At 62.0% G+C, this 57,671-nt stretch carries 52 protein-coding genes (2 of these 52 running past the window's edge); 21 read left to right on the top strand and 31 right to left on the bottom strand.

What is annotated here, in order from left to right:
* The 6 genes from NKJ00_RS01245 to NKJ00_RS01220 form a co-directional block, all read left to right on the top strand.
* On the top strand, nt 1-713 hold the 3' portion of the coding sequence (locus NKJ00_RS01245) for a DegT/DnrJ/EryC1/StrS family aminotransferase (protein ID WP_023808951.1). Its footprint begins 424 nt before the window's first position; the window shows 713 of its 1,137 coding nt (coding positions 425-1,137); its start codon lies off the left edge, out of view; the stop codon is at nt 711-713.
* On the top strand, nt 710-1,384 hold the full coding sequence (locus NKJ00_RS01240) for a sugar transferase (protein ID WP_023808952.1): 675 nt from the start codon (nt 710-712) through the stop codon (nt 1,382-1,384). Before NKJ00_RS01245 ends, NKJ00_RS01240 begins: the two co-directional genes overlap by 4 nt.
* An 87-nt stretch (nt 1,385-1,471) precedes the next feature.
* The gene (locus tag NKJ00_RS01235; RefSeq protein WP_023808953.1) at nt 1,472-2,476 is read left to right on the top strand and encodes an SDR family NAD(P)-dependent oxidoreductase; all 1,005 of its coding nucleotides are present in this window, start codon (nt 1,472-1,474) and stop codon (nt 2,474-2,476) included.
* Nucleotides 2,473-3,702 carry a hypothetical protein gene (locus NKJ00_RS01230; RefSeq protein WP_352628443.1) on the top strand — a complete coding sequence of 410 codons (1,230 nt, stop codon included), beginning with the start codon at nt 2,473-2,475 and terminating at the stop codon, nt 3,700-3,702. Before NKJ00_RS01235 ends, NKJ00_RS01230 begins: the two co-directional genes overlap by 4 nt.
* 97 nt (nt 3,703-3,799) lie before the next feature.
* A complete protein-coding gene (locus NKJ00_RS01225; protein ID WP_352628441.1) occupies nt 3,800-4,981 on the top strand; it encodes a polysaccharide biosynthesis/export family protein in 1,182 nt (393 codons plus the stop codon).
* Between the two features lie 63 nt (nt 4,982-5,044).
* Complete coding sequence (locus NKJ00_RS01220; RefSeq protein WP_050592622.1) at nt 5,045-5,788, top strand: N5-glutamine methyltransferase family protein; 744 nt, start codon at nt 5,045-5,047, stop codon at nt 5,786-5,788.
* A gap of 60 nt (nt 5,789-5,848) precedes the next feature.
* Here NKJ00_RS01220 and NKJ00_RS01215 read toward each other — a convergent pair whose 3' ends face one another.
* From NKJ00_RS01215 to NKJ00_RS01165, 11 genes are all read right to left on the bottom strand, one after another.
* Nucleotides 5,849-6,115 (bottom strand): acyl carrier protein, encoded by a 267-nt coding sequence (locus tag NKJ00_RS01215; protein WP_013533122.1) that lies wholly within the window; start codon nt 6,113-6,115, stop codon nt 5,849-5,851.
* Nucleotides 6,116-6,154: 39 nt separating this feature from the next.
* Complete coding sequence (locus tag NKJ00_RS01210) at nt 6,155-7,708, bottom strand: class I adenylate-forming enzyme family protein (protein ID WP_352610091.1); 1,554 nt, start codon at nt 7,706-7,708, stop codon at nt 6,155-6,157.
* Entirely contained in the window at nt 7,705-9,726 is a 2,022-nt protein-coding gene (gene asnB, locus NKJ00_RS01205; protein ID WP_352610089.1) for an asparagine synthase (glutamine-hydrolyzing), read from the bottom strand. The genes NKJ00_RS01210 and asnB overlap by 4 nt, the downstream gene beginning before the upstream one ends.
* Before the next feature lie 3 nt (nt 9,727-9,729).
* Nucleotides 9,730-10,713, bottom strand: coding sequence for an NAD(+) synthase (gene nadE, locus NKJ00_RS01200; RefSeq protein WP_032908690.1), 984 nt, complete (start codon nt 10,711-10,713; stop codon nt 9,730-9,732).
* Nucleotides 10,710-13,445: an AMP-binding protein gene (locus NKJ00_RS01195; protein WP_502895789.1), complete on the bottom strand. Its 2,736-nt coding sequence runs from the start codon at nt 13,443-13,445 to the stop codon at nt 10,710-10,712. Before NKJ00_RS01195 ends, nadE begins: the two co-directional genes overlap by 4 nt.
* 919 nt (nt 13,446-14,364) lie before the next feature.
* Nucleotides 14,365-14,646, bottom strand: coding sequence for a hypothetical protein (locus NKJ00_RS01190; RefSeq protein WP_352610084.1), 282 nt, complete (start codon nt 14,644-14,646; stop codon nt 14,365-14,367).
* A gap of 113 nt (nt 14,647-14,759) precedes the next feature.
* On the bottom strand, nt 14,760-15,353 hold the full coding sequence (locus NKJ00_RS01185) for a DJ-1/PfpI family protein (RefSeq protein WP_013533129.1): 594 nt from the start codon (nt 15,351-15,353) through the stop codon (nt 14,760-14,762).
* A 72-nt stretch (nt 15,354-15,425) separates the two neighbouring features.
* A complete protein-coding gene (locus NKJ00_RS01180; protein ID WP_352610082.1) occupies nt 15,426-16,376 on the bottom strand; it encodes a substrate-binding domain-containing protein in 951 nt (316 codons plus the stop codon).
* Between the two features lie 54 nt (nt 16,377-16,430).
* On the bottom strand, nt 16,431-17,420 hold the full coding sequence (locus NKJ00_RS01175; protein ID WP_352610112.1) for an ABC transporter permease: 990 nt from the start codon (nt 17,418-17,420) through the stop codon (nt 16,431-16,433).
* A complete protein-coding gene (locus tag NKJ00_RS01170; protein ID WP_352610080.1) occupies nt 17,417-19,009 on the bottom strand; it encodes a sugar ABC transporter ATP-binding protein in 1,593 nt (530 codons plus the stop codon). Before NKJ00_RS01170 ends, NKJ00_RS01175 begins: the two co-directional genes overlap by 4 nt.
* Nucleotides 19,010-19,020: 11 nt before the next feature.
* A complete protein-coding gene (locus NKJ00_RS01165) occupies nt 19,021-19,722 on the bottom strand; it encodes a GntR family transcriptional regulator (RefSeq protein WP_352440670.1) in 702 nt (233 codons plus the stop codon).
* Nucleotides 19,723-19,899: 177 nt separating this feature from the next.
* Here NKJ00_RS01165 and NKJ00_RS01160 point away from each other — a divergent pair, with 177 nt between their 5' ends.
* The 3 genes from NKJ00_RS01160 to NKJ00_RS01150 are packed head-to-tail and all read left to right on the top strand — an operon-like array spanning nt 19,900 to nt 23,458.
* Complete coding sequence (locus tag NKJ00_RS01160) at nt 19,900-21,126, top strand: iron-containing alcohol dehydrogenase (protein WP_352440671.1); 1,227 nt, start codon at nt 19,900-19,902, stop codon at nt 21,124-21,126.
* A 15-nt stretch (nt 21,127-21,141) separates the two neighbouring features.
* Nucleotides 21,142-22,623 carry an NAD-dependent succinate-semialdehyde dehydrogenase gene (locus NKJ00_RS01155; protein ID WP_352610075.1) on the top strand — a complete coding sequence of 494 codons (1,482 nt, stop codon included), beginning with the start codon at nt 21,142-21,144 and terminating at the stop codon, nt 22,621-22,623.
* Between the two features lie 10 nt (nt 22,624-22,633).
* On the top strand, nt 22,634-23,458 hold the full coding sequence (locus NKJ00_RS01150; protein ID WP_352610111.1) for an alpha/beta hydrolase: 825 nt from the start codon (nt 22,634-22,636) through the stop codon (nt 23,456-23,458).
* A 399-nt stretch (nt 23,459-23,857) separates the two neighbouring features.
* On the opposite strand, the gene NKJ00_RS01145 is transcribed toward NKJ00_RS01150, so the two are convergent.
* Entirely contained in the window at nt 23,858-25,354 is a 1,497-nt protein-coding gene (locus NKJ00_RS01145; RefSeq protein WP_352610073.1) for an aldehyde dehydrogenase family protein, read from the bottom strand.
* A gap of 50 nt (nt 25,355-25,404) precedes the next feature.
* A complete protein-coding gene (locus NKJ00_RS01140) occupies nt 25,405-25,659 on the bottom strand; it encodes a hypothetical protein (RefSeq protein ID WP_352610114.1) in 255 nt (84 codons plus the stop codon).
* Here NKJ00_RS01140 and NKJ00_RS01135 point away from each other — a divergent pair.
* On the top strand, nt 25,555-25,968 hold the full coding sequence (locus NKJ00_RS01135) for a Rossmann-fold NAD(P)-binding domain-containing protein (protein ID WP_352610109.1): 414 nt from the start codon (nt 25,555-25,557) through the stop codon (nt 25,966-25,968). The two genes, NKJ00_RS01140 and NKJ00_RS01135, sit on opposite strands and share 105 nt — an antisense overlap.
* A 10-nt stretch (nt 25,969-25,978) precedes the next feature.
* Here the strand turns inward: NKJ00_RS01135 and NKJ00_RS01130 are convergent, their stop codons facing one another.
* Entirely contained in the window at nt 25,979-26,884 is a 906-nt protein-coding gene (locus NKJ00_RS01130; RefSeq protein ID WP_127294331.1) for a LysR family transcriptional regulator, read from the bottom strand.
* A gap of 135 nt (nt 26,885-27,019) precedes the next feature.
* On the opposite strand from NKJ00_RS01130, the gene NKJ00_RS01125 reads away from it, so the two are divergent.
* The 10 genes from NKJ00_RS01125 to NKJ00_RS01080 all read left to right on the top strand — a co-directional run bounded on the left by NKJ00_RS01125 (nt 27,020) and on the right by NKJ00_RS01080 (nt 36,225).
* Entirely contained in the window at nt 27,020-27,742 is a 723-nt protein-coding gene (locus NKJ00_RS01125) for a LamB/YcsF family protein (protein ID WP_352628745.1), read from the top strand.
* A 66-nt stretch (nt 27,743-27,808) separates the two neighbouring features.
* Complete coding sequence (locus tag NKJ00_RS01120; protein ID WP_013533152.1) at nt 27,809-28,042, top strand: acetyl-CoA carboxylase; 234 nt, start codon at nt 27,809-27,811, stop codon at nt 28,040-28,042.
* On the top strand, nt 28,042-29,406 hold the full coding sequence (locus tag NKJ00_RS01115; protein WP_352628439.1) for an acetyl-CoA carboxylase biotin carboxylase subunit: 1,365 nt from the start codon (nt 28,042-28,044) through the stop codon (nt 29,404-29,406). Before NKJ00_RS01120 ends, NKJ00_RS01115 begins: the two co-directional genes overlap by 1 nt.
* Nucleotides 29,407-29,415: 9 nt before the next feature.
* Entirely contained in the window at nt 29,416-30,291 is an 876-nt protein-coding gene (locus tag NKJ00_RS01110; protein WP_126103558.1) for a 5-oxoprolinase subunit B family protein, read from the top strand.
* The gene (locus NKJ00_RS01105; protein WP_023808979.1) at nt 30,281-31,252 is read left to right on the top strand and encodes a 5-oxoprolinase subunit C family protein; all 972 of its coding nucleotides are present in this window, start codon (nt 30,281-30,283) and stop codon (nt 31,250-31,252) included. The genes NKJ00_RS01110 and NKJ00_RS01105 overlap by 11 nt, the downstream gene beginning before the upstream one ends.
* Before the next feature lie 249 nt (nt 31,253-31,501).
* Nucleotides 31,502-32,254 carry an ABC transporter ATP-binding protein gene (locus NKJ00_RS01100; protein WP_023808980.1) on the top strand — a complete coding sequence of 251 codons (753 nt, stop codon included), beginning with the start codon at nt 31,502-31,504 and terminating at the stop codon, nt 32,252-32,254.
* Nucleotides 32,251-32,985: an ABC transporter ATP-binding protein gene (locus NKJ00_RS01095; protein ID WP_023808981.1), complete on the top strand. Its 735-nt coding sequence runs from the start codon at nt 32,251-32,253 to the stop codon at nt 32,983-32,985. Before NKJ00_RS01100 ends, NKJ00_RS01095 begins: the two co-directional genes overlap by 4 nt.
* Before the next feature lies 1 nt (nt 32,986).
* Entirely contained in the window at nt 32,987-33,892 is a 906-nt protein-coding gene (locus tag NKJ00_RS01090; RefSeq protein WP_095483664.1) for a branched-chain amino acid ABC transporter permease, read from the top strand.
* A 4-nt stretch (nt 33,893-33,896) separates the two neighbouring features.
* Nucleotides 33,897-34,988 (top strand): branched-chain amino acid ABC transporter permease, encoded by a 1,092-nt coding sequence (locus NKJ00_RS01085; RefSeq protein ID WP_352628436.1) that lies wholly within the window; start codon nt 33,897-33,899, stop codon nt 34,986-34,988.
* 43 nt (nt 34,989-35,031) lie between these two features.
* A complete protein-coding gene (locus NKJ00_RS01080) occupies nt 35,032-36,225 on the top strand; it encodes an ABC transporter substrate-binding protein (protein WP_352628434.1) in 1,194 nt (397 codons plus the stop codon).
* Nucleotides 36,226-36,382: 157 nt separating this feature from the next.
* On the opposite strand, the gene NKJ00_RS01075 is transcribed toward NKJ00_RS01080, so the two are convergent.
* From NKJ00_RS01075 to NKJ00_RS00995, 17 genes are all read right to left on the bottom strand, one after another.
* Nucleotides 36,383-37,051: a nuclear transport factor 2 family protein gene (locus NKJ00_RS01075; RefSeq protein WP_023808985.1), complete on the bottom strand. Its 669-nt coding sequence runs from the start codon at nt 37,049-37,051 to the stop codon at nt 36,383-36,385.
* Nucleotides 37,048-38,430, bottom strand: a complete 1,383-nt coding sequence (locus NKJ00_RS01070) for an aspartate aminotransferase family protein (RefSeq protein ID WP_352628432.1) — start codon at nt 38,428-38,430, stop codon at nt 37,048-37,050. The genes NKJ00_RS01075 and NKJ00_RS01070 overlap by 4 nt, the downstream gene beginning before the upstream one ends.
* Before the next feature lie 94 nt (nt 38,431-38,524).
* A complete protein-coding gene (locus tag NKJ00_RS01065) occupies nt 38,525-39,256 on the bottom strand; it encodes a LamB/YcsF family protein (RefSeq protein ID WP_352628430.1) in 732 nt (243 codons plus the stop codon).
* 12 nt (nt 39,257-39,268) lie between these two features.
* Entirely contained in the window at nt 39,269-41,617 is a 2,349-nt protein-coding gene (locus NKJ00_RS01060; protein ID WP_352628428.1) for a xanthine dehydrogenase family protein molybdopterin-binding subunit, read from the bottom strand.
* On the bottom strand, nt 41,610-42,107 hold the full coding sequence (locus NKJ00_RS01055; protein ID WP_023808989.1) for a (2Fe-2S)-binding protein: 498 nt from the start codon (nt 42,105-42,107) through the stop codon (nt 41,610-41,612). Before NKJ00_RS01055 ends, NKJ00_RS01060 begins: the two co-directional genes overlap by 8 nt.
* Nucleotides 42,104-42,955: an FAD binding domain-containing protein gene (locus NKJ00_RS01050; protein WP_352628426.1), complete on the bottom strand. Its 852-nt coding sequence runs from the start codon at nt 42,953-42,955 to the stop codon at nt 42,104-42,106. Before NKJ00_RS01050 ends, NKJ00_RS01055 begins: the two co-directional genes overlap by 4 nt.
* Before the next feature lie 136 nt (nt 42,956-43,091).
* Entirely contained in the window at nt 43,092-45,059 is a 1,968-nt protein-coding gene (locus NKJ00_RS01045) for a hydantoinase B/oxoprolinase family protein (RefSeq protein ID WP_352628424.1), read from the bottom strand.
* Nucleotides 45,060-45,062: 3 nt separating this feature from the next.
* The gene (locus tag NKJ00_RS01040) at nt 45,063-47,090 is read right to left on the bottom strand and encodes a hydantoinase/oxoprolinase family protein (RefSeq protein WP_352610064.1); all 2,028 of its coding nucleotides are present in this window, start codon (nt 47,088-47,090) and stop codon (nt 45,063-45,065) included.
* 104 nt (nt 47,091-47,194) lie between these two features.
* Nucleotides 47,195-48,175, bottom strand: a complete 981-nt coding sequence (locus NKJ00_RS01035) for an AraC-like ligand-binding domain-containing protein (protein ID WP_023808993.1) — start codon at nt 48,173-48,175, stop codon at nt 47,195-47,197.
* A gap of 234 nt (nt 48,176-48,409) precedes the next feature.
* Nucleotides 48,410-48,655 carry a hypothetical protein gene (locus NKJ00_RS01030; protein ID WP_352628422.1) on the bottom strand — a complete coding sequence of 82 codons (246 nt, stop codon included), beginning with the start codon at nt 48,653-48,655 and terminating at the stop codon, nt 48,410-48,412.
* 38 nt (nt 48,656-48,693) lie between these two features.
* Nucleotides 48,694-50,028 (bottom strand): PQQ-dependent sugar dehydrogenase, encoded by a 1,335-nt coding sequence (locus tag NKJ00_RS01025; RefSeq protein WP_352628420.1) that lies wholly within the window; start codon nt 50,026-50,028, stop codon nt 48,694-48,696.
* Between the two features lie 37 nt (nt 50,029-50,065).
* Nucleotides 50,066-51,127 (bottom strand): c-type cytochrome, encoded by a 1,062-nt coding sequence (locus NKJ00_RS01020; RefSeq protein ID WP_352628418.1) that lies wholly within the window; start codon nt 51,125-51,127, stop codon nt 50,066-50,068.
* 20 nt (nt 51,128-51,147) lie between these two features.
* Nucleotides 51,148-51,768, bottom strand: coding sequence for a cytochrome c oxidase assembly protein (locus tag NKJ00_RS01015; RefSeq protein WP_352628416.1), 621 nt, complete (start codon nt 51,766-51,768; stop codon nt 51,148-51,150).
* The gene (locus NKJ00_RS01010; RefSeq protein WP_127294296.1) at nt 51,765-52,139 is read right to left on the bottom strand and encodes a hypothetical protein; all 375 of its coding nucleotides are present in this window, start codon (nt 52,137-52,139) and stop codon (nt 51,765-51,767) included. Before NKJ00_RS01010 ends, NKJ00_RS01015 begins: the two co-directional genes overlap by 4 nt.
* Before the next feature lie 7 nt (nt 52,140-52,146).
* Complete coding sequence (ctaD, locus tag NKJ00_RS01005; protein ID WP_352628414.1) at nt 52,147-54,639, bottom strand: cytochrome c oxidase subunit I; 2,493 nt, start codon at nt 54,637-54,639, stop codon at nt 52,147-52,149.
* Nucleotides 54,640-54,672: 33 nt separating this feature from the next.
* Nucleotides 54,673-55,650, bottom strand: a complete 978-nt coding sequence (coxB, locus tag NKJ00_RS01000) for a cytochrome c oxidase subunit II (protein ID WP_352628412.1) — start codon at nt 55,648-55,650, stop codon at nt 54,673-54,675.
* Nucleotides 55,651-55,940: 290 nt separating this feature from the next.
* Complete coding sequence (locus tag NKJ00_RS00995) at nt 55,941-56,909, bottom strand: LysR family transcriptional regulator (protein WP_352628410.1); 969 nt, start codon at nt 56,907-56,909, stop codon at nt 55,941-55,943.
* 131 nt (nt 56,910-57,040) lie between these two features.
* Here NKJ00_RS00995 and NKJ00_RS00990 point away from each other — a divergent pair, with 131 nt between their 5' ends.
* Nucleotides 57,041-57,671: the start of an amidase gene (locus NKJ00_RS00990; RefSeq protein ID WP_352628407.1), read on the top strand. It continues 803 nt past the right edge of the window; only the first 631 of its 1,434 coding nucleotides appear in the window; the start codon lies at nt 57,041-57,043; its stop codon lies beyond the right edge, outside the window.

The raw sequence follows: 57,671 nt of genomic DNA, 5'->3' as shown, positions 1-57,671 counted from the left end.
CCCGTGTGCGAGGACTGCATATCGTCGAGGATGCCGCGCATGCTCCCGGCCTTAAGGAGGTGGGGACTTACGGTGCGGCCGCGGCCTTTAGCTTCTACGGCAACAAGAACATGACCACCGCGGAAGGCGGGGCCGTTATCGCCCGGGATGCACAGCTCCGTGAAGCGATCCGCCAGGCTCGCGGACATGGGATGACCAGTGGCACACATCAGCGGCTGAACAGCCGCACGCCGCAATACGACGTGACGATGCTCGGTTTCAATTATCGCATGGACGAATTGCGCGCCGCTATCGGCTTGGTCCAACTTCAGAACCTGCAGGAATGGAATGAAATCCGGCGCATATTGGTCGTCCTCTATCGGCGTCTGATCGCAGATTATTGCTCGGCTGTGACAGTCCCGTTCGGCAAACCGCGGACCTCGGCCTACCACATCATGCCTGTCCTCCTGCCGCATGACGTCGACCGGCAAACGGTAATCGACCATCTGCGAACGAAGGGTATACAGACCACAATCCACTATACGCCCGTGCACCAGATGACGCTTTATCGCCAGATGTTCACTGAAATCCATCTGCCGAAGACCGAGGACTTCGCGCAGCGGGAATTGACGATTCCACTACACCCGCAAATTACGGCAAGTGCGATCGAGTCGGTGGTTGTTGCGTTGGCCACGGCGATTGAAGGCAGCGGGCGGGCGGGAGCCGCGGCATGAACGCACTCGACGTGACGATGCATCGGCCCGCCGTAGCTGGCACCAGCCACGGAATTGCCAGACGCGCTATGGACATCATCCTCGCCGCAGTAGCGGGAATGGTACTCGCTCCACTGATGCTCCTGATTGCCGTTGCACTCTTTGTCGAGGGCGGTTGGCCCGTGCTTTTCGCACAGACGCGCCTGGGTGCCGGCGCAAAACCGTTTCGCATGTACAAGTTCCGCAAATTCAAGACGACAGCCGATCCTTTCGGCCTTGCGCTGACCATGAACGATGACAGCCGCATGACGCGGGTAGGCCGTTTTCTCGCGGCAACGAAACTTGATGAGCTGCCCCAACTGTGGAACGTTTTCACGGGGGACATGGCAATTGTCGGGCCGCGGCCGGAAAGCCTTGCCTTCGCCGATTGTTTCCGCGGCGGCAATGAAGCTGTCCTACAGTGGAAGCCTGGCCTGCTCGGCCCAACCCAGGTTCTCTTCCGTCACGAAGCCTGTTTTTACCCGCCCTCCCTTGATCCGCTCCTGTTTTATCGAGAGGTCCTGTTCCCGGCCAAGGCAACGATCGACCTCGCCTACTATCCGCGGCGCACCATTGCATCGGACCTCGTCTGGATAATGCGGGGCTTCAGGGCGGTTTTCGGCGTGTCCCTGCCTCCCGCGGCAAGTGGGTAGAGTTGGCAAGTGAGGAGAGTTTGGCATGAATGGATTGTTGTTCGTTCGCCAGTTTGACGGCTCACATGATCGAAGGAGTGCACGGTCGTGAACTATCACGGCAGGAAGGTCCTGGTCACGGGTGCGGATGGATTTATCGGATCCCACCTCACGGAAGCGCTGGTGCGCGAAGGTGCCGATGTCACGGCACTGGCCCTCTACAACTCGTTCGACAGCCATGGCTGGCTGGATGATTTGCCCGACCACGTTCGAAGCCAGTTGCAGTGCATTCGGGGGGACGTTCGTGACAGCGCCTTCATCAACCGGATCGTGCGCGGCCAGGCGGTGGTGTTTCATCTGGCTGCGCTGATTGCGATTCCCTATTCCTATGCGGCTGCCCAATCCTATGTGGAAACCAATGTGCTGGGTACCGTGAATGTCCTCGAAGCGGCACGCCACTGGGAAACCGAGCGCATTGTGCATACGTCCACAAGCGAGGTTTATGGCACCGCTCTGACCATGCCGATCCACGAATCCCACCCGTTGCAGGGACAATCCCCCTACTCCGCATCCAAGATCGGCGCGGACATGATGGCGGCGTCCTATGCCAGGTCCTTCGATGTGCCGGTGGTGATCCTGCGACCGTTCAATACATACGGGCCGCGCCAGAGCGAGCGGGCCATCGTGCCGACCATCATAAGGCAGGCTCTGGACGAGAACTGTTCGGCGATCATGGTCGGCGACACCAGCCCTATCCGCGACCTTACCTTTGTGGAAGACACTGCGGCGGCATTTGTGGCGGCAGGGGCGGCCAAGCTTGAATTTGGCCATGCCTACAATGCCGGCAGCCAGCGCGCCGCCAGTGTCTCGGACGTTTTGGAGTTGGTGCTCGAGTTGAGTGGCACCAGGAAACCGGTCCGCCGCGATGAAAGCCGGGTGCGGCCGCAGAACTCCGAGGTTCGTGCGTTGCTCGCCGATTCCTCAAACCTTGAAAGTAAAGTCGGATGGCGGGCACATACGAGCCTGCGTGATGGTCTGGAAAGGACCATCGAGTGGTGGCGCTCGCGCCTCAGCGAAGGCCGCGTCCGTCGTGAAATGAGCTATATGACATGACCTTTCCGCGGCTCATACCGGCTGTGCTGCTGATGGCCGCTCTGCTGGCGCTGCACACAGCCGGAAACCGGCCGAGCGGTGCGGCAGGCACGGAGCCGTCAATGGATCTGCCCGCTTACCTGAAACCTGTCACTGATCCGGCGACAGGGATCAGCTTTACTCGGATTACCCAGCCCGGAGCTCTTGGCAGCGGAATTGTCTGCGGCAAGATATATTGCAGTCACCGATACTCGAGCGCGCAAGCGTGGAATGCGGATCAGAGCCTCCTCGTCCTCATGAACGGCTGCAACGGCATGTGTTTCCTCGACGGGAAAACCTACCTCCCTTTGTTTCACCGCAACAAGTCGGGTGAGTGCGAATGGCGCCCTCGAAAGGCGGAGATGATGATCTGTGTCGACGGTCAAAAGATCTCGACTTGGGCTCCCCGCACCAATCGTGAGGACATAGTGTATGCCGCAACGAAATATCGGGATCTCGAATTCGGCCCGTCCAAGGGAAATCCTAGTCGTGACGGCAACCGCATTGCCGTACGCGCGACCCGCGATGATGGAGCTGCCGTCGTCTTCGCATACGACATCGACCGGCGTCTGAAATACCCGGACATCGATCTCGCCCAGGTTGCCGGAACGACCAGTTCCTGCACCATTTCTCCGCTTGGAGAAAACATCCTGTGTTTCCAAAACCTGGTCGACGGCACCGAGCAGCGAGCCATTTTCGCAGTCGACGGCACCCTGCGCCAGAGGTGGAAGGACCATCATCGGCCCGGCCATGGCGATTTGACTCTCGATGCGGATGGTAGCGAGATTTACGTCGGAACCAGCAAATCCGCTCCGGACGAATATCAGGTGATCAAGCGTCGGCTGTCCGATGGAAAGGTCACGTCGCTCACGAAGTACGGTGAGGCCGAGCATACGTCGCTGCGTGCTTTGGACAGGCCCGAATGGGCATTTATAAGTTACGGGGGCAATCCCGATGAGGTTCGGAGCCATCCAAACTGGGCGCCATACACGCGCGAAGTGATCGCGCTGCGTGTTGGCGGTCGTCAGGAGGTCCGACGCATCGTGCAGACGCGAAACGCTCCATTTGACTATTGGAGCGAGACACATGCCTCACCGTCCCCTGATGGGTCGCAAGTGATCTGGTCGAGCAATTGGGGGGTGCCTGGTGGGCCGGTCTACGAATTCGTCGCCCGTCTCGATTGGCCGCAGCAGCCGAGCTTGAATTAAAGGGAGATTGCCATCAATGGCCTTCGTTAGCCGAATTTTCTTTGCAGCGCTTGCCGGCTGCCTGGCCCTGGATATCGCAGCCGCGGCTGAAGCGCCGGTGGCCTACAAGCTTTCCCCCGGCGACACGGTAGAGATAGGAATTGCCTCCATAGCGGAACGAACGCAACGCGCGATTGTCCAGATGGATGGCTCGATCGCGCTGCCCGAGTTCGGGATGATCCCAGTTGGCGGGTTGACGCCGGCTGAATTGCAGACGCGCATGGAAGCGGTGCTGCCAACCAAGATCGTCCACCAGCGTCTGCCTGATGGACGGGAGCAAATGATCGTCATCAAGCCGAGCGACGTCACGGCCGTGATCGCGGAGTACCGGCCGATCTACGTGACTGGCGATGTGCTGACGCCAGGGCAGCAGGCTTACCGGCCACTCATGACAGTCCGGCAGGCGATTGCGGTCGCCGGCGGTTTCAGCCTTCTGCGGTCGCGGGCAAGCCAAAGCGGACCTGATCCCGTTGATCTGCGACGCGACTACGAGTCGATCTGGGGGGATTATATCAGGGACTACTTTCATGGCGCCCGTATCCGCGCCGAACTTCAGAACCAGGCAGAATTTGACATGCAGCCGCCGCAAGGTTCGCCCCTGTCGAATGCATTGATATCGGCGGTCGCGCAGGCGGAAGCGGAGGGTCTCAGAATTTCGCTGAACAATTTTCAACAGGAGCAAAGCTATCTCGACAAGACCGCCAAGGATGCCGAGGCTGAGGTCGAGGTTCTGCTCAAGCGCGAGCAGACGGAAGCGGCCGCGGTGAAACAGGATGAGGACGATCTGGCGCGGGTCACCAAATCGTTCGAATCGGGCAACCTGACCAACAGCAGGCTCGCCGACGTCAGACGTGCCGTGCTGATGTCGTCGAGCCGGGCGCTCGAGACGTCGGTCGAACTCATGAGAACGCGACGCCAGCAGGAAGACTTCGTCAGGCAGCAGGAACGCAATGAAAATCAACGAAGGATCGGCCTTCTGAACGAGTTGAGGGACACCGACCTTCGCCTCGCCGAGACCACTGCAAGGCTCCACGCAGCCAGCCAGAAGCTTCAGCCATCAGGGGCGTCCGCTCTTCCACTGCCGGTCGCCGGCGAAACCTTCCAGGCGCGGATCACAATAACCGGCGGGGCCGGCGACGCGTCTAGAAGTCGACCGGTCGACCAGGACACTGAGGTCGCGCCTGGAGACACGATCGAGGTGAGGTTCAGCAGCGACCTGCAGAGTGCGGCGATCCAGTAGCTACGCGGACGTGAACGTAGCCGGGAACGATGAGGCTGATGCCTCGCCTCACAGCATGAAGACATGGGCGACCTGAGAAATCGAGCATGGGAAAATCAAGAAAGCGGGTTTGTCGTGATTGGTGAAATAGATGTCGCCAGCGCCTACAGCACCGGCCGCACCGACTTCATGGGACTGAAGTTGGTTGTCGCGCCCGGCGTGCTCGTCCCTCGCCCGGAGACGGAATTGCTCGGCTGCACCGCCCTCAATGTGCTGCGTGAACTTAATCGGCCGGTCCCGCGTGTCGTCGACATGTGCTGCGGGGCAGGCAATCTCGCCTGCGCCATTGGATACAAGGTCCCCACCGCGCGCGTCTGGGCGAGCGATCTCACTGACAGCTGTGTAGAAACCACGTGCCGGAACGTCGCCCATCTTGGCCTGGCCGGACGCATTTCGGTGCTGCAGGGCGACCTGTTCAATTCCTTCTCGGGTCTGGAGCTCGAAGGCACGATCGATCTGGTCGTTTGCAACCCGCCTTACATCTCCGAGAAGCGGCTCGAAAACGACCGCGCGCATTTGATGGAACTTGAACCACGTGAGGCGTTCGCTGCCGGGCCCTACGGCCTGAGCATTCACATGCGGGTGATCAAGGAGGCGCGGCGCTATCTGCGGCAAGGTGGTATGCTGCTTTTCGAGGTCGGGCTTGGCCAGGACCGGCAGGTCATGAGTTTGGTTGAACGTTCCAAAGGCTACGAGAGCATTCGCACGGTTGCGAACAATGCTGGTGAAGCCAGGGTGGTTTGTGCACGAGCCAGAACGCCAGCGTGAGCCGCGCCATGGGTTTGCGCGCTCGGTTGGGAAGACGCCCTTATTACCATCGCCCGGCGATCAGTTTTCCTTGCTCACCACGTAACGTGCAATTCCCTGGATGGAATCGAAATTCTCAGGCAGAAGTTCACTGTCCTCGACAGTGATGCCGAATGTCTCCTCGACGAAGCCGATAACTTCAAGCACTCCAGTCGAGTCTATGATGCCCTGGTCGAGCAACGACGTTTCAACCTCCAGGGCACGCGGGTCGGCCACGTAGAAATTTGACGCCAGAAAGGCGCGTATCTGATCGCTGTAGGTGTCAATTCTGTTGTTCGTGCTCAGCATTGAATTGGCCTCCGATCCAAATGATTTCCAGGTATCGCTTTATGACAGCGCTATTTTCTTGAGCTTGCCCGTGTCCGTCATCGGTAGACTGGACACAATTTGGATGGACTTCGGAATCATGACGTTTTCCAACCGCTTCTGACATTCCATCCGCAGCTGCTTTTCGCCTATGATCGTTCCTTGCTCCATGACGACAAACGCTTTCACTGCTTGCCCCAGCAGGTCGTCGGGAACTCCGACAACCGCGGCTTCCCGTACTCCCGGGATTTCCATCAGCACGTTTTCGACTTCCCTAGGCGCCACCTTTTCTCCCCGCGATTTTATGATCTCATCGCTGCGGCCGACAAAATAGAGGTACCCTTCCTCGTCCATTCGGCAGTAGTCGCCGGTGTACAGAACCTGCTCGCCGGGCAAAGGGCCAGGCTTGAGCTTCCTCGCGGTAGCCTCCGGCTTACCCCAGTAGCCCTTCATGACCGTTGCTCCGCGGATGACCAACTGGCCGACGACATTGGGACCGACCTTTCGGTCATCCTCATCGACAATCCACATTTCGGTGTTCGGGATGGCGATCCCCACGCTCAACGGTTTTCGCGCAAGATCTTCCGGCGGAAGATAGGTGCAGCGTTTGCATTCGGTCAGGCCGTACATCGAATAGATCCGGGCATCGGCAAACAGTTCCTGGAGCAGGCGAATGTGCTTGAGCGGCAGTGCCGCAGCAGTGTTCGTGACATACCTTATGCTTGCAAAATCATTTGCCTTCAGCGTCTTGAGATCCGACAGCGCGGCAAAGATGGTCGGCACGCCGGGAAAGCCTGTAACTCTCTCCCTTTCGATGATCGCAAGTATCTGTGCGGGGAAGGCAAACGAGCGCTCGAGGACCAACCGCGCCCCGGTACGGAATGCCATTATCATCTGATAGAGGCCGTAATCGAAGGCCAGGGGCAAGACATTGAGGATCACGTCGTCTTCGCCAAGCTCGAGGTACGAGGCGATAGACGCGCAGGCTGCCATCATGTTCCTGTGTGTCAGCATCACGCCTTTGGGTTCGCCGGTCGAGCCCGACGTGTAGATGATGGCTGCGAGATCGATATCGATGCGGCGGCGGGCCGGCGCTTTGCCGTGGCCGGCAGCCGCCTCATCCCAGCGCACGGCATGCGGCAATCCCCGGAGCTCGGCGTCGTCCACCTGACCGGAGACGATGAGCCGCCGCAGCGACGGACAGTTACGCGCCGGCTCAGTAAAGATCGGCTGCAAATGTTTGTCGGTGATCAATGCCGCCGGCAGGCAATCGTTGAGCAAATACCCCAGCTTGTCGCTCTTGGTGAGCGGATTGACGACGCACACAACGGCGCTCGCCTTGAGAACCGCCCAGAAGCTGACCACGGTCTCGACGGTGTTGTCGGCGAAGATCATGACGCGGTCACCGGGGGCGACCCCGGACGTGACGAGATGATGGGCGACCGCGTTGGAACGTGTCTCAAGCTCATCATAGGCGAGCCGGTGCCCGCCGCACACCAGCGCCACCTTGTCGCCGAGCCGGCCGGCCGAATGGCTGAGGTAGTCGTGCAGCAGAGGGACGGCGCCATGCATCATACCAGCACCTCTTGCCTGTGCAGGTGATCGACATCTATCCTGAGGTCGACCGCACACCCGCTCGAAGGGCGGCTTGCGACAAACTGCTGATGGAGGAGCTGCGTCGACAGCACGCCGACCAACGCCATGTTGTCCGAGTTGGACAGATCCCCATCGCCGGTCTTGGCAGCGCATTTGTCCAGCAGGCGCGCGACCGAGTTCGGATCAAAGACATTCGCCGCGCGCAGGGCAGTCTCCGAGAGTGCTTCGCGGACATAGGCGGGTGCGCTATCGCCGATGAAGCAAAGTGCGTTGGGCGCCCGGTAGGGTTGCTTCTTGCGGGCCACGACTTCCGCGGGCACGATCGATTTCGCCACACGCTTCAGCACGTGTTTCTCATCCAGAATGCGCAGCTTGTAGTCGGCCGGTAGCGAATTCGCCAAGGCCACCAGCCTGTCGTCCAGGAACGGGAACCGCCCTTCGACGGAATGGGCCATCAGCATCCTGTCTCCCTGCGAGGAGAGCAGGTAGCCCGACATCAGCGTCCTGATCTCAAGATACTGGTCCTGCGCGAGAGGACCCCATCGTTGAAACTCTTCGGGCAGGCGGCAGAGCAGGTCCGCCACCACGTCGTGACGCGCCGTTTCGGCGTGCATGTCGGCCGAGAACAGCCGTTTGATGGCGCTGGTGGTGCGCCAGCGGGTATCATGCGCGAAGCCGGGCGCGCCAAATGCATGGATACCATGTCCAAAGAACTGGCGCGCCATCGCCTGCTGCTTGACCGGCGAGCGGCTCAGATAAGGGTAGAGGCGTTCCAGCAGTCGCGCGCGTCGGGCAGAGGCGGGCTGCCGCCCCCAGAAGCGGCGGACCTTGCCTTCCCGGAACAGGTCGTAGCCGGCGAACATCTCGTCGGCCCCTTCGCCGGTCAGCACGACCTTGATGCCATGTTCGCGCACCAGCCTCGAGAGAAGGAACAACGGCGCCGGCGCCGTCCTGAGAATCGGACGCTCGGCGTGACGGATCACATCTGGGAAGATGTCGGCGATGTCACCGCGCGAAACCATCACCTCGTGGTGTTCGCCGCCGCTCGCACTTGCAACCAGCCGCTGGTAACGGGTTTCATCATATTCGGCGTCAGCAAAACGCAACGAGAAAGTCTGGAACGGCGCGCCGGCGAAGCGCCTCCCGAGCATGGCGACAAGTGAGCTGTCGAGCCCGCCGGAAAGGTAGCAGCCGACCGGCACATCCGCCTTCACCATCCTAAGCGCCGTCGCGGCCCGCAAGGCGCCGCGCACTTCGTCCACCGCATCCTCCAGCGAGCCCCTGAAGGTGCCGTGGGCCGGGTCCTCGTTCTCGGGATAGCAAGGTTTCCAGAAAGCCTGCTCACGAACGCTGCCATTGTCGTAGATGCGGACATGGCCGGGGGTAAGTTCCTGTACTCCCTGAAATACGCCTTGCGGCGGTACGACGGTCCACAGCGTGAAAGTCTGGTCGACCCCCGCCGGATCGAAGGCCCGCGGTATCGCCGGGTCGGCTGCGAAGATGGCCTTAACTTCGCTGGCGAAATGCAGGCGGCCAGCGTGTTCGCACAAATGCAGCGGGCAGATGCCGAACCGATCGCGCGACAGGACGAGGCGGCCCGTCAGCGAGTCCCAGATGGCGAGTGCCCACTGCCCGTTCAGCCGCTCGAACGCGGCCACGCCCCAGGCGCGGTAGGCATGCACGACGACCTCCGTATCGCTGCGGGTGCGGAAACGATGTCCCAGGGCCATGAGTTGTTCACGTAGCTCGACGTAGTTGAAGATCTCGCCGTTGAACACGATCCAGGTGGTATCGCCTGTGTCGGCGAGAGGCTGCTGTCCGGTCGAGAGATCGATGACCGACAGGCGGGTATGCGCCAGCCCCGCTCGCCTGTCGCGGTAAAGGCCGCTTTCGTCCGGACCTCGATGGGAGAGCGCGGCTGCCATTCTCAGAAGCGCGGCTCGTGACGGAGGCTCCGCAGCCGCGTTCAGCGCCACAATTCCGGCGATGCCGCACATGGGTCAATCCCTGTCCATCGCAGCGGACAGCTGCGGCCGTGCGTGAAGGTAGCGTGCGGCGCGGCGTTTGCTGACGATATCCTTATAGACCTTCTCGACCTGCTCGGCCGTGAGGCCGGCGGCGGCGGCGACCGCGCCGGCCGAAATTCCGTGATTCATGCCGTAGAGGCACAAATCCATCAACTGATAGGGCAAGGCGAAGTAGAACTCCTCCTGGGTTTGCGCCATGGAAAACGTGTCCGTGGTCGGCGGCCTTGTTCGGACCTCCGTGTCAATCCCGAGATATTCCGCCAGCTGGTAAACCTGGGTCTTGTAGAGATGGACGATAGGCATCACATCGGCGACGCCGTCGCCCTGCTTGACGAAGAAGCCCTGGTCGTATTCGAGCCGGTTTGGCGTGCCTGCCACTGCATAGTTGAGGCGGTCCGCATGATAATATTCGGTCATCTTGCGAACCCGCTGCTTGTAGTTGGTAGCAGCGACGATCTGCAGGTAAGCCGCCGGCGACAGACGCACGGTGTCGATCTTTCCGTCCGGATCCTCGACCGTAAGGCGCGTGATATTGAGGCCGCTGCTCTCCAGCACCGATGCCATGACCAGCTTGCATTTCCAGCCTTCGCCATATCCAGGGACGGCAGTTCGGATGGCCTCGATCTGTCGGGCGTAGGCGCCAATGCCTTCGAGCGCCGGCTCGATATCTTCAAGGATGGTGTCGATGCCAAGCTGCCCAGCGACGCTGCGGCCAAGCCTCAACGAGTCGCCTGACGAATCGCGCTCCGGCATGAACAGGCCCAGTACCTTGTACTTTCCGAACGCCCGTGCGCACACCGTTGCGACGACCGAACTGTCGATGCCTCCGGAGAGCCCGACGACCACTCCGCGACGCCGTTGTGTGCCGAGAACCTGTTCGCGCAAAGTCTCGACGATGCGATCGATCTCCAGCCGGGCATCGAGCGCCAGCACATCGCTGCTGAATTCGCCGATCAGGTCGATGACACTGCCTCCTGTTTGCGTGACTCGATTGAAGAGTAGGTCTCGGTCACAGCGTTTTCGATGAGTGGGCGATTGACGGTCAGATGAGGCTCCACGACCATGTCGATGTGGGTGCCGGCGATCGGAATGACGTCCAGATGGACGAATGCCCGATCCCACCCGAGTGCAAGGGGCATTCCGGGCCGCGCGCAACGGAACAAGGTGCCGGTGATCGGCAGTATCGGCCTAGGTTCTGTCAGCCATTGGAAGAAGGCCCGCGCCCGCAGAACCTCCTGCAGTTCCAGTTTGGTTCTGAAGCTCGTCGGATTGAACTGACCCTCGGCATAGCGGTCGAGGAAGCCGGCAAGCCGGGATTCGCAGTGCATTTTGACCGCGACCTTGGCGAGCGCGCGACACGCCACCCGACTAGCCGATATACGATTGGTTCGGATCCGGTGAAATGTCCGGGTAATGGTCTCCCAACGCTTGCTGCGCTCGCCAACCAGGCTGGTATCCAGAATGCCCGTGAACGCTACCGCTCGCCCTTGATCAAGCAGACGCGCGGCAACCTCAAAAGCGACCGCTCCTCCGAGCGAGTGGCCAAGCAGGCGAACACAGCCGGTCGGCTGCACGCGGTTGATATGATCAATTGCAGCTTCGACCATTGCGGCGACAGTGTTCTGACCTTGCAGGATCATGCCCAGGGCCGGATATCTGATGGGAGACACCCTGGCGACCTTGCTTATTGCTGATGCGAACGAAGCAAGGCTCGGACCATAGCCGACCGACCCGGGGAAAAGGAAAAGCAGCGGAGGCTCGTGTTTCCAGGCGGGCGCGTGCTCTCCGCCTCCTTGAGCGGAAATGACCGCTGCAACCATCTCATCGAAGCTCATTCCAACCGTGAAGGCTTCCAATCCGAGCTCTTGCCCGATCGCGCTTTCGATTTCCATCACGCAATGCAGCAGCTTCAGCGAATCTCCCCCCGCTTCATCCCAGCACCCCAGTGCGACCCGCGTTTTAAGGACCTTGGTCCAGGCACGCCGTACGATCTGATGAGCAGGAACTTCATTTCCCGCATGGGCGATTTGCGGTGGGGGCGTTGTTTCCCGCACCGAAAGGTCGATTGCAGCCAGCATTGCCATATCGATCTTTCCGCTGGCCAGCCGCGGTATCTCGGCGCTTGCATGGAGCCGCAGCGGGCAAAGCGCCGGCGGCAATTTTGTCCTGGCAAGTTGGCGCAGCTCGTCGCAAAAACTGGCTCCCGCCCCGCCGTGCGGGACGGCGAACGCAACCAGTTCATTCGCCGGGGTGACGATAACCACGGCATCCTTCACCGACGGCGCGCCACGCAGAACCCGTTCGAGTTCGGCCGGCTCAACGCGCCGCCCATTGACCTTTATCTGGCGCCCTTTGCGACCGATGATCCGCAACAGGCCATCACTCCCAATTTGCACAAGATCGCCCGTTGCAAAGATACGAAGCGTCTGATCGGCGGGATCTATTTCAAACGGAACGACTGCCCCGTTTTCCCAATATCCGAGTGCGACATACGGGCTTCTGATCAACAGTTCTCCGATCTTGCCGGGCTGAACCGGGTAACCCTCTTCATCGACAATTGCGAAGCTGATTCCCGGAAGCAGCCAACCGACGGGAGCTGAGGAATCGAATTCCGGCCAATCGTGCGGCAAGAACCACTGCGACCCAGTCGTTTCCGTCGATGAATAGCCGATCTGCACCAGGCAAGTTGGCGGGACAGCCTTGCGCACCAGGCGGATGTCGGCCGAGGACACCTTCTCGCCTCCAATTCGGGCAACCCTGAGTGAACCAAAGGCGTCCGCAGGCTCATCCGCCAGGAGAGCGCGAAGCAATGCCGGCACCAGATACGTGATCGTCACGCATTCCGATTGCATGCGGCCGCGAACCGCGCGCAGGCCGACGGCTTCGACCTCCACAAGCTGCAACGTAGCACCCGTAAGAAGAGCAGCAAGGATTTCCCGGCAACCGGCGATGGTTGCCGGGCCGGTCAGGGGCAGGAAAACATCCTGCGCATTGATGTGGCAGGCGTCGACATATTGCTGCACTCGGCACAGCAAGCTCCGCTGGCTGTTGACAATCCCCTTGGGGCGGCCCGTGCTGCCGGAGGTATAAAGCACGATTGCCGGTGCATCGACAGAAACGGTACGGTGTTCAGCTGGACGAAGCGTTGCCTGCAACGATTGCGCTATCTCGATCCGGGCAACGTGCTGGGGCAGATCAAGGCCGTGGATGCCTTTGTCGCCAATTATGGCGGAGAGCCGCGCGTCGGCGACGATTTCGTTGATGCGCGAGTCCGGATCTCGCACGTTAAGCGGTACTGACGGTCGACCGGATGCCATGCTGGCCAGCATCGCAACGGTGTACCAGACCGAGTTGGCCTGAAGTATTCCAACCGCATTTCCATCGGGAACGACGGCTTCAATCCGGCTGGCCAAGGCCTCGACCGCCCGAAAAAGCTCGGAATAGGTCAGTCGGTTGGTGCCGTCGCTGGCGGCTAATTTTTCGGAATAATGCCCGGCGATTTCCCTCAGGTGATCAAAGACCGGAATGTCGACGAAGCCAGTTCCCATCCGTTGATGCAGACGTAGAACGGGCCCGCCCTCGTCAAGAGCATGATCGGGAACTTTTGACCATCGACAAGAGACCACCGGTTGGTAGTCAGTCTGCACCGTTCGAATCGCCCTCGAAGATTCTAAATGCGCCAGAGACATAAGGGCCCCACGCTAGGATTGTTGCCGCTTATCGCCCCGCGGCATGATCTTTTCATCAATCATTCGGATGATGCGCGAGGCGGTCTTGATCACTTGAATCGTTCGAAGTTGAATATGCCAGCCTGCGCCCGCTAAGGCTGCGGGGCTACCTTACCGAGGTGTCGGGCTGTGCGCTGCTGTCCGCTTCGCCGGCGCCTGAAACGAAGCAGTATGCGAATACTTCCCCTCCAAGCTCATCCGTGACACGAACCCAATTGTTTTCCCATGTCCGCAGGGTAACTTGGCGTCCTGTTGATATAGTCGCCGCCGTGAACGGGCTGGACGCATTGACATTACTCGCCGCAACTACGTCGTCCCCTTCCATTTGCTCTACCAGGTATGTTTGCATCACTGCTCCTGACTGCAGGGCATGGCCGGCTCAATTGCGTGTAGCTGGAGGCATGAACTCCAACCGCAAGGAACGGATTTCGTTCCATGCAACAGGCAACACTACCGCCGGCAGTCAGCGTTCAGACTGCCCCTGGCAGGACCATGGCCTAGCCGCTGAATGACTTGGTCAGGACTGAGCTATGCTTTGGCGGAGATGGACCCTCGCGTTGCGAAGCCCCATACTTCTGGAATAGTGCAATCTTGTCGGGATAAGTAATCCGGATTTCGCTGTGACACCCCTCGCAGCGATATTTGGATGCAACCTGAAACCAGCGCCCGGGTTTCAGCAAAGCCAATCCGCAACGTGGACATTTGAATGTCATTTCAAGAGGGCATAGATTCTGACACAGCGGCATTTCGCAACTTCCATAAGAGATATCTAATGTTAGGCAACGGCAGCCGGCCGGAATCGTTCCTAGACGCCGTTCTTTTCGTCAGGCCGATGACCAACCCGGACGTCAGGGACTATTCGTTATCCGCGATGCCATATTCACTGACGCAGGTCTGAACTGAGGCGCATCACGCTTTCATGGTGACGTCGCGCCTGAGCGCCGATCGAACGGCTGTCAGAAGGTTTTATGAGAACTTGTTCACCGGGCCTCGGCACCGAGCGTGATGGCCTCGGGGCGACGACGGGCCGCACGGTCGACGACACGACCTCTAATCCGGACGCTGAAACAACGCCGCGCGCCAGCATGTCGAACAGCACTGCCGCGATCAGTGAAACAAGAAGGACGAAAAGCGGCGTAACCAGGCGGCGATCCTTGAGCATCTCGCCTATATCGTTGTGCTCGGGAGCCGCGATCCCGACCGAATTTATGGATATGGAGGCGCTGTTGAAAGCAACCGACGCATCCCTTGGCGAAATGCGTCGGTTCCAGAAGCTTATGCGTGGCGGATTTCCGTTCCCAGCACCTTCAAACATTCGCGGATGAACGCAGCAAGCGCCGTCCAGCCTTTGGCAGAAACCATTGTCCCGTCCACATAGGCCTCGGTCGGCGACAGGTCGATATAGGTGCCACCCGCCAGTGTCACCTCAGGCTCGCAGGCGCCGAGTGCTGCGACCTTCTTGCCACGCACCACGCCGTCAACAGCGATCAGGATCTGCACACCGTGGCAGATGGTGAAGATCGGCTTCTTGGCCTCGTGGAAATGGCGCACGATCGCCTGCACGCGCTTGTCGGTGCGGATGTATTCCGGGCCGCGGCCGCCCGCGCAGTAGACGGCATGATATTGATCGAGCTGCCTCTCGGCTTCCGAGAAAGTCTTGTTGATCAGCGCATAGTGGCCGAGCTTTTCGGTGTAGGTCTGGTCGCCCTCGAAGTCGTGCAGCGAGGTCTTGATCAGATCTCCGGCGTTCTTGTCTGGGCATACCACGTGGATGGTGTGACCGACGGCTTCCATCGCTTGCTGGTAGACAAAGATTTCGTATTCTTCGGTGAACTCACCGGTCAGCATCAGTATCTTCTTGCCTGGCATGGCTCTTCCTCTCAGTGTTTGAGCTAGGCAAGGCGCAGACCGCGCCCTGCCTTTCGGTGAAATCGGATAGGGTTAGAATGGCGAGTCGGGGAAATAGTATTCCTTGGCGTTGGCTTGGGTGATCAACGGCGCGTCGAGCTTGACGGTGCCACGGACGGGTGCCTGGCCGATCAGGTTGGCGACGGTCATGTAGATCGCGGTCTTGATCATCGACGGCGGATATGGCGTCTCGACCGGCGTCATGGCGTCGCCGTCGATCACCTTCTTGACGATGTCCTTCATGCCGTTGCCACCGAGCGCCAGCTTGATATCGGTCCGGCCCGATTGCTTGACCGCTTCGAGCACGCCAAGCAGCATGTCGTCGTCATTGGCCCAGACCGCATCGATATGGGGGTACTTGGCCAAATAGTCCTGCATCAGCTTGAAGGCCTCGTCGCTGTTCCAATGCGCGTACTGGATGTCGAGGACTTTCAGGTTCGTACCCTTGATCGTGTCCTGGAAGCCCTTGATGCGCTCGTCGTCGATGACGGTCGGAATGCCGCGCAGCACAACGACGTCGCCCTTGCCGCCGAGCTTATCGATCATGAACTTGGCTGTGTTGGTGCCAACCGCGATATTGTCGCCGGCGAGGTAAAGATCCTGGACGGAGGCGTCAGTCAGACCGCGATCGACGACGGTGATGAACGTGCCCATGTCCTTGATAGCCTTGACCGGCTGAGTCAGCTCTTCCGAGCTGTAAGGCAGGATCACCAAAGCGTCCAACTTGCGGCTGGCCGACAGGTCCTCAAGCGCGCTGACCTGCTCCGCCGCGGACGGCGACGTCTTCACGACCACTTCGACGTTCGGGAACGCGGCGTTGATTTCCTTGGCCGCCGCCTGTGCGTGATAGACGATGCCCGCCGTCCAACCGTGGTCGGCTGCCGGTATCGACACCGCGATGACCTTCTTGTCTTGCGCCATGGCCTGACCGGCCAGCAGCAGCGCGCCAAGTGCCGCCGCCGCAATCCATTTTCTATCGAACATTGTCTTCTCCCTTGGACCTACAAGAACGTTAATCCGCGTGGTCCGGACGCGGCGCTATTTCGAATTCGAAAACCGCTGGATGAGCATGGCGATGATGATGATGACGCCCTGAACAGCGGCAACGAGGTATTCCGAGACGAAGTCCGACAGCACCATGAGGTTGGCGATGAGCTCCAGGATGACGGCGCCGGCGACCGTCCCCCACACATGGCCCTTGCCGCCGCGCAGCGCGGTGCCGCCAATCACCACGGCTGTGATGACCTGCAGTTCCCAAAGCTGTCCGGTCGTCGGCGTCGCGGCGCCCAGGCGCGGCACGTAGCAGATCGCGGCAATGGCCACGCAGACACCCTGGACGATATAGGCGACGGTCCGTGTCCTGATCACCGAGATGCCGGAATAGCGGGCGACATCCTCATTGGCGCCGACCGCCGCGCATTTACGGCCGTATTTCATTTTGTACAGGATGAAGGATGCGACCGCGGCGACGGCGACGGATATGAGGATTGGAACCGGGATGCCGGCAACCGTGCCGAAATAGACAGGCCGGTAGGCCTCGCGCAGCGACCGGTCGATCGGTATCGTGCCGCCGTCGGTCAGATAGGTTATCAGCGCCCGGAAAATCCCCATCGTGCCCAGCGTGGCGATAAATGGTTCGATCCTGCCGACCGTGACGATGAGGCCGTTGGCAAGCCCGCACAGCAGGCCGACCAGGATCGCCACCGCCATGCCGGCGGGAATAGCCCAGATACCGGCATGCGGCGCCACCGTGTTCATGAACATGATGGTGATGCCGGTGATGAAGGCGGCCATCGAGCCGACGGAAAGATCGAGCCCGCCGGACGAGATCACAAATGTCGCGCCGACCGCGATAATGGCGATGAAGGCGCTGCGGGTGATGACGTTGGCGAGATTGGTGGCGGACAGGAAATCGGGGTTGATGAGGTAACCCACGACCAGGAGGGCCGCCAGCGCAAGGAAGGGCCCGATGTCGGTCCAACTGACATTGAGATCCAGGGGGCGACGCCTGGGTGCGGATTCGGTCATGACAGCCATTCTGTGCCTCCCTTGGCTTTTGGCCCTGGCTTGGGGCCACTGGTCGCCAGTACCGCCACGTTGCTTTCGGTCATTTCGGCGCCGCTGACCTCGCCGGTGATGCGGCCTTCGCGCATCACCAGGATGCGGTCGCAGATGCCGATCAGTTCCTGCATCTCCGAAGAGATGACGATGCAGGCCTTGCCCTTGGCCACAAGCTCCTGGATGAAGGCATAGATCTGCGCCTTGTTGGCGATGTCGATGCCACGCGTGGGCTCGTCGATAATGACCACCGAAGGATCGGTCAGCAGCACCTTCGCCAGCAGCAGCTTCTGCTGATTGCCCCCGGAAAGCTGGCCCGCTTTGGCGCCGAGACTCTTCAGCCTGATGTCATATGCCTCCACGGCCTGTTCCAAGGCCTCCGCTTCGCGGCGCCGACCCATCGAGAGGCCCCGATGGAACACACCGAGCGCCGACAGCGTCAGGTTAGGCGCCAGGCGCTCCTGCAGCAGCAGTCCCTTGCCCTTGCGATCCTCGGTCAGGTAACCGACGCCGGCGTCGATCGCCGCGCGCGGCGATTGGAAATGGATCGACTTGCCCTCAAGTTCGACCTTGGCGGCCGCCGGGCGCAGGCCGATAATGCCCTCGAAGAGTTCGGTTCGACCTGCGCCGACCATGCCGGCGAACCCGAGGATCTCGCCTTTGTGGACCGTGAACGACACGTCCTCCGCATAGCCGGGAACGGAGGCGTTCCTCACGCTCAGCATCGGTACATCCGAAGGCGCTGAGGTCCTTTCAGGATAGAGGGCGGCCAGTTCGCGACCGACCATCATCCGCGCCATATCCATCTGGCTCAGCGTCTTGCCGGGATAGGTGCCGACCATCTTGCCGTCGCGCAGAACGGTCACCTTGTCGGCCACCCGTTGCACCTCGTCCAACCGGTGGCTGATATACAGCACGGCGGTGCCGTGAGCCTTCAGTCGCAGGACGATCTCCAGCAGGCGCTCGACCTCGCCACCGGTCAGAACGGCGGTCGGCTCGTCGAAGATAACCAATTTATAGTCGTCAAGCAGAGCGCGAGCGATCTGCACCATCTGCCGGTCTGCCAGCGAGACGTCGCGCACCAGTGCACTTGGCGAGACCACGCAACCGATCTGCGCCAGTTTCTCGGCCGCCAGCCGGCGCATGGTGCGGTCATCCACGACATGGCCGCGCGAAAGCTCTCGCCCGAGAAACAGATTATCGGTGACCGTGAGCCCCTCGGCGAGCAGGATCTCCTGATGGACCAAGGCGATACCGGCATCCTGTGCCTGGCTGGGCTTGGCAAATTTCACCGCGTGTCCGTTCATCGACAATGTGCCATGGCTTGGCTCGACATAGCCGGACAGCAGCCGCATCAACGTCGACTTGCCGGCACCGTTCTCGCCAATGATGGCGTGGACCTCACCGGGCAGGATGTCCAAAGTGACGTCCGACAACACCGTCACCGGGCCGTATTGCTTGGACAATTGCTGGGCGCGCAGCACCGGTTCGAGCGAACCATGCGCATTGCTGGACAACGTGCTCCCGCCCTCCCCGGCGATATTAGCGGCAATGGACATCCGTTCCGACCTCAATCGAATGCCGGGAGCAGGCGATCGCGCGAGTGCTCTATATGGATGCGCATCGCCTTTGCGGCGGCATCGGGATCGGCAGAGCCGAACGCGGCAAGAATCGCCTCATGTTCGTCAAGTGCCTCCTCGGTCACACGTGCATGAAACATCAGGCGGAAGATGTGGAAGTGCGTGTGCTGGTGGCCCAACGTCTCTCGGATGAGTTCGTTTTGAGAAAACTCCAAGATCTTGTCGTGGAAGATCGCATCCTGCCTGGCGAAGTTCGAATAGCGTACGCGATCATCCTTGCCGTCGCGGCGTGACATCACGCCGGCGGCTTCGAGCAACACATTGAACTTGGCCTCGTCCATCATTACGGCGGCCTTTGCGGCGCCATGCGGTTCGAGCAGCAGACGCATTTCGTACAATTCGTCGAAACGGCGCCGGGTGATCTGGGGTGCAGCACGATAACCGATCAAATGCGTCTTGAGGACGAGGCCTTCGCCTTCGAGCCGGCCAAGGGCTTCGCGGATCGGCGTGTGCGAGACGTTGAATTCCTTGACCAGGCTATCGACTGTAATACGTGAGCCTGGCGGGATTTTCAGCGCCATCAACTGCGCGAAGATGGCTTCATAGACATCTTCGACGAGACTGTTGGCGCGCTGGATGCGACCAACTCCAATGGTGGCGTCGCTTGGGTCGGGTAAGTTTGCGGTGTGCATATTTTGCCTCTTGACAGTCAGGACTGCTAACACGATGGTTCCGTCGATGCAATCCTATATCCTATACGATTTTAAAGCGGATATGTTTTAGGGGCGAGAGACACGCGCTTAGACCGTCCGATCCCAAGCCCAGTTCAATGCCTCCGTTTCCAGTCAGCCGCCGTCAAAGGACCGATCATGACCCTCTTCGCCGCCCTGCGGTTGCCGCGTGAAATCCTGTTCGGGAAAGGGCAGCGCCATGTGCTGCCGACGGTCGCCGCCCGGTTCGGCCAACGTGCGCTGGTCTGCACCGATGAGCGTTTCGCGGGCACAACGGTATTCGTCGACATCATCAAGTCCCTTCAATCAGCCTCGATCGAAGTCCTTGTGCATGACCGCGTTCTGCCCGACGTGCCACGCGACACGGTCGGCATCTGTGTCGAGGAAGCGAAGGGGTTCAGACCGGACATGGTGATCGGCATCGGCGGCGGCAGCTGTCTCGATTTCGCCAAATGCACCACGCTGCTTCTCAGCCATGGCGGCAAGCTCCAGGACTATTACGGGGAGTTCAAGGTGCCGGGTCCGACGCTGCCGCTGATCGCCGTACCCACCACGGCCGGCACCGGCTCCGAGGTGACGCCGGTCGCGGTGATTTCCGACCCGGACCGGACGCTCAAGGTCGGCATATCGAGCCCTCACCTTATCGCCGCAGTCGCCCTGTGCGACCCCGAACTGACAATGACCTGCCCCCCTGGCCTGACCGCGATCGCCGGCGCTGACGCTTTGACCCATGCGATCGAGGCCTTCACCGCCATGCGGCGCGGTGAAGACCCCAATCTGCCGCAACAGCATGTCTTCATCGGCAAGACTGACCTGACCGACCATTTCGCGTTGCTCGCGATAAAACTGCTTGGCCGGAGTCTGGAGAAAGCCTGCAGCGACGGCGCCGATGCCGACGCGCGTGCCGATGTCATGATGGGCGCTCTGGCAGCGGGCTGCGCATTCGGCACTGCCGGCACGGCGGCGGCGCATGCCGTGCAATATCCGGCAGGCGCCCTCACCCACACCGCCCATGGTTTGGGCGTGGCGACAATGATGCCTTACGTAATGACCTATAACAGCCGCGTCGCCGCTGACGAGATGGCAGAGATCGGCGCGGCACTTGGCTTGGAGACGAAGGCGAGAACCACCGCCCAGATGGCAGCCGCCACAATCGAGGAGATCAGGCGATTGTTCGCGGCGATCGGCATTACGCCAACACTGGCGGATCTAGGCCTCCCTGCCGATAAGCTTGACTGGACCGCCGAGCAAGCGCTCGGCATCGACCGCCTGATCAAGAACAATCCGCGTGCCTTCGATCTCGGCACGATGCGACGCCTCGTTCAGGCTGCCCATGACGGCGACCTCGCCGCCTGCGTTATGTGAAAACGGAACAAAGCGATGAATTTGAACGCTCAGCAGCTCGACCAGGATGGCTATGACGTGCGCGGTTTTTCACACGGACTCTACATCGACGGTACTTGGCGACCGTCCTCCGACGGTCGGCTCATCGATGTTGTCGATCCCTCCTCCGGGGCGGTGATCGCGGCGGTTCCCGATGCGGCAGTCGAGGACGCCACCGCCGCCGTCGAGGCCGCGGCCAAAGCAGCTAAGGGATGGCGGGAGACGGCGCCGCGCAAACGCTCGGAAATCCTTCGGCGCTGTTTTGAGCTCATGGTCGAACGCTCCGAAACGCTTGCCATGCTGATTTCCCTGGAGAATGGCAAGGCGCTGCGCGACGCGCGCGGCGAGGTAGCCTATGCAGCCGAGTTCTTCCGTTGGAATGCTGAGGAAGCGGTCCGCATCACCGGCGAGTTCGGCACCGCGCCCTCCGGCAGCAATCGCATCGTGGTCGATTATGAGCCGATCGGAATTTGCGTGCTGATCACCCCGTGGAATTTTCCGGCCGCTATGGCGACCCGCAAGATCGCGCCGGCGCTGGCGGCAGGCTGCACTGTCGTCCTGAAGCCGGCAAGTGAAACACCGCTGACGGCCTATGCGCTGGCGGCACTCTACAGCGAAGCCGGCGTGCCTGCCGGTGTCGTCAACGTGCTGACCACGACCAGTCCCGGGCCGCTGACTTCGGCCATGCTCGCCGATCCGCGCGTCAGGAAGCTGTCCTTCACGGGGTCGACGGGCGTGGGCCGAACCTTGCTCGGCGAGGCTTCAAAGCATGTCATTTCCTGTTCGATGGAACTCGGCGGCAATGCCCCGTTTGTCGTCTTCGACGATGCCGATCTCGACGCCGCCCTCGACGGCGCGATGATCGCCAAGATGCGCAACGCCGGCGAAGCCTGCACCGCCGCCAATCGCCTCTACGTGCAATCAGGAATCCATGATGCTTTTGCCGACGGGCTCCGCAAGCGCATGGCGGCACTTAAGGTGGGGGCGGGTCCGAATGCCGACACCGAATGCGGGCCGATGATCACCAGAAAGGCTGTCGACAAGATCGACCGCCTGGTCAAGGACGCCGTGGGCCGGGGAGCCAAGGTGCTTTGCGGCGGGGCGATTTCGGAGGAAGAAGGATTCTTCTATCCGCCCACAGTGCTGTCCGATGTGCCGCCCGATGCGGAGATGGCGCACGAGGAGATTTTCGGCCCGGTGGCACCCATCACACGCTTCGACACCGAGGCCGAGGCGATCGCACATGCTAACAACACGGAATATGGCCTGGCCGCTTATATATACACACGCGATGTTGGACGCGGCATGCGGGTGGCGTCGGGGATCGAGGCCGGCATGATCGGTCTCAACCGAGGACTGATGTCGGATCCGGCCGCACCATTCGGAGGCGTCAAGCAGAGTGGCCTTGGCCGCGAAGGCGGCCAGCACCACGGCATCGCCGAGTTCATGGAGGCTAAATATATTGCCGTCACCTTCTGAACCGGCAGTCATGTCAAAGGACCCTTTCCGCACGCGCGACCATGTGGCCGATTTTGACGATATCGTGGCCGACATAGTGACTCGCAGCGCCGAAACCCGGGCGACCCTGCCGATATCGGCTGATATCGCCTATGGCGAGGGCGAGGCCGAGAGGTTGGACCTGTTCTTTCCGCCCGGCGCGCGCAGGGATCTTCCCGTGCACATCTTCATCCATGGCGGCTACTGGCGCATGTTCTCCAGGAGCGACTATTCTTATGTAGCAAACACAGTCACCAAAGCTGGGGCGATCGCGGTCATCGTCGACTATGCGCTGATGCCCGAGTTCAGGATGGCGGCAATCGTCGGCCAGGTCCGGCGTGCCAAACAATGGGTGCTGGACCATATCGTCGACCATGGCGGCGACCCTGCCCGGCTAAGCGTAAGTGGTCATTCGGCGGGTGCGCACCTGGCCACATTCCTGTTTGAAAAGACGCCAATGCCATCACGCATACGTGCGGCGCTGCTGCTAGGCGGCCTTTACGACCTCAAGCCCCTTCAGACGTCCTTCCTCCAGCCGCTAATCGGAATCACCGATGAGGAGGCAGCTGTCTTCACCCCAATGACGCGGTGGCATGACCCGGAGACGGCAGCGACCATTCTCGTCGGAGATCAGGAAACGTCACCTTTTCACCAGCAGGCCGCCGACTTCGGAAAGCGCTTGCGCGCGCAGGGGCACCTTGTCTGCGACCTCCGCCTGAATGACCGAAACCACATGAACAGCGTGCGTGATCTGGGCATCAGCGGCACACAATCTGGCGATTGCCTGATGGCGATGATCGAGGGAAACGGCCTATAGGACGGAAGCTGGGGAAAGCAGAGCCGCTTGACTGCCGGGCCAGACACTCCCGTCACTCAAGAAAGTACCGTCACGGGATCGCGGCACGCTACCGGCATCGGGCTGAGCTTTGCGGCAGGTGAAATCCGGCAGAGGACACAACCGACGATTCCTCATCCTCTTTCTCCACACTGCATGCGGGCGGAGCCGATCGACCATGCTCAGTCGGCATCATCACCGCGCGGGGCTATGTGCACCACTCTTTCTCCGAACAGCTGATGGGCCTCATCCGCACAAATTTGCGCGAACTGGCAAACTGAACATCGCGCCTTCGGACAGGCACCTTGCACGAGCGCCGAGAATGGTGCGTTGCGAACGCCGCCATTGGCAGTCCGGCCTCACCTGAATATCATCGCACGCTCAGTCGGTCTGGATCCAGATCGACTTGGTCTCCAGATATTCATGCAGATGTTCGATGCCGCCCTCGCGGCCGTAGCCGGACATCTTCATGCCGCCGAACGGCACCGCCGGGTCGATGGCGTGGTACATGTTGACCCACACCGAGCCGGCCTTGATGCGGCGGGCGAGCTTGTGGGCGGTGCCCAGATGACTGGTGAAAATGCCGGCGGCCAGGCCGTAGGGCGTCGCATTGGCCCGCGCAACGGCTTCGTCGAGCGTGTCGAACGGCATCGCCGAAATCACCGGACCGAAGATTTCTTCACGCGCGATGGTCATCTTGTCCGACACCGCGCCGAAGACAGTCGGCGCGATGAAATTGCCGCCGTCGTAGATCTCGCCGGTCAGTCGCGAGCCGCCCGCTATCAGTTCCGCGCCTTCGTCGCGGCCGGCCTTGATATAGCCCACCACCTTGCCGGCCTGCCTGGCATTGATGAGCGGGCCGATTTCGGTTTCCGCCTCGATGCCATGGCCGATGCGAAGCCTGCCGGCAAACTCGGCTACCCGGCGCACGAATTCGTCATGGATCTCGCGCGCCACGAACAGCCGCGATCCGGCGATGCAGATCTGGCCCGAATGAACGAACACCGCCATCGCGGCGACAGGAACCGCCTTGTCGATGTCGGCATCCCGGCAGACGATGATCGGCGATTTGCCGCCGAGTTCCAGGGAAACGCGCTTGAGGTTGGTCACGCTCGCCCGCGCGATGGCCTGGCCGGTCAGCGTCGAGCCGGTGAAGACGATCTTGTTGACGTCGGGATGTTCAGCGAGCCGCGCACCGGCCTCCGCCCCGGTGCCGGTGACGACGTTGACGACGCCGTCGGGAACGCCGGCTTCCTGCATCAGCCTGGCGATCAGCAGCGGCGTCAACGAGGCATCCTCCGAGGGCTTCAGCACGATCGTGCAGCCGGTGGCGAGCGCCGGCGCGATCTTCCAGATCGAAGCGGCGGTCGGAGCATTCCAGGGGATGATCGCGCCGACAACGCCCACCGGCTCGCGCCTTGTGAAGCTGACGATCTCGCCGGGGATCGAATTGTCTATGGATTCGCCATGCAGCGCGGTCGCCATGCCCGCATAGAAGCGCAGCATGCCGATGACGCGCCGCCGGTTGACGAGCGTGCGCGTGATCGGCAGCCCCATGTCGAGAGTGTCCGAAACGCTGAGCTCTTCCCAATGGGTCTCGAAGAGATCGGCGATGCGCAGAAGCACGCACTGCCGCTCATAGGGCGAGAATTTTGACCATGGCCCTTCGAAAGCCGTGCGCGCAGCGGCCACCGCCGCATCGACGTCGGCCGCCGAGCCACGCGGCACGGTGGCCAGCACTTCGCCAGTCGCTGGGTTGAACGCCTGCATCTCCTGGCCGGACTGTGCCGGAATCCACTTGCCGCCGACGAACATCGGCCGGAATTCGCCATGGTAGAGCGCCGTGGCCTTCGCCCGCGGGTCGAAATTCAGCGTCATCCCTTCCTCCTCACAATCCGTGGTGACTATGCCTCCCACGCCGGTCGACCTCAAACAAGGAAAGCTAAAAGGGCGTTCAGATAATCGGACTGTGCAATGTACCCGACTTCCCCGATGGTGGCGTCAATGGAGGAACAGATATGAGACTTGCTGGCAAGGTCGCCATCGTCGCTGGCGGCGGTTCGGGATTTGGCGAAGGCATCGTCAGGAAATTCGTCACCGAAGGTGCGCGGGCCGTGTTGATGGACCGGGATGAGGCCGCCGCGGCCCGCGTTGCTGCCGAAATCGGCGAAATGAGCGGCCAATCACTGGCGACCTCTCGACACTCGCAAGCTCGAAGCGGCGGCAGACCTGGCCCGCTCGGCCTTTGGCGGTCTCGACATACTGGTCAACAATGCCGGCGTGGCCCAGCCGCCCTGGCGCTCGAGACGATGGACGAAGAGATGTTCGACCGGATCGCCAACGGCGGCGTCTCGCCTCGCCCGAATTTGACTTGGTGCAATGCTTCAAGGGCTGGGCGATTGCCGCCACCCGGGCCATGGCCGTGGAACTCGCACCGTTCGGCATCCGCGTCGTCGCCACCATTCCAAGCCTGTGCCATAGCGCCTGCCTGACGGCAGGCGGTTAGCCGCCGCCGCCCATGGTCACGGACATGAAGGCCCGGAAGGCCGCCGCTGCCGGTTCGATTGATCTGTCACGCGACCAGGCCAGGCCGACATCCATAGTGGGGATGGGCTCGACAAGCCCGCGCACTTCGATGCGCTGCCCCTCCAAGGACCAGGGGCGGTAAACCATGTCGGACAGGACAGTGACCCCCATGCCGGCAGCCACGAGCGACCGCACGGCCTCGACCGAACTGGTGGTAAGGACGGCGCGGAGCGAAAGCCCCGCGGCATCCCAGTAACGGGCGGCCGTCGTACGTGCCTCGTCAACCGTCAGCATGACATAATCTTCCGCCGCCACATCGGTGAGGCTGATTTCCTGTCGCGCGAGCAGGTGATGATCAGCCGAAAGCCAGAGCCGGCGGTTCGACCGCATCAAGACCTCCTGCGCCAACTCCTTGGTGTGCTCCAGGTTCGACACCAGCATCACGGCCATGTCGATGTCCCCGCACATCAACCCGCTTTCGAGAGCGTCTCGGGGCAGTTCCAGCACCTCGACCTCGATCTCGGGATAGGTCTTTCGAAACCGGGCGTAGTGGCGCGACATGTAGTAGCCGACGACCGTGTAGGTCATGCCCAGCCGCAGCTTGCCCGCCAGGCCTTTCCTATCGCGCAACGGGCTTCGGACGGCGGCAGCGACGGCCCCGGTGATAACCCGCGCATGTTCAAGAAACCGCGCGCCCTCCATCGTCAATCTTACGCCAGCGTGGTTACGCTCCAAAAGCCGTACGCCCAGGTCAGCCTCAAGCGTCTTTATCGCCGCAGTGACCGCCGATTGCGAGATGTTGAGTTCCACCGCAGCATGACTGACCTGTCCGCTCTCGGCGGTCGCGATAAAATAATCAAGCTGTTTCAAGGTGATGGTCATGGTGCGCTCCGGCCCAGAACCATTATCTGTTTTTTTGATATGACAATCAATAAACTACTATTTCACAAACGCCTTCGCATGCGCAAAAAATGCTGCAACGCCGCAAAGACGGCAGCTTCGAGGGGTAACAATGCGATGGCGGTGACGCTAAACTGCGACATGGGCGAAAGCTTTGGCCTCTACAAGGTTGGCGATGATATGGGCATGATGCCCATCATCGACGTTGCCAATGTCGCCTGTGGTTTCCACGCTTCTGATCCGGATCACATGCACGCCGCCGTCCGCAGCGCCAAGGCGAGTGGCGTCAAGATCGGCGCCCATCCAGGCTTGCCCGACATTCAGGGTTTCGGCCGGCGCGAGATGCGGATGACCCGCGAAGAAGTCAGGAACACCATCATTTACCAGGTGGGAGCGCTTGCCGGCTTCCTCAAGGCCGAGGGTGTGGAACTCCACCACATCAAGCCGCATGGCAGCCTTTACTTCATGGCCATGCAGCAGGAGGCAATCGCCCATGGCGTGTGTGACGCGGCAGAGGTTTTCGGCGTACCCCTCTTCGGCATGACGGGCACCCTGCATGAGAAGATCTATCAAGAGCGCGGTATCCCATTCGTCGCCGAGTTCTATGCCGATCTCGACTACGATGCCTCCGGCAAGCTGATCTTGACACGCGTTCATGACGCCAAGGACCCCGCAGAGATGGCCGAGCGGTGCGTACGCGCCATCAGGGAGGGCGAGGGCACGGCAGAGGACGGCAGTTTCTTCCCCGTACGCTGCGATACCATCTGCGTGCATTCCGATACGCCGAACGCCATCGAAATAGCCAGGGCCGTGCGCACCGCAATCGCCCCCTGGCACTGAATTCGACCGAACCCGCCCGCGCGGGCGGTTCCAAATTAGTCTGTCCGCAGTTTTCCGGAGCTTTTTATGGCCCAGATTCTTTCACCTCTTCCTGGCACCTTCTATCGCAGCGCTTCGCCAGACCAGCCGCCCTACAAGGCGGATGGCGACGCGGTGTCCGCCGGAGACGTAATCGGTCTCATCGAAGTGATGAAGTCGTTCCACGAAGTGAGGGCCGAGACGGCCGGTACGAACATCCGCTTCATTGCCGACAATGAGGACCCCATCATGGCCGGCGCACCTATTGCGGATCTCGACTGATGCTGAAGAAGCTTCTGGTTGCCAACCGGGGCGAGATAGCGGTCAGGATCATCCGGGCCGCGCAAGATTTGGGGATCGCCACCGTGGCGGTGTATTCGGCCGCAGACGCCGAGTCGCTCCACGTCCAGCTTGCGGACGAAGCGGTCAACATCGGCCCACCAGCGGCAAAGAAGTCCTATCTCAATGTCGAAGCAATTCTGAAGGCTGCCCGCGACACCGGTTGCGACAGCGTTCATCCAGGCTATGGGTTCCTTGCCGAGAATGCCGCGTTTTCCGACGCGGTCACAGGCGCTGGATTGGTCTTCGTCGGCCCGTCGGGAGATGCGATCCGGATGATGGGAGACAAGGTCTCGGCGCGATCCGCCGCCGCCGCTGCAGGTGTCCCTGTGGTGCCTGGCTCGGCTGGCCGGGTCGAGGGCCTCAAGGCTGGCCACGAGGTGCTGACCGCAACCGGTTTTCCGGTGATGATCAAGGCGGCGGCAGGCGGCGGTGGGCGGGGCATCCGCATCGCCAACTCGCTCGCCGAGTTCGAACAAGCCTTTCCTCAAGCCGAAGCAGAAGCCCTCGCCGCCTTTGGCGACGGTGGCCTCTACATGGAAAAGGTGATCGGCAAGGCCCGCCATATCGAGGTGCAGGTGCTGGCAGACGGAAGCGATGCCATCCACTGCTACGAGCGGGAGTGCTCACTGCAGCGGCGACGCCAGAAGGTTTGGGAGGAGGCGCCGTCGCGCGCACTTTCAGACAGGCTGCGCGAGGAGCTCTGCGCTTCGGCGGTCGCTTTGGCCAAGGCGGTCAAATACTCTGGTGCCGGCACGGTAGAGTATCTTTATGACGATGAAGCAGATCGCTTTTACTTCATCGAGATGAACACCCGTATCCAGGTCGAGCACCCGGTCACCGAAGCGATCACCGGCATCGACCTCGTTGCGGAGATGCTTCGCATCGCCGGCGGCGAGAAGCTGCGGATCCGGCAAGGCGATGTCTCCGTCAAGGGGCATGCGATCGAAGTCCGGCTCAACGCCGAAGACCCGGCGAAGGAGTTCGCTCCATTCCCGGGGCTGGTGGCCGAGCTTCGCATTCCCGGCGGTCCGGGCGTACGCTTCGATTCGATGCTCTACCAAGGCTATCAGGTGCCGCCCTTTTATGATTCGCTGCTTGCCAAGCTGATCGTGCATGCAGAGACGCGCGAGGCGGCGATAGTGCGCCTGATCCGCGCGCTCAACGAGTTGAAGATCGGCGGGCTCAAGACCACCAAGCCGCTGTTTCTTGCGCTGGCCGCCGATCCGGCGGTGCGGGCGGGAGACGTGCATACCCGCTGGCTGGAAGGCTGGCTCATCGAAAACGCCGCAACATTGGCGGGTTAAGGAGGACCGATGTCGATACGATTCAACTTCGGCGGTGACGAACATATCTTCGGCGAGGTGTCCGAAGAAATGTCGCTCACCTCCTTCTTTACCGGCCTTTCGATGACGAACGCGGTGCGTACGGCAGGCATCCGAGGTGTCACCGAGATCTGCCCTGCCAACGCCAGCTTCCAGATTCGCTTCAACCCCGACATCGTCAAGCCGCAGGATTTGCTCAGCGAACTGAAGTCGATGGAAGAGGCGGCCTCGAAGGCGGACCCGGTGCTGAAGACCCGGATCATCGAACTGCCGGTTTATTTCCAGGATCCATGGACGCGTGAAACCTGCTTGCGCTTCCGCGAGCGCCATCAGGACCCGTCCTCCACCGATCTTGAATATTCGGCCCGCATCAACGGCTACGCCACGGTGGAAGAGTTTATCGCGGCCTATTCCGGCCAGCCCTGGTTCGTGTCCATGGTCGGCTTCGTCGCCGGACTGCCCTTCCTGTACCAGATGGTTGAGCGCAAGAAACAGATTCAGGCGCCGAAATACTTGCGTCCACGCACCGACACTCCCAAGCTCACCATTGGCCATGGCGGCTGCTTCGCAGCGATCTATTCAGTACGCGGCGCTGGCGGCTACCAGATGTATGGCATAACCCCGGCCCCGATCTACGACCCGACCAGGAAGGTGCGCTACCTCTCCGATGACATGTGCCTGTTCAAGCCAGGCGACATCGTCAAGTTCAAGGCCATTGGCCGCGATGACTACGACGCCACGCTGGAGGAAATTGAAGCCAATCGGTGGCAGCCGACGGTTCGCGAGTGCACCTTCAGCCTGAAGGACTTCAACAGCGATATTTACGGCACCAATGCAAAGCTGATGGAGCTTATCAATGGCCGTTAAGGTAATCTCTCCCGGCCTCTCCACTTCCGTGCAGGACCTTGGTCGACCAGGCCACTATCATGTCGGCATTCCCGAAGGCGGCGGCATGGACCGCTTTGCCACACGCATCGCAAACCTGCTTGTCGGCAACAATCCGGGTGCCGCGGTGCTCGAAGCCACCTTCATGGGCCCCGAACTCGAATTCACCCAATCCGCGGTCGTCGCCGTCACCGGCGGAGAACTCCCCCCCAAACTCAATGGCGAGGAGCGGCCGACCTGGGAAAGTTTTCCGGTGAAGGCCGGTGACCGGCTTTCCTTCGGCTTCCTCAAGGGCGGCGCGCGCGCTTATCTGGCCGTCTCCGGCGGCATCGACGTACCCGTGGTTCTCGGTTCGCGCTCGACTTACATTCTGGGCGCACTCGGCGGCCATCAGGGCCGCACGCTGAAGGCGGGTGATGAGCTTCCCCTCGGCGAAGGTTCCGGCAAAGCCGGTCTTTCACTGCCTGCAAATCTGCGCCGCGCGGGCAATAGTCCGGCGGAACTCAGAATGCTTCCCGGGATGTACTGGCATCGGATCACCGAGGCTGCCGGCAATCGGTTCTTTGAGGAAACCTGGAAGGTCGCGCCCGAAGCCGACCGCATCGGCTATCGCTTCCGGGGCGGGACGCCGCTGGAGTTCGTCGAGCGCGAGCAGCCTTTCGGTGCGGGCTCCGACCCCTCGAACATCGTCGATGCCTGCTATCCCTACGGATCCGTCCAGGTGCCGAGTGGCACGGAGCCGATCGTTCTTCACCGGGACGCGGTTTCGGGTGGCGGGTACATGATGCTGGGCGTGGTGATATCGGCCGACATGGACCTTATCGCCCAGCTCCAGCCGCACACCCCGGCGCGCTTCGTTCCGGTGACGCTGGAAGACGCGCTTGCCGCGCGAACCGAACAGCGCGCCGCGCTGGCGCGTGCTGAAGGACATCTGGCCGGCTGACGTCAGCCGGAAAAATGCCGGCGGAGGAGCCGGTGGCGAGGAGATCGGCCGGCCAAAACCGACCGTGCGTGGCGGAAGACAAAATCCGGTGCGCGAAACGACAAGACGACGCCGGGCAACGGCGTGAATTTGGCATCCGAGCAGTCCGCTAGAGACCGCCGGAACCGACAGGGGAAGACATTTGCAACGTGACTGGCCGCAAGGCCGGATGCTTCGCGCCTTTCCGTCGGTAGAAAGAAGGAAAGGGTCATGAGTCATCTGAGCGCGGAGAACGTCTCGGTATCGTTTGCGGGGCTGAAGGCCCTGTCATCGGTAGACCTCCAAATTACGCCCGGCCGCATTAGTGGCCTCATCGGCCCGAATGGCGCTGGCAAGACCACGCTCGTCAACGTGCTGACCGGCTTCCAGGCACCGACGGAAGGCACCATCAAGCTCGACGGCGCAGCACTCACGGGTCTCAAGCCGCATCAGGTCCGGCGGCGCGGCATCGCCCGCACCTTCCAGGGTGGGCGGCTCTTCCGCGACTTGCCTGTGCTGGACAATTTGGAGGTAACCGGCGTTGGCCTGGGAATGAGCCGGCGCGCTGCCATCGCCGAAGCGGAAGCGATGCTCGACTGGATAGGCATCGGTGCGCTGAGCACCCGCATCGCCGGAACGTTGCCATATACGGACGAGCGCCGCGTCGCCATTGGCCGCGCCCTGATGGGACGGCCCGCATACATCCTGCTCGACGAGCCCGCGGCTGGCATGAGCGCACTGGAGGCGCGGGAGCTTTCGGCCCTGATAAGACACATCGCCGCCGATCTCGGCTGTGGTGTCCTGCTCATCGAGCACAATGTCGGGCTGGTGCTCGGCCTCTGCCAGCATATCGTCGTGCTCGATTCCGGAGCGATCATCGAGGAAGGCCCGCCTGCCGCGATCCGCGACAGCGAGAAGGTGCGCCACGCCTATATGGGCACTGCCGCGAACACCGACCTGCCTGTGCTGGAGGCGATGGAATGAGCCTGCTCGCCCTTTCCGATATCACTATTCGCTATAGCCGTCTCACGGCGGTCCGAAATGTCTCCTTCTCCATGGCCGAGGGAGAAATCCTGTTCATCACCGGCCCGAACGGAGCCGGGAAGTCTTCGCTGCTGCGCGCGATCGCCGGTGTTACGCCGGTGGCGGGCGGCCGGATCGACCTTGCAGGTCATGAGATCACCGGCCAGGCGCCGGAAAACATCGCCCGGCTCGGATTCTCCATGGTGCCGGAGGGGCGCGATGTCTTCGGCTCGCTGACGACCGAAGAGAACCTCCTGGTCGGAACCGGCATGCACGCCCGCGAACGCGGCTGGCGCAGCCGAGCGGCCGACGAACTCGAAGCCGTCTACGCAACCTTCCCGATGCTGAAAGAGAGGCGGCACGGGCAGGCGGGATTGCTGTCCGGCGGGCAGCAGCAAATGCTGGTCATCGGACGCGCGCTGATGACCAATCCGCGGCTTGTAGCCATTGACGAGCCTTCGCTGGGCCTCGCCCCCAACATCAACGACCAGGTCTACGAGCGGCTGATCGCGCTGCGTGCGCAGCGCCAGCTCACGCTCCTGATCGTTGAGCAGAGCTCGGCCCGAGCGATGATGGTGGGCGGGAGGATGATCCTGATGCGTGGCGGACAGATCGTGCTCGATGGCGACGCGCGGACGCTCGGCAACGGCGAGGCGATCCAGGCTGCCTATTTCGGCTACGAGGACAATTGAGATGCTTCAGATCCTGTTCGACGCACTCTCGCTTGGCTCGCTGTACGCGCTCGGAGCGCTCGGCATCGCCCTCATCTTCGGCGTCATGCGGCTGGTGAACTTCGCGCATGGCGACGTCATCGCCTTCTGCGTCTTCGCGCTGCTCTGGCCGTCTACGGACGCAATGGCCATCGTCTTCGCCGGCCAATTGCCGTGGTACCTTCTGGTTCCCTTCGTCCTCCTCTGCGGGGCCGGGCTGTCGGTGCTGTGCGAAATCGTCGTCTTCAGGCGGTTCCGCCAGGCAAATCCGGCAACCATGATGATCGCCTCCTTCGCGCTCGGTTTCGTAATTCGCTACTTCCTGCTCATGCTGTTCTCCAGTCGGCCGAAATCGATTTCGCTGCTGCCCGAACTGTCCCAGCCGGTGGAGATCCTCGGTGCCCGGCTTCCCCTCCTCCAACTCATAACGATCGTGACTACGATGGTCATCCTGATCGGCCTGACATTGTTCCTGCGTCAAACTCGCTTCGGCCTGGAGATGCGGGCGGCGGCCGAGAACTTCTCGATGGCCCGCATGCTGGGTGTGCGTGCGAACCGGGTCATCATGGGTGCGTTCGCCCTCTCCGGCGCGTTGGCCGCCGCCATTGCGCTGATCTTTGGCGCCCAGACAGGCACGCTGGACATCCAGATGGGCGCCTCGATCATGTTGATGGCCTTCATCGCCACCGTCATTGGCGGCCTCGGCAGCCTCGGGGGAGCCGTGCTCGCCGGCTTCCTGCTGGGTGCCGCCTCGGTGATCATGCAGGTCATGCTGCCCATCGACGCCCGGCCATTCCGCGATGCCTTTGTCTATGGAGCGGTCATCCTCGTCCTCCTCTTCCGCCCGCAAGGGCTTATTGCCGCGCGCGGCACCAAGGAAAGGGTCTGATTTCATGGCTGTCGCCGCCTCCCTAGCCAACTCTACCGCTCCCGGTGCCGCGGCTGCCAAGCAAAAGCCCGCCCGCTTCGCACTTGCCCGCCGCACAATCCTGACGCCGGTCCTGCTTTCTCTGCTGCTGCTGGCCATCGCGCTGATCACGGTGATGACCGGATCGCGACCCTTCAACCAGACGGTGATCGACGTGTTCGTCCGTGTCATCCTCGTCGTGGGCCTATACATCTTTATCGGAAATTCAGGCGTTCTCAGCTTCGGGCATATCGGCTTCACCTGCCTTGGCGCCTATGCGGCCGCATGGCTCACCATCAATCCGATGATGAAACGCGGTTCGCTGCCGGGACTGCCCGAATGGCTGCTGGCGACCCGATTGCCTTACTGGCAATCGGCCGTGCTGGCGGCATTGTTCGCCGCCCTCGCCGCTCTCATCTTCGGGCGGGTGCTGATGCGATTATCGGGCATCGCAGCATCGATCGCGACCTTCGCGATGCTCGCCATGATCAACACAATTTATTCCAACTGGGAGAGCGTGACCGGAGCGACCTCGTCGGTCGTCGGCATTCCGATCGTGCGCGTGATCTGGCCGTATCTCATCGGCGCCGTGGTCGCAATCTTCATCGCCTGGGCGCACGCGATCTCCCGGTCTGGCCTAGCCCTTCGTGCTGCCCGCGACGAGCCCACCGCCGCCGCGGCTTCCGGTATCGACATTCCCAGGGAAAGACTGGTGGCGTTCGTCGTATCAGGCGCGGTGATGGGGCTGGGCGGTGCGCTGATGGCTCATTCCATCGGCGTGGTCACACCCGATACATTCTATCTCGGTCTCACCTTCATCACCCTTTCCATGCTCGTCGTCGGCGGCATGGGCAGCCTGTCGGGTGGTGTGGTGGGTGTCGTCCTGCTGTCCGCCCTCATCCAGGCGCTGCGTTGGCTGGAGGCAGGCGTATCGCTCGGCGAGTCCACGTTCGCCCTCCCGAAAGGGGTTCAGGAAATAGCCCTCGGCGTCATCATGATCGTGATCCTCGCGCTTCGCCCATCCGGACTCATGGGCAACCGCGAACTCACCTTACCTCGCAGCAGTCGCAACAAGTGACCGGCGGCACAAGCCCGACCGGAAAACAAAAAAGGAGACGTGCATGGCATACAAAATGAGAATTGTCGCAACCGCTCTGGCCTCGATGTCCATCGCATACCCGGCCCTGGCCGATGACAAGACTATCGTCATCGGCTTCGCCACTGCGGAGTCGGGCTTCATGGAAGCCTATGACAAGCCTGCCCAGGAGGCGGCTTTGATCCGCATCGACGAGATCAATGCGGCTGGCGGTCTGCTTGGAAAGCAGATCAAGGTCGTCAAGGCCGACACCAAGTCCGACCGGGCCGAAGGCGCCAAGGCTGGCCTCTCCGTGCTCGACCAGGGTGCGGATCTCGTGGTCGTGTCCTGCGACTACGACTTCGGATCGCCGGCTGCGCTCGCGGCCGAGGACGCAGGCCGTATCTCCTTCTTCCTGTGCGCGGAATCGGTCAAGGCCGGCATCCAGGGTGTCGGCCCGCACAGCTTCTCCGCGTCGGTGCTGGCGGCCGTGCAGGGAGCGACCATGGCCGAGTGGGCATTCAAGAAAAAGGGCGCAAAGGACTTCTACCGTCTGCTCGATACCTGGACGGCCTACAACAAGGGCATCTGCGACGGCTTCGACTGGATGATGCCGAAGCTCGAAGCCCAGGGCGCGAAGCTTGTCGGTGAAGACACCTTCAAGAACGAGGATGCCTCCATCGCCGCGCAGATCACCCGCATCAAGTCTCTGCCGAAGGAGCCGGATGCGATCATGCTTTGCACGATGATGCCGGGCGCCGTCTCGGCCATCAAGCAGCTTCGCGCCGCGGGTATCAATTCCATGATCCTGAATGGATCGGGCGTCGACGGTAGCTATTGGCTCTCGGCTGTGCCCGATCTGACGAACTTCTACGTCCCCGTTCAGGGATCGATCTATGGCGACGATCCCAATCCGGCCGTGCTGAAGTTCAATGCCACCTACAAGCAGAAGACAGGCGCCGATCCCTCGAGCCAGTATGTCTTTCCGGGTTACGTCATGGTCGACGTCTGGGCCAAGGCGGTGGAGCGTGCAGGCACGGCCGATGCCGACGCGGTCGTCGCGGAACTGGAAAAGATGAAGAATGAGCCGACACTGTTCGGGCCTCGTACCTTCACGCCGGAACTGCATCACCAGAACCAGACGCGGTACCTGATCGTCGAGACCAAGGCCGGCAAGCCGGGTGTTGTAGGCAACTGGACGATTTCCGAGCCGGTACCGATGGAAGCCTTGCTCAAGTAGGAGAAGATGGGCCGGGTAAGCCCGGCCCTTCATATGCGGAAGGCCCTGTTCCTTTGGGATGACCGGGCCTTTCGTCTTTTGAGGATATTGCCTTTGAGCAAAAAACGAGGGCGGCCCGTTTGGACCGCCCTTGTCGCCCGATGAATCCAGATTTTCGCTACCCTCGCGCTTTGCGGTAGGAATCCTTGAGCGCTATGAGCTCCCCCGAGAAAGCGAAGATATCGCAGCCGTCGACTTCGATTTGCTGCCCCGCTGCCGTGGTGCCGACGAAGCGCCATGATGAAAGCCCGGTGTCGCCCGTCACGATGTGCCGTCCCCTGATCCACGCGGCTTTCGGGAAGGCATCGAACAGCGCTGCATAGGCGACGCGCACTGCGTCACGCCCCACATGCTTGCGCCCTTCGGCATCGGGGCCGGCCGAGCCGTGGAAAGCGCAATTCTCAACCATGCAGTCCATCAGCGCGCCCACGTCGCGAGCGTTCCAGGCCGCGAGGAACCGGTCGAGCACGGCGAGCCGCCTGGCTGCGAGATCGCCAGCCTCAACGACCTCGACCTCGAGAAAGGCGAGCGGCGCATCGCCGGCATTGATGACATTGTGGGCCACACCCGTCCGCCGCGAGTAGGGCACCCCTTGAGTGAGAGCGGCTTGCGACTGCGCGCCGTCGGGGCCTTCGAGACCGAGCTTGCCGTCCGTAAGCGGCACGATGACGTAGTCATGGCCATGGATGTGCCAGCCGGTCTCGGCCCCGGTGGCAAAGCGCCATTCGGTGACCCGAAAGCGTTCGTCGTCGATATGGACGACCGGTTCGGCTTTCATGCGGGTCATTCAAGCCCCTCCTTGGCAACCGCACCGGTCAGGCGCTCAAGCGTCCGGCCCATGCGCGCCATGATTTCCTTCACATCGTCTTCTGTCGAGATCATCGGCGGACAGAGCGCGAGCTGGTCGCCGATGGCGCGGAAGATGAGGCCTTCCTCGTGGCCGATCCCTGCTGCGATACTCCCTGCGCGCCCAACCTTGGCGAAAGGGCGTTTCGTCGCCTTGTCTGCCACCAGCTCAACGGCGCCGATAAGACCGGTGCCCCGCGCTTCGCCGACAAGCGGGTGATCGGCGAATGAGCGGATGCCGGCCTGGAACGACGTCTCGAGACGGGCCGCGTTTCCGATCAAGTCCCGCTCCTCGAAGATGGCGAGGTTTTCGAGACCCACCGCCGTCGCGACCGGATGACCCGACGCCGTGAAGCCGTGGCCGAAATTGCCGATCGTTGCGGTGTTGTCGGCGATCGCCTGATAGATCGCATCGGAGAAAATGACGGCGGCAAGCGGCATGTAAGACGACGTGATTTGCTTGGAGACCGTCATGATATCAGGCGTGAAGCCGTATTTCTGAGCGCCGAAAGGCGTACCAAGCCGCCCGAAACCACAGATCACCTCGTCTGCTATCAGGATGATATCATTTGCCCGGCAGATTTTCTCCACGCCTTCCCAGTACCCGACCGGCGGCGGCAGAACGCCGCCGGCTGCCATGAGCGGCTCTCCTATAAAGGCTGCAATGGTGTCAGCCCCTTCTTCCGCGATCGCCGCTTCTAGCTCGGCGAGCAGACGCGCCGTGAAGGCGGCTTCGTCTTCGCCTTCCATGCCGAAGCGATAGAAGTGCGGGCAGGTCAAATGGCGAACGGGAATCGCCGGCAGATCGAAGTCGCGATGGTTGACCGGCAGGCCCGTCAGGCTGCCGGAGGCGACGGTGATGCCGTGATAGCCCTTGGTCCGTGCCAGGAATTTCTTCTTTTTTGGCCGGCCCAGCGCGTTGTTCATGAACCACATCATCTTGACGATGGTGTCGTTGGCTTCCGAGCCCGACGACGTGAAGAAGACACGCGTCAGGTTTTCCGGTGTCATCTCCACGAGTTTCTCAGCGAGCCGGATGGATGGCTCATGCGCCTTGGAGGAGAAGGTGTGGTAGTAGGGCAGCTTCAGCATTTGCTGGTAGGCAGCGTCGGCCAACCGCTTTTCCGAAAAGCCGACGCCCACCGACCACAGCCCGGCGAGCCCTTCGATGTATTCCTTGCCGCGTTCGTCATACACACGGATGCCGTCGCCGCGGCTGATGATCAGCGGCCCGGTTTCCTCGTGCTGACGCAGGTTTGTGTAGGGGTGCATGGAGGTGGCGATGTCGGCGGCGGCGAGAGAGTTGGAAAGCGCATCCATGGAAGTCCTCAGCGGCTTGGGGAAATGGTTCGGGAGGTGAGTGCGAGATAGTCCTCGATCCCATGCGTGGAGCTTTCACGATTCGGGAAATGAATCATGGCAGGCTGTTGGAATGGGTGTCGATGATCCGCCGCATCAGCGCGGCGACGTCGCGCGCATTCGGAGGATCGGAGTGGATGCAGACGGTGTCGAAGTCGACCGGGCGGATCGTACCGTCTGTCGTGACGAGTTCGTGTCGGGTAAGCGCCCCCACCATGCGGTGCTCGGCAAGCGTCAGGTCGATGGCCGACTGGACGCGCGGAATGATCAGGCTGCCGCCGGGAGCGTAGGCAAGATCGGGAAAGAACTCGCCCACGAAGGCAACGCCAAGTTCAACTGCTGCCGTCTCGTGACAGGTTCCCGCCATGCCGAAGAGAGGGACGCCGAACGGCTTGACCGCCGCGGCAATCGCCCGGGCAGTGTCCACGTCGTGCGCGGCCATGCCGTAGATGATGCCATGCGGCTTGACATGGCTGAGCTGCCCGCCCTCGGCGGCCAGCATTCCTGTCAGCGCACCGATTTGGTAGAGGAAGGCGGCTGTCAGTTCCTCGGGCTGAAGTTTCATCTCGCGCCGGCCGAACCCCTCGCGATCGGGAAGGGACGGATGCGCGCCAACCTGCTTTCCGTGCGAAAGCGCGAGCCGCACGGTCTTCAGCATCGTCCATGGATCGGAGGCGTGGAAGCCGCACGCGATGTTGGCGCAATCGATGTGAGGCATGATGCCGGCATCGTCGCCGAAACGCCAGTTGCCGTAACTTTCCCCCATGTCGCAGTTCAGGGTGACCATGGTTTGCTTGCCTCAGCCCAGAGTGTTCGACGCCCAGCCGTGGGCGATGTGGGGGAATTCCGGCGGCGGTTCGCGCTCGTGCAGCAGTCGAAGCACGCGCGGCGGCGTCAGTGGCAGCTGCCGCACCGGCTTGCCGATAGCGCGTGCCACAGCGCAGCCGATCGCCGCGCCCACGGCCAGGATCGGGACCTCGCCCGCGCCCTTGGTGCCTAGAGGCCCCATCGACGGTGCGCCCTCGTAGAGGTCGGCGGCGACCGGAACCACGTCCTGCGCCAGCGGCAGGCGATAGGTCTCGAAATCGTCCTGCGCGATGCGTCCGTCGGCGGTGATCGTCACCTCCTCATGCAGGGCGTAGCCGAGACCCTGCACGACACCACCCTGTATCTGGCCCATGACCGCGCGCGGGTTGAGTGCGCGGCCGACATCCTGCACCACGCGATAGGCCAGCACCTCGACATGACCGGTGTCCGGGTCAACCGCCACCTCGGCCTCGTGGACAACGAAGACGGGGATGTCGAGCGCATCGATGAAATGCCCCATCGCGCAGCCGGACATTGCCGGAGTGTTCTTGGCGGTAAAGGCTCCGCTTCCTGTGATCGGGCCGGTGGTGGCCTGCGCATGGGGGACGACGGCGGGGATCGACATGCCGGAACCGGGACGTCCCGTGATCTCGACACGACCGTCCCGCAGCACCAAGTCTTCCGGTCGGGTCTGCAGCATCTCGCCGGCGGTCCGCAGCAGCTTCTCCCGCACCTCTGCACAGGCGGCGATGCTCGCAGCACCAATGGACACGGTGGTGCGCCCACCGCCAACGCCGACATCGAGACCGGCGGCATCTGTATCAGCTTCGCGCACGATCACCTGGTCAGGAGCGAGGCCGAGTTGCCCGGCCACGATCTGCGGCAGGGATTGCATCATCGTGCCGGAACCAATCTCCACACCCGACGTGACCAGTGTTGCACTGCCGTCGGCGTTCAAATTCACCGTCGCCGCCGAAGGCCCGACGAAAACGAACCATGTGCCGACCGTGGTTGCAATACCATAGAGCCTGCCGTCGGCCTCGGCCTCTGACGTACCGGTACTGGCGCGCAGTGTCTCCATGCGATCGAGCATCGGACCCAGCACGTCGGCCTCGAAAACCTGGCCCGTGGCACCGAGATCACCATCTCCCAGGACATTTTTCTTCCGGAACTCCATCGGGTCGAAGCCTAGCGCATCACAGATTTCGTCGGTGTGTCGCTCCAAAGCGAATGTGTTGTAGACGCCGTTGCAAGCCCGGAAAGCACCGTTGGGTGGTGTGTTGGTGTATACGGCGCGGCTGACGAGCCGCGTTGCGCCAACCCTGTAATTGCCGCCCAGCGTGTGCGCCGTCATCGTCGTCAGAAAAACCTGTTCGCCTCCATACGCGCCGCAGTCCATCAGCACGACCGCCTCGCGCCCGGCGATGTATCCTTCGGCAGTGACAGCGGACCGGATGCGGATTTCCGCATTCTCGCGGCAGAGGCAGGTTGCCATCTCTTCCTGCCGGGTGTTTTCCAGGACCACCGTGCGCCCGGTCATCCGCGCCAGAAGTGCAGTGATAGGCTCGATGGATGCATCGAATTTCAGGCCGAACCCGCCGCCGACAGGGGGTACAGTGACCCGCACACGCCCGGGCGGAAGCTGCATGACCCTTCCGGTGACGTTGCGCACGGTCCAAGGCACCTGCGTCGAGGTCTGTATGTGAGCACGGCCGTCCTCCCAGGAGCCGATGGCAACGCGCGGTTCGAAGGGCACATGGCTCTGCCGGCCGACGGTAAAGCTGCTCTCGACAATGCGTATGTCGGGACGGGCGAAGGCCGCATCGACGTCACCGCGGCTGGATTTTGCCTCCCATGCGATGTTGCCGGCACGTGCACCGCCCTCGGTGATCACCTCGTAGCCGCGCCAGCCCTCGTGGACGAGACGGGCGCCGGGCTGGAGCGCGTCGGCCATGGTGAGCACCGGTGCCAGCGGCTCGACCTCGAGCATGATGGCGGCAAGTGCCGCCCGCGCCTGCTTCTCCGTCTCGGCGGCGACGACGGCGATTGGTTCACCGTGATAGCGGATCGTGTCGATGGCCAGGAGCGGATGGTCGGCAATGCCGATGCCGTAGAGCCCTGGCGCGTCGGCGCCGGTCGCCACCGCGCGCACGCCAGGGCAGCGAAGTGCCGCCGAAACGTCGAGCTTGCGGATACGCCCCGCGGGAACGGTCGACCGCAGCAGCACGGCATGCAACATGTCGGGGCGAACCCGGTCGTTGGTGTATTTCGTCCGCCCGCGCAGCTTGTCCTGCGCATCGCGGCGGGGAAGATTCATCACGGTGGCGGACAGCTCAGACATGTATGCCTCCCACCAACTGGCCAGCCTTCCGCGCTTGGTCAAGGCAGTCGGCCACGGCGTCGACGATCCGCTCATATCCCGTGCAGCGGCAGATGTTGCCGGCCATCGCGGCCTTGATTTCGGGACGGCTCGCATGCGGATTGTCACGCACGAACGCCGAAAGGCTCATGACCATTCCTGGAAAACACATGCCGCATTGCACGGCATCGACCGCCTCGAAATTGGCCTGGAGCGGGTGCAGCGCCTGGCTTCCGAAACTCAATCCCTCGATGGTCGTCACCGCGCATCCCTGGACCAGTCCAACCGGCTTTAGGCAGGACGGCACCGCTTCGTCGTCGACATGCACCGTGCACGCGCCGCAAAAGCCTTCGCGGCACACGGCTTTGGTCCCCGTCAGGAATCGTTCCTGCCGCAAGATGTCGACGAGCGGCGTCATCGGATCGCCATCAAAGCGGCAGTCCTCGCCATTCAGCTGGAATGTCACGGTCATGCCAGGCCCCCAGTCTTGAGAAGTGCGGCAACACCGCGCTTGACCAGCGGCGCAAGAACCTGGCGCCGGTACCAACCCTCCGCTTCCTTGCCGTCGCGGCCCTGAAAATCATTGTGCTCCAGCGCAAGCCCGGCGGCGCGTTCCGGATCGAACGCAGAGGCCGAGTCCGCCGCCATGGCCTGTTCGAGCGCCGTCCAGCGCCGCGCTACCGGCTCCACCGAGCCGACGGCGATGCGACATCGTTTGTCCTTGTCTACCGCAAGCGAGACGATGGCGACCGGATAGTCGCCGGCTTTCCGAAGCGGCAGGCGGATATGAGCACTTGCGACAAGGTCGCGGCGCAGATGAATTTTCGTTACAATCGCTTCGGCCAGCAGCGCATACCTGTCTTTGAGGAAATCCGAAATACCGAGGAGTTTTGGGCCTTCGAACGTCTCCAGCTCCATCGTCGCCTCACAAACGAGAAGCGCAGGGGCGAGGTCGGCGGCAGCAAAGTCGAGGGCACAAAGGTTGCCGCCCACGGTGGCGACCCTTCGGATGCCGGGATTGGCCGCATTCTCCGCCGCGGCAACCAGACCTTCGAAGCCCGCTGCCCCGTGCAACGCGCGGCCAACGACTGCGTGGGTAACGGCTGCGCCGATCACGACATGGTCCGAGCCGATTTCGACCTTGGACAAGGCCGGTATTCGGTGGAGGGCGACCACCGCCTCGGGAAGCTCGACCCCGCGCCGTGGATCACGCATCATCCAGGTGCCGCCGGCAAGCACAGCCGCACCTCGCCTGCGTGCGGCCAATGCCTCTTCAATCGTGCTGGCCGCGGTGAACGATCGTTCCACGCTTGTCGCCATCTGTCATACCCCTCGGAAGCAGCCAACTTTCGCGGCGCTGCAGCATTGTTGCTCCAGCTTTAGGCTCCTGTGAAATAGTAATTGTTTGAGTATCGTATCGAAAAAACAGATAACTCTGCGGCGTGCTCTTTGGCGCTCAGGCCCAGTGAACGACCGTGCGTTTCTCAAAGCTCTCACGGAACTGGGCGGTGGTTTTGGGGAGCAGTTCGCCAGTCTCCCAGTCGAGGATCACGGCATAGTGCCGAACCGCATCGAGCGTGTCGATCTCGCCGGAGCGGTATTTGCGCGCGACCTCCTCAGGATCCATGCGTGCCCAGTCCTTCCGTTTCGCCCGGATGTCGGCACGGCAGGCTTCGGTTGCCGTCCCGTCGATTTCGTACTGGCACAGGTCGCGGTCGATTTCGCGGATCACCACGCCGTAGTCAGTCTTGGCGCGCTCCAGAGACACGTAGTCGTCGATCACGTCCTCCATCACCTTGCGGGGCTCCCGCTGCAGTGGATCGCCGAAACCGCCACCGCCGGCCGTCGGACGAGCGAACTGGTCGCCTGTGTGGACGGAGTAATCGGAGAATACGGAGCCGAGCCAGATCTCGGTCTCTTCTCCGGCGCGCTTCATGGTCAAGCCGTGGGGCATCGACGGCAGGCCTCCTTCGACACCCCAGACGACAGCGCGCTCGCGGTCGCAAATATAGGACATGACGGCATTTTCAGCCTCAAGCAGCAACGAGGTCTTCTGCACGCCGACGCCGCCCCGCCATTTGCCAGGCCCGGCTGAATCCTGCTTGATCTGGAACTCGACCGTCCGAGTCGGATTCACCCGTTCGTTGCCTTCGTTCGGTTGCGACATCAACCCGGTTCCGAAGCAGGCGGTGGTGACATCGGCACCATCCTTGCCGTTGCGCCCGCCCCAACCGCCCGGCAGCCATTCGTAGAACATGAAGATCGGCTTTTCGGGTTTGCGCGCGTCCCGTCCCCCGGCCAGCAGATATTCGAGGTTGAAGGCGCAGGCGATAGCGCGTTCGGGCATGATCTTCGACCACATCTCGAAGATCGCGTTCATGATCTTTTCGAACGGCATCAGGAACCCGGTCACCGCCACCGGCCATTCCGCACTGACGATGCTGTTCTTTGGCGCAGTCACCTCGATCATCCGGTAAAATCCGCTGTTGAGCGGGAGGTCCGGAAAGAAGGTTTTCATGCCGGCGACCACGGCCGAGAAGGTCGCGCCCGGGGCGGAATTGTACATCGAGGCAATGGTCGAATGGCTTCCCGTAAAGTCGTAGTGGATCGTGTCGCCCTTGATCGTCATCTTGATGCGGATCGGGATCATGCCTTCGCCGGCACCGAGATCCCGGTCGATGTAGTCGACCGTCTCCCAAGTGCCGTCGGGCAGCTCCGCGAGACGCTTTCGCACGGCACGTTCGACGTAGTCCTGAACCTCCTCCATCCCGCGCATGACCTGGCCGCGTCCGTACTTCTTGACCAGCCGCAACAGTTCGCGCTCGGCGGCCTGCGTCGCCTGCGCCTGGGAATGGATGTCGCCAATGATCGACGCGGGATCGCGCGTGTTGGCCGCGATCATGTTGGCGACGTCGGAGCAGAAGCGGCCGCGCTGGAAAAGGCGCAACGGCGTGATCCGCAGGCCTTCGCGAAACATGTCGCGGGCGGTGACGTCGAAGGAACCCGGCACCGAGCCGCCGAGATCCGACCAGTGTCCGTTCGACTGGGAGAAGCCGATCAGTTTGTCTTCATCGAAGATCGGTCGGACGAGCCGAACATCGCTGAAATGCGTACCGCCGGCATAGGGATCGTTGATAGCGTAGACGTCACCGGGTGCCATATCGCCTTCGAAGACCCGGATCACCTCCTTGCATGTGTTGTGCAGTGTGCCGACATGGACCGCGATGTCGTAGTTGCCCTGGGCAACGGAGTTGCCATCGGCGTCGTGCAGGGCGTTCGAAAAGTCTCGGTTGTAGATGACGAAGGAATAGCAGGTGCGAAGCATCTGTTCTGCCATCTGGTCGACGGTGGTGATGAAGGAGTTTTTCAGCACCTCGAACGTTACCGGATCGAGGCCAGGGCTCGTTTCAATCAGCTTTGTCATGTCTCAGCCTTTCGTCACGATGAGAATGTTCAGGAAGTCGTCGACGGTGGCGCTCATTCCCGGCGGAACCACGGTGGTGGAATCGAACTGTTCGACGATGGCGGGTCCCGCAAAGGCAGCGCCGGCGCTGAGTTGGTCGCGTTCATAGACAGCCGCATCATGAGATACGCCGTCGAACCAGACGCCGCGGCGGCCGACCGGCTGTGGCTTGTGCGGCAAGACTTCATGCCGCGGCATCTCGGCTTTCGGTACGATGCCGATCGCCTTGACCGCGATGCGGAAGATCGACACCGGCGCCTCTTCGCGGCGGTAGTTGAACTCGCGTTCGTGCTCGTTGTGGAATGCCTCTATCAGCGAGCAGATGCTCTCGATCCGCGCCGGGGCTGACACCGCGAGTGAGCGCCACTGGCCCTGGTACATCATCTCGACCGTACGCTGCAGCGCCATGTCTTCGCGCGCCACGCCCTCATGGGTCAGGCGCTCAACCGCCTGTTCTTCCATCAGAACAAAGGCCGTCTGCATCTCGGCGGGCGAGACCGTCGAAGCATCGGCCATGAAGCTTTCGGAGAAATCATGCTGCACGTCGACGAGAAGGCAACCGAGCGCGGAGGTGACGCCAGGATTGGGCGGCACGATCACGGTTGGAATCGAAAGCTCCTTCGCCACGGCCGCTCCGTGCAAAGCGCCTGCACCGCCGAATGCGACGAGCGCAAAGTCTCGTGGGTCATAGCCCCGGCTGATGGAGAGAAGCCGGACGGCATTGCCCATATTGGCGTTGGCGACAGCGATGATCGCCTCGGCCGCTTGGTGGAGTTCCATGCTGAAGGGTGTCGCCACAGTCTCCTGCACCGCCTGGGCGGCCAGAGCGGGGTCGAGCGTGATCTTGCCGCCCGCAAGGCTGGTGCCGAGACGACCGAGCACGACATTGGCGTCGGTGTTGGTGGCGGTGCGGTTGCCATTCTTGTAACAGGCAGGGCCCGGAAACGCGCCGGCGGACTGCGGTCCGTTGCGCAAGCTGCCGCCCTCGTCCTGCCATGCCAACGAACCGCCGCCCGCGCCGATGGTCAGCACCTCGATGGAGGGGAAGCGGATCGGATATCCGAATTCGATGTACCAGTCTTTTGTGATGCGCGACTCCCCGTTCCATGCGAGCGAGACGTCGGTGCTGGTGCCGCCCATGTCGAAGCCGATCGAGTTCTGGAAGCCACAGAGATTTCCGATGAAGCGGCTTGCGATCGCACCGGCGGCAATGCCCGATCCTGCGAGCCGGGCTGAGAAATCCCTGACGCTTGCGGGTGTCATGACCCCGCCACCGCTGTGCAGCAACAGGAGATCTCGCTTGTATCCGGCCGCGGCAAGCTTTTCTCCGAGACGCGACACGTAGTCGACGACGACCGGGGCGCAGACGGCGTTGGCCATGGTGGTGGAAAAACGCTCGTGCTCGAAGATTTCCGGCATCACCTCCGAGGAGATCGAAACCGGCAGATCCGGCATGGCCTCCTTCAGAATCTCACGCATGCGGCGCTCATTGGCGCCGTTGACATAGGAGTTCATGAAGCAGACGGCGATGGACTTGACCTGCCGTTTGACGAGAATTTCCGCGACGCGGTGAGCGGCCTCTTCGTCCAGTGCTTCCAGGATCGTGCCCTCGGCACTGACCCGTTCCCGGACCGTCAGCCGGTCGCGGCGCGGGATATAGGGCTTGGCGACATCCTTGTAGGTGTCCCAGAGGTCTTCCTTGTTGGCGCGGCGGATCTCGACAACATCACGGAAACCCTCGGTGCAGACCATTGCGGTGCGTGGCAGGCGGCGGGTGATCAGCGCATTGGTGGCGACCGTCGTACCATGAGAGAACAGCGTCACCTCCGAAAGATCGATGCGGCCCTGCTCCACGCCATTCATGATCGCCTGCATGGGATCGTCAGGCGTGGAGGCGGTCTTCTCGATGCGGATCGCGCCGCTATCTTCGTCCATGATGCAAATGTCGGTGAAAGTCCCTCCGACATCGACGGCAACTCTTATTCTGCTCATGACAGTTCCTTCGCGGGATATTTGCGGGCAAGGCCCGGCTTTCGCCGCCCTTGCCGGGGCGGCGTCGCAATAGATTATGGGAATTGGCCCGGATTTCGCCGGGTCTAGTGCCGCTCTCTTGAGGTCGAAGCGCGGCCTGCCCGGTTCGCTGCTTCGCGACGGGTATCAGTCGGTGCGCAACCGAACCGCGTCCGGTAGTGCTTGCAGAATTGAGACTGGTCGGCAAAGCCCCAGCGGTAAGCAATCTCGGCAACGCTGCTGATGTTGGTCACCGACATCAGTTCCTCGGAGCAAAGCTCAAGCCGGGCGTCGCGGATGAAGCCGTTGATCGACTGGTTGCTGTCCTGAAAAAGAACCTGCAGGTAACGCAGGGAAATCCCGCAGGCATCGGCCACCGCCTGCGGGCCGAGGCCGGAATTCTTCAGATTGTCGCGAATATACTGCTCGGCACGATGCAAATGGCCGGCCCGGATCGACGAGATGCTGCTGTCCAGCACGCGATCGTCGCTCACGATCGACAGGCACAGCATTTCCAGGATGTGCCTGCCCATCATCTCACGAGCGACTTCAGTGATCTCATCGACATGGCCGATCGTGGTTCGCACCGTGTCAAGGAAGAGCGCGGCGACGCCTTGGGTTGCGTCGAAACTGAGCGCACTGAGCCGTTCGGCAGACCCGATCCGCGCCCGAACGCTCGACGACGGCACCTTCAGGACCCACAGCGCGTTTGGCTTACCGTGCCAGAATTCGTAAGGCGCATCTCCCCTCTCAACGAGGAAGCCCCCCGGACCGCAATTGACGGTCCTCGACCCTTGCGAGAAATTCACCTCCGACATCTCCGGGATGGTGATGAGCAGGCTGGCGTCACGTTCGTTGAGGAAGTGGCGGCGATGGCGGCGATAGCTTACGGCATCGCAGCGCATTTTAGACACGCTGACGAGCCCAAGCGAGAAGGTTTCCAGCGTGCCTGAAAATTCACGACGGTTCCGATACTCGGTGTCGAGCGGAAAATAGGCTTCGGTAACAGCGGCTTGCCAGGCATCACCGCCTGTGGGACCGCCGATCGTATCGACGACGTATTTCATTCCCCGACCTTTCTGGTTGGCCCCGGTTAGCCCGGTGTTTTTCTGAAGATTACAGGAATCCGCCGGCGCGTATTGGTCAAAAACGAATAAACTTATGTGGCCGTTTGGCCCAAGGGCCGGAGCTCGCGACGGTTTCAATTATCGTCACGGTCCTGGTGTGCAGTTGATCAAACCAGCCTTGGGCGCGCAAACCGCAAGCCAACTTGGAGCCATGCATTCTTCTCGCACACTCATTCAGGATAAGTTGGCCAGCGCCGGGATCGCCGCCATGTTCTGTGCCAGGCCGACGGTCACCGCCGCCCCGGCCAGTTCCTGCGCACCCTTCACCCCGAGGATCTTGAGCGCGATGTGGGCAGCGGACGCGTCTGGTGGCGCCGCCAACCAGACCGAGCGCCATCGGCATCTCGATCGTCCCCCGAGAAACCCTGTTTCGCCAAAAATGGTGACGATCCGCTCGGCTCCTCGGTCGTTTTGGCCCATGAGCCCAACCCTTCCACGCGCCGAAGCAACGCGCCGGCCTAGTCGGCCGCCGGGATAATCCGCCAAATCTTGTTGCCCACATCATCCGCGATCAGCAATGCGCCAGTTCGGTCGATGGCGACGCCAACCGGACGGCCGAATGCCTTGTCATCGTTGCTCAGAAATCCGGTGAGCACGTCCTGTGGCGGCCCCGACGGCTTGCCGTCGGCAAACGGCACGAAGATCACCTTGTAGCCGCTTCGCGGCATGCGATTCCATGAACCATGCTGGCCGACAAAGGCGCCATTCTTCATGTGCGGGCCGAACAGGTCGGCGGTGTTGAAGGTGAGCCCAAGCGACCCGGTGTGCGCCCCGAGTGCGTAGTCGGGCACGATCGCCTTGCCGACGAGGTCCGGACGTGGTGGCTGCGCCCTGACATCGATGTGTTGGCCGAAATAGCTGTGGGGCCAGCCGTAGAAGGCGCCATCCCTGACCGATGTCATGTAGTCGGGAACGAGGTCGCTGCCGATCTCGTCACGCTCGTTGACGACCGCCCAGAGTTCCCCGCTTTCAGGGCTCCAGGAGAGGCCGTTCGGGTTGCGCAGACCCGACGCAAAGAGCCGCGTCTGCCGCGTCGCGAGGTCGATTTCGTGCACGGCGGCGCGGCCTTCTTCCTCCTCCATGCCGTTTTCGCCGACATTGGAGTTGGAGCCCACGGTGGCATAGAGCTTCGTTCCGTCCGGACTGGCAATGACGTCCTTGGTCCAATGGTGATTGCGGCCGGCCGGAAGGTCGACGATCTTCTCGGACGGAGCAGTGATCTCGGTGGTGCCGTCGCGATAGGGGAAAGTGACGACCGCGTCGGCATTGGCGACATAGAGCTTGCCGTCGAGCAGCGTCATGCCGAAGGGCGAGAAGAGGCTGCTGAGGAGGGCTGTCCTGATCTCAGCCACGCCATCGCCGTTCTCGTCGCGTAACAGCGAGATACGGTTGGCGCTCCGCACCTCGGCGCCAGCCCGGCTCTGGAACAGGTTCATGAACCAGCCACGTATGGAAAAACCTTCGTCAGGTTTTGGCGGCGCGTTGCTTTCGGCGACCAGCACGTCGCCATTGGGCAGCACGTGCAGCCAGCGCGGATGGTCGAGGCCGCCAGCGAATTCGTTGACGGCGAAGCCTTGGGCGGCGACCGGCATCTTGCCTTGGGGCCAAGGGGTCGCCTCGGCAACGTGGACCGTGGGTATCCAGGTCGGATTGGGTTCGGCGAGCGTCGGGTTTGGACCGTAGGTCTGCTCGATCGGAAGAGTGGCCTGTTCGCGCGAGAAGAAGAACAAGCTCGCCCCCGCGATTACGACGAAGGCGACAATGACGAGTAAAACGCCGAGAATTTTTCGCATCAGATATTCCCGAGATTGGGACAGTGACGTAACGCCATCAGGGCGTTCCGGTTGCGGCGGCACGCGACATTTGCGCGAAATAGGCGGCCAGTGCGGCAATATCTTCGTCCGAGAGGTTTTTAGCAGCGTTGCGCATCAGATGGGCGAAGCGCGTGCCGCCGCGCTTTTCCTCGCGGAAAAGCTCGAGCTGGGTCGCAATGTATTTGGCGGGCTGTCCGGACAGTTCCGGATAGATGGGGTTGCGGTCCGGACGACCGTGGCAACCCAGGCATGCCGGAACGTCGCGCTCCGGGATGCCGCGTCGCGCGATCTCATCGGCACGCGCGATCCGGGCACGGTCCGGTTGCGTCGACGTTGCAGGCGCAGGCAGCGCGGAAAAATGCCGCGCGAGATCGGCGAGGAGTGCAGGGTCGACAGCGGTGACAGAAATTCCCATGACACCGCTCTGGCGGTGGCCGGCAGCGTAGGCTCTCAAACTTTCAAGAAGATAGGTTTCGCGCTGAGAGGCCAAGACGGGCGTTGCGGGGCTCCGGCCGAGCCCATCCGTGCCGTGGCAGCGGGTACAGTCGGCGAGTGCGCGCTCGAGGCCTTGTGTTTGGCCAGTCGACGGTTCGCTACTGCCATAAGCAAGGTCGCGCCACCGCGCCTCGTCCATCATCGGCAGTTCGCGCAGGAAGGCGACCATCGCCCAGACTTCATCGTCGCGCTGCTGCGTCGGCCAGGCCGGCATGCCGGTGAAGCGCACGCCGTGCTGGACGATGCGGAAGAGTTCGGCGTCCGTCCATTCGCCGACCTTGCCGACAAGGTCCGGCGGCTGCGGCAGCATCGCAAGGACGGCGGGCGAGCGCGGTTCCCCGGGCGCGCCGTGGCAGATGGCGCAGCCGCGCGCGAAATGGCCGGCAGCCGGCTGAATAGCGTAGCGCGGCAGCTCGTCCGGCACCTTGACCGTGAGTGCGTATGTCCGTACGGCCGAGCGCATGGCGAAGTGCAGGAACCACTCGGTCACCTTCCAGTGGCCGGTCGAGGCGCCAACGTTGAAGAAGCCGATCCAGGTCGCGAAAAGCACGGCGGCCGGCAAAATCGCCAGGCCTATCGCCAAGTGTTTCCAGTTGACGTGCATCAGCCGGCCAGCCTCTCGGTTTTGCCGCCTAGGAGCCTGGCAAGCAGGAAGACGCCTCCAGCGAGGTAAGCGGCAGCGCCGATCATCAACATGATGATGCCGCCGAGCGCCTGGTCCTGTCCCGCCCCGAGCACGAGGCCGAAGCACGTCACATCGCCGAGGCCATAGAGCGGTCGCGAGGCGAGCGAGAGCAGCGCGCCAAGCAACGTCATGTGGATGGAGGTCAGGAGCAACGCGAAGGCGCCGGCAGCGTCCCTAGCCGGCGCATCGGAATTGCGCGGCGCCACGCACGTCAGCCACAGGAACAGCCCGGCGCCAAGGAAGGACACCTGCTCGATCATGGTGGCGATGGTCGATGTCTCGGCCCACTGGCGCGCAGCCGGCGCATGCCAGCCCCAGACGACAATCAGTTCGACGAGAGAGGCGATAAGGGGAGCGGCGGTGGCCACGGAGCGTATCGTCCTGGCAATACCGATTGCGATCAGCGGCGCCGCGATCGCGACGACGCCCATGTGGGCAAGCATGTGGGCCGCGAACGAGCCACGCCACGCATTGAGCAGCGGTCCCGCCCAGACCAGCGCGAGGGTGACGAAGCCCAGCAACAGGCTTGCCGTCCTCATGAAGAGCATCCGTCGATGAAGAGCAGCGGCAGCGCCACGTAGAGCACGGCGACGAAGCTCAGGCCGCAAAGCAGCAGCGTGGCAAACCCCTGGAAGAGGTTGCGGTCCGTCGCTGTGGGATCGTCGTGCGGCGGATCGTTCGTGCCGAAGCCCCACTGCCTCCAGGCGAGCCACCCGGACAAGACGATCATCGCGAGTGCCGCCAGCGTCATAGCCACTATGCCAGCCTGGACGACAGCGAAACCGAGGTCACCGCGCTTTGCACACCAGATTGCGGCCAGTGCGTAACAGGCGAGGAAATGTCCGGCCCAGATCACGGGCGCGGTGAAGAGCGTCCAGAGCGTTTCGACCTCTTTGGGAATGATGCGCATCACCGTCTCACATCGCTTCAGGGAAAAGGCCGATGACGGCGAAGGTGATGACAGCGGTGATCGCCATAAAATGCCAGTAGAGCGCGACGTTGTGCAGTTCCATGTCGTGCTCCCGCGTCAGGCGACCGGCGAGGCTGCGCGCAAGGCAATAGAGCTGCATGACGGATCCGACCGCGGCATGAGCAAGCGCCCAGATGACGAGAATCCAGACGATCGCCGGATAGACATGCGCTGTCGGCTGCATGTCATGCTGCCAGGGTCCGGCAAAACCGGCTGCAGAGGCAGCAAGCGTCAGCAGAAACGCGGCAACAAGCGCAACGCGTGCGCCGTCGATCCACCCGCTTGCGTTCAGTCGGCGCGCACCAAGCATCGCGACCCATGCGGCGACGAAGAGAGACAGCGCGATCATCGGCCACCGCATACCGGGACCCGGCTGCCCCAGAGTGAAGTCGGGATGGATGGTCCAGTAGAAGAAATAGCCGAAGATGAGGCTGGCGAAGGCAGTTCCGTCGCCAACCATCGTAATGAACATCGCCCACCAGCCAACAGAATCCGGACCGGAGGCATAGAGCGGCAAGCGCAGTCCAAGGCCGACATCCTTGGTCTTCTTTTCCGGGGTTTCGCCGGTGCCGGTCCAGAGCCACCACAAAATGGCAGAGAGCGTGCCGATGCCCGACAATAGGGCGAGGATCCAGAGTTCGAAGGTGAGCGCGACGAAAACGCCGCCGAGCAATGCGGCCGAGATTATTGTGATCGTGGTTGATGTCGCCACGCGCTGGCACTGCAGCGGATGGGCGTCGAGCACCGAGGTGATGAGCGTCTCGCGGCGATTCTCCTTGGCACTGCGAAGATAATAGGCGCCCTCATTGACCTTTTGCATCAGATCCGCCTGGTCCCAAAGCGGATACCGGCTCTCGATGATCGGAATGGATCGAACGCCCCAGTTCTCCTCGGGCTCGTTCAGCCATTCGAGCGTGCCCGCCTTCCACGGATTCTGCTCGCTGCGGGGTTCGCGATGCTTCGGCCGTACAACATCGAAGACAACCACCAGCACCCCTGCCGCGAAAACATAGGCGCCGATCGTGGAGATGAGATTCAGCCAGTCCCAACCGATCCCCTCGGGGTAGGTGAAGACGCGGCGCGGCATCCCGCGCAGGCCGCTGAGATGCATCGGAAAGAAGGCGACGTTGAAGCCGGCAAACATCAGCCAGAAGGCGGTGCGCCCGAGACGGGGCGAGAGCATCCGCGCATTGATCAGCGGATAGTAATAGTAAACGCCGGCGACCAGCGGGAACAGCATTCCACCGATCAGCACGTAATGCAGATGTGCGACGATAAAATAGGTATCGTGCGCCTGCCAGTCGAACGGCACGAGCGCGACCATCACGCCGGTCAGCCCGCCGATGACGAAGATAGCGAGCCCGCCGGCGCCGAACAGCATCGGCACCGAGAAGATGACACGTCCGGCCAGCATGGTGGCGATGAAGACGAAGATCTGCACGCCGGTTGGAATCGCGACCGCTTCCGAGGCGGCCGAGAAGAATGCCAGCGAGATCTGCGGCAGGCCGGTCGCGAACATGTGGTGGACCCAGAGGCCGAACGATAGGAAGCCGGTGCCGACAGCGGCAAGCACGATCCAGGAATAGCCGACGATCGGACGTTGCGAAAAGGTTGGCACGATCATCGCTATCAGCGCGATGGCGGGCAAGAAGATGATGTAGACCTCGGGGTGCCCGAAGATCCAGAACAGGTGCTGCCACAGCAGTGGGTCGCCGCCCCGCGTCGGGTCGAAGAACGGCCAGTCGAACATGCGCTGCATCTCAAACAAGATGTCGCCGGCGATCAGCGGCGGAAAAGCGAATAGGATCATGCCCGCGACGATCAGCAGGTACCAGGCGAACAGTGGCATTAGGTTGATGCGCATGCCCGGCGCGCGGCACTTCATGATGCCGACGATCAGTTCGACCGCCGCAGCAATGGAGGCGACTTCGATAAAGGAGAGGCCCAGCAGCCAGATGTCGGCACCAATGCCGGAATATGCCTTGTCAGTGGCAAGAGGCGGATACATGAACCAGCCTGAAGAGGGAGCGGCGTCGAAGAAGATCGAACCGCAAACGAAGACACCGCCGATCAGAAAGCTCCAGAAGCCGAAGGCGCCGAGACGGGGAAATGGCAGTTCACGCGCACCGAGCATTGGCGGCAGCAGAAAGATGGCGACGGCCTCGAAGATGGGCACGGCAAACAGGAACATCATCACGGTGCCGTGCAGCGTGAAGGCCTGGTTATAGAAGTCGGCAGAGAGGAAATTGTTTCCCGGAACCGCGAGTTGCGTGCGCACAAGAAGCGCCAGCACGCCGCCAAACAGCATGAAGGCAAAGGCCGCACCCCCGTACCAGAGGCCAACCTGCGTATTGTTGACCGAAGTCCAGTAACGCCAGCCGATCGGCGTCTTCCAGACGAGGCGCAGCTGTTCTTCCTCGATCTTCTCTGCGGAGGGCAAGGCGTTTCGCTTTGATGCGGGCTTTGAGGGTTGTCATTCGAGCCCCTTCAGCCAGGAGGCGATTTCGGCGATGTCCTGTTGGGGCAACATGTTGAAGTCGGGCATCTTCGAACCCGGCTTGATCAAATGCGGATGGGCGATGAAGCTACGAACGGCCTCATCGTCGGTGGGCAAAACGCCGGCACCAATCGTTCCCCGCGAACCCATATGCGAGAGATCCGGGCCGACACCACCCTCAGCTTGTGTGCCCGCAACGCGGTGGCACGCGTCGCAGCCGTTGCGAAGGAATATGTCGCGTCCGGGCAAGGATGCGCCGGGCGAAGGGTTCGCCCGCACAGCCAGCCATTCCCGGAAGGCAGCGGGCTGCATGGCGACGGCCGTGAAGGTCATCAGCGCGTGCGAGGTCCCGCAATATTCCGCGCAAGGGCCGCGGTAGGTGCCAGGTTTGGTAGCCAGCAACGAGAGCCGATTCACGCGACCCGGGATCATGTCCATCTTGCCACCGAGCGCGGGAATCCAGAAGGAATGGATGACGTCGGTGCTTTTCAGCAAGAACTCGACGCGCTCGCCAACCGGCAGCCTGATCTCGTTGGCGGAAAGAATAGGAACTCCGCCGTCAGCCGGGTGGTAGGCGACCCGCCACCAGAATTGCTCACCGGTCACTTCGATCCTGAGACCATTGGCTTCGCCGGCTCGTGCGAAAGGTCTCAGTCCAGGCATCAACCAAAGCGCATAGCCTAGCAAGAGAAAGAGGAGTAGCGAAGGAATGGCTGCCCCGCCCCAGAAAATTAGCCGGCTTGCAATACGCTCGTCTATGGGAGTGCGCTCATGACGCGTCGCGTGGACCAGAAGACCGATGACCGTCAGCCAGATAAAACCGCCAGCAATGGCCATGAGCCAGAAAAGGTCAGCGATCTGGCGCGCTTCCTCTCCAGCCGGATCAAGCGCCGACTGGGCTCCCGAGCAGCTGGAACAGGTTCCCAAGCATAACCACAGCGCGAGCCAGCGCACCGCAGCGAGTTTCGTAATTCGGGCGCTTTTGCTTGGAACTGTTGACGAATCTATCCCTCCAATCGATGCCCTTGCTCACAAACGCGCCCGCAACCGAGTGGTTGCGCCAAAACTTCAGTTTAGCGGCAACGGCCAGTGCTCATGCAATCTATGCGCCGGCTTCGTCATTTGTCGCGCCGGTAGGCTTCGCCGAGCCGGCCGTCGATCTCGAACATCTCGATCCGGAACCCGCGCCTCCGGCGCGGTTGCAACGCCAGTCCTGTAAATGTCCGCAACGCCAAGGGGGCGGCTCAGCCATCCTCCCTGGCGACCAGTAGAAAAGGTTCGCGCTCCGGCGTCGTCACCGAAAAGCCCGAAGGGCCCACCGCGCTGAAAAAGCGATGGAACATGTCGATGAAGACACGCACGAAGAGTGGCTTTGCCGAACCGTACATGTCGGCGACGATCAGCGTCGGTGGCGGCAGTTCATCGAGGATTGGTCTTCGAACGATCCCCTCGCCATCGGCGGTGGCGCGGCCGATCGGCCGCATGTTGAGGACGGCCATGCCGAAGCCGGAGGCGACGGCCGAGCGCACCGTTTCGTAAGAGCGCGTGCGAAAGCGCACCTCCGGCCGTTTCGCCAGCACGTCGAACAGGGTCAGGAGATAGGTCGCCGTGTGCGGCAGGTCGAGCAGCACCAGCGGACGTGCCGCCAGTTCCGCCAGCCAGATGCCGTCGCGCGCGGCAAGGGGATCGTCTGCATTGAGCACGGCATGCGCCGGTACCTTGCAGATGCGGGTGACGCTGTCGATACCGATTGGACCGATATCGTAGAGAATGGCCAGATCGATCTGGCCGGCGACAAGCCGTTCCTGCAACTGGACCTGGTCGGCCTCGACAAGGTCGATCTCGACATCGCCGACGCTGTCGAGATAGCTGCGCAGCATCTCCGGCATGAACAGCGCGCCGAACGGCTCGAAGCAGCCGATGCGCAGGACCTTCGGCACGCGCCCGTTGAGGTCTCCGATCGACCGGTTGAACTCCGTTTCCGCCGCCAGCATGATGCGGGCGGCGGCGACGAAGCGTTGGCCGGCCGGCGTGATGGAGACGCCGCGCGCCGGCCGCCTGTCGAAAATGCGCGCCCCCATCCCGGCCTCGGCCAGAGTGATCGCCCCGAGGATGGAGGATTGCGAGATGTAGAGCGATCTGGAGGCCGCCAGCACGCTGCCAAGGCGGGCGACTTCGCAGACATAGCGCAACTGCCGAATGGTCAGATTCATGGCTCTTTGTTACATTAAATAGCGAATGTTCCCCACAACAATACATTTTATGGTGATGAAAAAACCCGCCAGATTGCCCGGGCTGACAAGGCTGCCGCAAGAGCGGCCATGAAGTGAGGGGTTCGAACTGCATGCCGAATGGGCTGTCTCCCATTGCCGACGCCGATGATCTATGCCGCCTGGCTGCTGCGGAGCTTAGCGCCGCCTACCGCGCTGAATCGCTGTCGCCCGTCGAGGTGACGCTGGCGGCGCTGGATCGCGCCGAAGCGATCAATCCGCTTTTCAACGCCTTCACCATGATCGACCGCAAGGGTGCGATCGAGGCCGCAGGTGCTTCCGAGAAACGATGGCGGGCAGGCGAGCCGCTGTCGGCGGCCGACGGCATACCGACGACGCTGAAGGACATCGTCTGGGTCGAGGGCTGGAGCGTGCGTTACGGCAGCAGGACGACGACTTCCGCCGCCTATGACAAGGATGCCCCCGCCGTTGCCCTGCTGCGCAGAGCCGGCGCCGTCTTCATCGGACAGACGACGACGCCCGAATTCGGCTGGAAGGCGATTACCGACAGCGGCCTCTGCGGCATCACGCGCAATCCCTGGAATGCGCAAAAGACCCCCGGCGGTTCCTCCGGCGGAGCGGCGGTGGCCGCCGCCACCGGCGCCGGCGTCTTCCATCTCGGTACCGATGGCGGGGGCTCGATCCGCATTCCGGCCTCGTTCACCGGCATCGCCGGATTGAAGCCGACCTTCGGCCGCGTGCCCG

This window comes from Mesorhizobium sp. M0227 (assembly GCF_040321855.1).
Lineage (GTDB): Bacteria > Pseudomonadota > Alphaproteobacteria > Rhizobiales > Rhizobiaceae > Mesorhizobium.
The sequence above is the reverse complement of the archived record's forward strand: the minus strand, read 5'-3'. Positions and strand labels throughout refer to the sequence as shown.

Coding starts and splice junctions, on each gene's coding strand:
- NKJ00_RS01240 (WP_023808952.1), top strand. CDS start 710: ATGAACGCACTCGACGTGACGATGCATCGGCCCGCCGTAGCTGGCACC.
- NKJ00_RS01230 (WP_352628443.1), top strand. CDS start 2,473: ATGACCTTTCCGCGGCTCATACCGGCTGTGCTGCTGATGGCCGCTCTG.
- NKJ00_RS01220 (WP_050592622.1), top strand. CDS start 5,045: ATGGGCGACCTGAGAAATCGAGCATGGGAAAATCAAGAAAGCGGGTTT.
- NKJ00_RS01215 (WP_013533122.1), bottom strand. CDS start 6,115: ATGCTGAGCACGAACAACAGAATTGACACCTACAGCGATCAGATACGC.
- NKJ00_RS01210 (WP_352610091.1), bottom strand. CDS start 7,708: ATGATGCATGGCGCCGTCCCTCTGCTGCACGACTACCTCAGCCATTCG.
- asnB (WP_352610089.1), bottom strand. CDS start 9,726: ATGTGCGGCATCGCCGGAATTGTGGCGCTGAACGCGGCTGCGGAGCCT.
- NKJ00_RS01195 (WP_502895789.1), bottom strand. CDS start 13,445: ATGTCTCTGGCGCATTTAGAATCTTCGAGGGCGATTCGAACGGTGCAG.
- NKJ00_RS01190 (WP_352610084.1), bottom strand. CDS start 14,646: ATGCTCAAGGATCGCCGCCTGGTTACGCCGCTTTTCGTCCTTCTTGTT.
- NKJ00_RS01185 (WP_013533129.1), bottom strand. CDS start 15,353: ATGCCAGGCAAGAAGATACTGATGCTGACCGGTGAGTTCACCGAAGAA.
- NKJ00_RS01180 (WP_352610082.1), bottom strand. CDS start 16,376: ATGTTCGATAGAAAATGGATTGCGGCGGCGGCACTTGGCGCGCTGCTG.
- NKJ00_RS01175 (WP_352610112.1), bottom strand. CDS start 17,420: ATGACCGAATCCGCACCCAGGCGTCGCCCCCTGGATCTCAATGTCAGT.
- NKJ00_RS01170 (WP_352610080.1), bottom strand. CDS start 19,009: ATGTCCATTGCCGCTAATATCGCCGGGGAGGGCGGGAGCACGTTGTCC.
- NKJ00_RS01165 (WP_352440670.1), bottom strand. CDS start 19,722: ATGCACACCGCAAACTTACCCGACCCAAGCGACGCCACCATTGGAGTT.
- NKJ00_RS01160 (WP_352440671.1), top strand. CDS start 19,900: ATGACCCTCTTCGCCGCCCTGCGGTTGCCGCGTGAAATCCTGTTCGGG.
- NKJ00_RS01155 (WP_352610075.1), top strand. CDS start 21,142: ATGAATTTGAACGCTCAGCAGCTCGACCAGGATGGCTATGACGTGCGC.
- NKJ00_RS01150 (WP_352610111.1), top strand. CDS start 22,634: ATGTCAAAGGACCCTTTCCGCACGCGCGACCATGTGGCCGATTTTGAC.
- NKJ00_RS01145 (WP_352610073.1), bottom strand. CDS start 25,354: ATGACGCTGAATTTCGACCCGCGGGCGAAGGCCACGGCGCTCTACCAT.
- NKJ00_RS01130 (WP_127294331.1), bottom strand. CDS start 26,884: ATGACCATCACCTTGAAACAGCTTGATTATTTTATCGCGACCGCCGAG.
- NKJ00_RS01125 (WP_352628745.1), top strand. CDS start 27,020: ATGGCGGTGACGCTAAACTGCGACATGGGCGAAAGCTTTGGCCTCTAC.
- NKJ00_RS01120 (WP_013533152.1), top strand. CDS start 27,809: ATGGCCCAGATTCTTTCACCTCTTCCTGGCACCTTCTATCGCAGCGCT.
- NKJ00_RS01115 (WP_352628439.1), top strand. CDS start 28,042: ATGCTGAAGAAGCTTCTGGTTGCCAACCGGGGCGAGATAGCGGTCAGG.
- NKJ00_RS01110 (WP_126103558.1), top strand. CDS start 29,416: ATGTCGATACGATTCAACTTCGGCGGTGACGAACATATCTTCGGCGAG.
- NKJ00_RS01105 (WP_023808979.1), top strand. CDS start 30,281: ATGGCCGTTAAGGTAATCTCTCCCGGCCTCTCCACTTCCGTGCAGGAC.
- NKJ00_RS01100 (WP_023808980.1), top strand. CDS start 31,502: ATGAGTCATCTGAGCGCGGAGAACGTCTCGGTATCGTTTGCGGGGCTG.
- NKJ00_RS01095 (WP_023808981.1), top strand. CDS start 32,251: ATGAGCCTGCTCGCCCTTTCCGATATCACTATTCGCTATAGCCGTCTC.
- NKJ00_RS01090 (WP_095483664.1), top strand. CDS start 32,987: ATGCTTCAGATCCTGTTCGACGCACTCTCGCTTGGCTCGCTGTACGCG.
- NKJ00_RS01085 (WP_352628436.1), top strand. CDS start 33,897: ATGGCTGTCGCCGCCTCCCTAGCCAACTCTACCGCTCCCGGTGCCGCG.
- NKJ00_RS01080 (WP_352628434.1), top strand. CDS start 35,032: ATGGCATACAAAATGAGAATTGTCGCAACCGCTCTGGCCTCGATGTCC.
- NKJ00_RS01075 (WP_023808985.1), bottom strand. CDS start 37,051: ATGACCCGCATGAAAGCCGAACCGGTCGTCCATATCGACGACGAACGC.
- NKJ00_RS01070 (WP_352628432.1), bottom strand. CDS start 38,430: ATGGATGCGCTTTCCAACTCTCTCGCCGCCGCCGACATCGCCACCTCC.
- NKJ00_RS01065 (WP_352628430.1), bottom strand. CDS start 39,256: ATGGTCACCCTGAACTGCGACATGGGGGAAAGTTACGGCAACTGGCGT.
- NKJ00_RS01060 (WP_352628428.1), bottom strand. CDS start 41,617: ATGTCTGAGCTGTCCGCCACCGTGATGAATCTTCCCCGCCGCGATGCG.
- NKJ00_RS01055 (WP_023808989.1), bottom strand. CDS start 42,107: ATGACCGTGACATTCCAGCTGAATGGCGAGGACTGCCGCTTTGATGGC.
- NKJ00_RS01050 (WP_352628426.1), bottom strand. CDS start 42,955: ATGGCGACAAGCGTGGAACGATCGTTCACCGCGGCCAGCACGATTGAA.
- NKJ00_RS01045 (WP_352628424.1), bottom strand. CDS start 45,059: ATGACAAAGCTGATTGAAACGAGCCCTGGCCTCGATCCGGTAACGTTC.
- NKJ00_RS01040 (WP_352610064.1), bottom strand. CDS start 47,090: ATGAGCAGAATAAGAGTTGCCGTCGATGTCGGAGGGACTTTCACCGAC.
- NKJ00_RS01035 (WP_023808993.1), bottom strand. CDS start 48,175: ATGAAATACGTCGTCGATACGATCGGCGGTCCCACAGGCGGTGATGCC.
- NKJ00_RS01030 (WP_352628422.1), bottom strand. CDS start 48,655: ATGGGCCAAAACGACCGAGGAGCCGAGCGGATCGTCACCATTTTTGGC.
- NKJ00_RS01025 (WP_352628420.1), bottom strand. CDS start 50,028: ATGCGAAAAATTCTCGGCGTTTTACTCGTCATTGTCGCCTTCGTCGTA.
- NKJ00_RS01015 (WP_352628416.1), bottom strand. CDS start 51,768: ATGAGGACGGCAAGCCTGTTGCTGGGCTTCGTCACCCTCGCGCTGGTC.
- NKJ00_RS01010 (WP_127294296.1), bottom strand. CDS start 52,139: ATGCGCATCATTCCCAAAGAGGTCGAAACGCTCTGGACGCTCTTCACC.
- NKJ00_RS00995 (WP_352628410.1), bottom strand. CDS start 56,909: ATGAATCTGACCATTCGGCAGTTGCGCTATGTCTGCGAAGTCGCCCGC.